Annotated in this window: 42 protein-coding genes; 20 read left to right on the plus strand and 22 right to left on the minus strand. The window is 73.0% G+C overall.

The genetic code is table 11. From position 1 onward, the window contains the following. Nucleotides 1–155: 155 nt before the first annotated feature. From ACFW6B_RS03265 to ACFW6B_RS03290, 6 genes are all read left to right on the plus strand, one after another. On the plus strand, nucleotides 156–1,355 hold the full coding sequence (locus tag ACFW6B_RS03265; RefSeq protein ID WP_386591607.1) for a radical SAM protein: 1,200 nt from the start codon (nucleotides 156–158) through the stop codon (nucleotides 1,353–1,355). After that, entirely contained in the window at nucleotides 1,352–3,031 is a 1,680-nt protein-coding gene (locus tag ACFW6B_RS03270) for an MFS transporter (RefSeq protein ID WP_386591608.1), read from the plus strand. The genes ACFW6B_RS03265 and ACFW6B_RS03270 overlap by 4 nt, the downstream gene beginning before the upstream one ends. 22 nt (nucleotides 3,032–3,053) lie before the next feature. Beyond that, nucleotides 3,054–5,183: a prolyl oligopeptidase family protein gene (locus ACFW6B_RS03275; protein WP_386591609.1), complete on the plus strand. Its 2,130-nt coding sequence runs from the start codon at nucleotides 3,054–3,056 to the stop codon at nucleotides 5,181–5,183. A 1-nt stretch (nucleotide 5,184) separates the two neighbouring features. After that, the gene (locus ACFW6B_RS03280) at nucleotides 5,185–6,306 is read left to right on the plus strand and encodes a glycosyltransferase (RefSeq protein ID WP_386591610.1); all 1,122 of its coding nucleotides are present in this window, start codon (nucleotides 5,185–5,187) and stop codon (nucleotides 6,304–6,306) included. Nucleotides 6,307–6,379: 73 nt separating this feature from the next. Beyond that, nucleotides 6,380–7,153: a class I SAM-dependent DNA methyltransferase gene (locus tag ACFW6B_RS03285; protein WP_386591611.1), complete on the plus strand. Its 774-nt coding sequence runs from the start codon at nucleotides 6,380–6,382 to the stop codon at nucleotides 7,151–7,153. A gap of 129 nt (nucleotides 7,154–7,282) precedes the next feature. Beyond that, nucleotides 7,283–7,660 carry a hypothetical protein gene (locus ACFW6B_RS03290; protein ID WP_386591612.1) on the plus strand — a complete coding sequence of 126 codons (378 nt, stop codon included), beginning with the start codon at nucleotides 7,283–7,285 and terminating at the stop codon, nucleotides 7,658–7,660. A 111-nt stretch (nucleotides 7,661–7,771) separates the two neighbouring features. Here the strand turns inward: ACFW6B_RS03290 and ACFW6B_RS03295 are convergent, their stop codons facing one another. From ACFW6B_RS03295 to ACFW6B_RS03305, 3 genes are all read right to left on the minus strand, one after another. Continuing rightward, the gene (locus tag ACFW6B_RS03295; RefSeq protein WP_386591613.1) at nucleotides 7,772–10,651 is read right to left on the minus strand and encodes a BTAD domain-containing putative transcriptional regulator; all 2,880 of its coding nucleotides are present in this window, start codon (nucleotides 10,649–10,651) and stop codon (nucleotides 7,772–7,774) included. 97 nt (nucleotides 10,652–10,748) lie between these two features. Further along, nucleotides 10,749–11,270 carry a hypothetical protein gene (locus tag ACFW6B_RS03300; RefSeq protein ID WP_386591614.1) on the minus strand — a complete coding sequence of 174 codons (522 nt, stop codon included), beginning with the start codon at nucleotides 11,268–11,270 and terminating at the stop codon, nucleotides 10,749–10,751. 292 nt (nucleotides 11,271–11,562) lie between these two features. Then, nucleotides 11,563–13,398 (minus strand): cellulase family glycosylhydrolase, encoded by a 1,836-nt coding sequence (locus ACFW6B_RS03305; RefSeq protein ID WP_386591615.1) that lies wholly within the window; start codon nucleotides 13,396–13,398, stop codon nucleotides 11,563–11,565. Between the two features lie 746 nt (nucleotides 13,399–14,144). Here ACFW6B_RS03305 and ACFW6B_RS03310 point away from each other — a divergent pair. Beyond that, complete coding sequence (locus tag ACFW6B_RS03310; RefSeq protein WP_386591616.1) at nucleotides 14,145–16,274, plus strand: glycoside hydrolase family 6 protein; 2,130 nt, start codon at nucleotides 14,145–14,147, stop codon at nucleotides 16,272–16,274. A 300-nt stretch (nucleotides 16,275–16,574) separates the two neighbouring features. Here the strand turns inward: ACFW6B_RS03310 and ACFW6B_RS03315 are convergent, their stop codons facing one another. Further along, nucleotides 16,575–18,308 (minus strand): ricin-type beta-trefoil lectin domain protein, encoded by a 1,734-nt coding sequence (locus ACFW6B_RS03315; RefSeq protein ID WP_386591617.1) that lies wholly within the window; start codon nucleotides 18,306–18,308, stop codon nucleotides 16,575–16,577. A 574-nt stretch (nucleotides 18,309–18,882) separates the two neighbouring features. Here ACFW6B_RS03315 and icmF point away from each other — a divergent pair. Further along, complete coding sequence (gene icmF / locus ACFW6B_RS03320; protein WP_386591618.1) at nucleotides 18,883–22,134, plus strand: fused isobutyryl-CoA mutase/GTPase IcmF; 3,252 nt, start codon at nucleotides 18,883–18,885, stop codon at nucleotides 22,132–22,134. Between the two features lie 169 nt (nucleotides 22,135–22,303). On the opposite strand, the gene ACFW6B_RS03325 is transcribed toward icmF, so the two are convergent. The 4 genes from ACFW6B_RS03325 to ACFW6B_RS03340 all read right to left on the minus strand — a co-directional run bounded on the left by ACFW6B_RS03325 (nucleotide 22,304) and on the right by ACFW6B_RS03340 (nucleotide 27,611). Further along, on the minus strand, nucleotides 22,304–22,681 hold the full coding sequence (locus ACFW6B_RS03325) for a putative zinc-binding protein (protein ID WP_386591619.1): 378 nt from the start codon (nucleotides 22,679–22,681) through the stop codon (nucleotides 22,304–22,306). A 228-nt stretch (nucleotides 22,682–22,909) separates the two neighbouring features. Then, nucleotides 22,910–25,669, minus strand: coding sequence for a multicopper oxidase domain-containing protein (locus ACFW6B_RS03330; RefSeq protein ID WP_386591620.1), 2,760 nt, complete (start codon nucleotides 25,667–25,669; stop codon nucleotides 22,910–22,912). Next, nucleotides 25,666–26,856, minus strand: coding sequence for a hypothetical protein (locus ACFW6B_RS03335; protein ID WP_386591621.1), 1,191 nt, complete (start codon nucleotides 26,854–26,856; stop codon nucleotides 25,666–25,668). Before ACFW6B_RS03335 ends, ACFW6B_RS03330 begins: the two co-directional genes overlap by 4 nt. Then, nucleotides 26,853–27,611: a helix-turn-helix transcriptional regulator gene (locus ACFW6B_RS03340; RefSeq protein ID WP_386591622.1), complete on the minus strand. Its 759-nt coding sequence runs from the start codon at nucleotides 27,609–27,611 to the stop codon at nucleotides 26,853–26,855. Before ACFW6B_RS03340 ends, ACFW6B_RS03335 begins: the two co-directional genes overlap by 4 nt. Nucleotides 27,612–27,683: 72 nt before the next feature. Between ACFW6B_RS03340 and ACFW6B_RS03345 the strand changes: the two genes are divergently transcribed. Continuing rightward, nucleotides 27,684–28,469: a DUF2249 domain-containing protein gene (locus ACFW6B_RS03345; protein WP_386591623.1), complete on the plus strand. Its 786-nt coding sequence runs from the start codon at nucleotides 27,684–27,686 to the stop codon at nucleotides 28,467–28,469. 228 nt (nucleotides 28,470–28,697) lie between these two features. On the opposite strand, the gene ACFW6B_RS03350 is transcribed toward ACFW6B_RS03345, so the two are convergent. Further along, nucleotides 28,698–29,615 (minus strand): LysR family transcriptional regulator, encoded by a 918-nt coding sequence (locus ACFW6B_RS03350; RefSeq protein WP_386591624.1) that lies wholly within the window; start codon nucleotides 29,613–29,615, stop codon nucleotides 28,698–28,700. A 180-nt stretch (nucleotides 29,616–29,795) separates the two neighbouring features. Between ACFW6B_RS03350 and ACFW6B_RS03355 the strand changes: the two genes are divergently transcribed. The 3 genes from ACFW6B_RS03355 (at nucleotide 29,796) to ACFW6B_RS03365 (ending at nucleotide 32,550) form a co-directional block, all read left to right on the plus strand. Then, nucleotides 29,796–30,287, plus strand: a complete 492-nt coding sequence (locus tag ACFW6B_RS03355) for a nuclear transport factor 2 family protein (protein ID WP_386591625.1) — start codon at nucleotides 29,796–29,798, stop codon at nucleotides 30,285–30,287. A 194-nt stretch (nucleotides 30,288–30,481) separates the two neighbouring features. Continuing rightward, a complete protein-coding gene (locus ACFW6B_RS03360; protein ID WP_386591626.1) occupies nucleotides 30,482–31,366 on the plus strand; it encodes an alpha/beta hydrolase in 885 nt (294 codons plus the stop codon). A gap of 167 nt (nucleotides 31,367–31,533) precedes the next feature. Then, complete coding sequence (locus ACFW6B_RS03365; protein ID WP_386591627.1) at nucleotides 31,534–32,550, plus strand: MBL fold metallo-hydrolase; 1,017 nt, start codon at nucleotides 31,534–31,536, stop codon at nucleotides 32,548–32,550. Nucleotides 32,551–32,873: 323 nt separating this feature from the next. On the opposite strand, the gene ACFW6B_RS03370 is transcribed toward ACFW6B_RS03365, so the two are convergent. The 8 genes from ACFW6B_RS03370 to ACFW6B_RS03405 all read right to left on the minus strand — a co-directional run bounded on the left by ACFW6B_RS03370 (nucleotide 32,874) and on the right by ACFW6B_RS03405 (nucleotide 40,907). Further along, complete coding sequence (locus ACFW6B_RS03370) at nucleotides 32,874–33,173, minus strand: hypothetical protein (protein ID WP_386591628.1); 300 nt, start codon at nucleotides 33,171–33,173, stop codon at nucleotides 32,874–32,876. 103 nt (nucleotides 33,174–33,276) lie between these two features. Next, a complete protein-coding gene (locus ACFW6B_RS03375) occupies nucleotides 33,277–33,666 on the minus strand; it encodes a hypothetical protein (RefSeq protein WP_386591629.1) in 390 nt (129 codons plus the stop codon). Nucleotides 33,667–34,307: 641 nt separating this feature from the next. Continuing rightward, nucleotides 34,308–34,919: a GAF domain-containing protein gene (locus tag ACFW6B_RS03380; protein WP_386591719.1), complete on the minus strand. Its 612-nt coding sequence runs from the start codon at nucleotides 34,917–34,919 to the stop codon at nucleotides 34,308–34,310. Then, entirely contained in the window at nucleotides 34,919–35,776 is an 858-nt protein-coding gene (locus ACFW6B_RS03385) for a S8 family serine peptidase (protein ID WP_386591630.1), read from the minus strand. The genes ACFW6B_RS03380 and ACFW6B_RS03385 overlap by 1 nt, the downstream gene beginning before the upstream one ends. Further along, nucleotides 35,773–38,949 (minus strand): AAA family ATPase, encoded by a 3,177-nt coding sequence (locus ACFW6B_RS03390; RefSeq protein ID WP_386591631.1) that lies wholly within the window; start codon nucleotides 38,947–38,949, stop codon nucleotides 35,773–35,775. The genes ACFW6B_RS03385 and ACFW6B_RS03390 overlap by 4 nt, the downstream gene beginning before the upstream one ends. Then, nucleotides 38,949–39,158, minus strand: coding sequence for an aroma-sacti cluster domain-containing protein (locus tag ACFW6B_RS03395; RefSeq protein ID WP_386591632.1), 210 nt, complete (start codon nucleotides 39,156–39,158; stop codon nucleotides 38,949–38,951). The genes ACFW6B_RS03390 and ACFW6B_RS03395 overlap by 1 nt, the downstream gene beginning before the upstream one ends. Beyond that, nucleotides 39,151–39,843, minus strand: a complete 693-nt coding sequence (locus tag ACFW6B_RS03400) for an iron-containing redox enzyme family protein (RefSeq protein ID WP_386591633.1) — start codon at nucleotides 39,841–39,843, stop codon at nucleotides 39,151–39,153. Before ACFW6B_RS03400 ends, ACFW6B_RS03395 begins: the two co-directional genes overlap by 8 nt. Beyond that, complete coding sequence (locus tag ACFW6B_RS03405) at nucleotides 39,840–40,907, minus strand: radical SAM protein (protein WP_386591634.1); 1,068 nt, start codon at nucleotides 40,905–40,907, stop codon at nucleotides 39,840–39,842. The genes ACFW6B_RS03400 and ACFW6B_RS03405 overlap by 4 nt, the downstream gene beginning before the upstream one ends. Nucleotides 40,908–41,330: 423 nt before the next feature. On the opposite strand from ACFW6B_RS03405, the gene ACFW6B_RS03410 reads away from it, so the two are divergent. Further along, nucleotides 41,331–43,229 (plus strand): BTAD domain-containing putative transcriptional regulator, encoded by a 1,899-nt coding sequence (locus tag ACFW6B_RS03410; RefSeq protein WP_386591635.1) that lies wholly within the window; start codon nucleotides 41,331–41,333, stop codon nucleotides 43,227–43,229. A gap of 248 nt (nucleotides 43,230–43,477) precedes the next feature. Here the strand turns inward: ACFW6B_RS03410 and ACFW6B_RS03415 are convergent, their stop codons facing one another. Further along, a complete protein-coding gene (locus tag ACFW6B_RS03415; protein WP_386591636.1) occupies nucleotides 43,478–44,443 on the minus strand; it encodes a LuxR C-terminal-related transcriptional regulator in 966 nt (321 codons plus the stop codon). Between the two features lie 173 nt (nucleotides 44,444–44,616). On the opposite strand from ACFW6B_RS03415, the gene ACFW6B_RS03420 reads away from it, so the two are divergent. The 6 genes from ACFW6B_RS03420 to ACFW6B_RS03445 all read left to right on the plus strand — a co-directional run bounded on the left by ACFW6B_RS03420 (nucleotide 44,617) and on the right by ACFW6B_RS03445 (nucleotide 49,234). Further along, nucleotides 44,617–44,805 carry a hypothetical protein gene (locus ACFW6B_RS03420; protein WP_386591637.1) on the plus strand — a complete coding sequence of 63 codons (189 nt, stop codon included), beginning with the start codon at nucleotides 44,617–44,619 and terminating at the stop codon, nucleotides 44,803–44,805. A 120-nt stretch (nucleotides 44,806–44,925) separates the two neighbouring features. Continuing rightward, entirely contained in the window at nucleotides 44,926–45,597 is a 672-nt protein-coding gene (gene lexA, locus ACFW6B_RS03425) for a transcriptional repressor LexA (RefSeq protein ID WP_386591638.1), read from the plus strand. 111 nt (nucleotides 45,598–45,708) lie between these two features. Continuing rightward, nucleotides 45,709–46,023, plus strand: a complete 315-nt coding sequence (locus ACFW6B_RS03430; protein ID WP_386591639.1) for a hypothetical protein — start codon at nucleotides 45,709–45,711, stop codon at nucleotides 46,021–46,023. A gap of 949 nt (nucleotides 46,024–46,972) precedes the next feature. Further along, entirely contained in the window at nucleotides 46,973–47,818 is an 846-nt protein-coding gene (locus ACFW6B_RS03435) for a hypothetical protein (RefSeq protein ID WP_386591640.1), read from the plus strand. Nucleotides 47,819–48,100: 282 nt separating this feature from the next. Further along, nucleotides 48,101–48,616, plus strand: a complete 516-nt coding sequence (locus ACFW6B_RS03440) for a hypothetical protein (protein WP_386591641.1) — start codon at nucleotides 48,101–48,103, stop codon at nucleotides 48,614–48,616. A gap of 255 nt (nucleotides 48,617–48,871) precedes the next feature. Continuing rightward, nucleotides 48,872–49,234, plus strand: a complete 363-nt coding sequence (locus ACFW6B_RS03445; RefSeq protein WP_386591642.1) for a hypothetical protein — start codon at nucleotides 48,872–48,874, stop codon at nucleotides 49,232–49,234. A gap of 282 nt (nucleotides 49,235–49,516) precedes the next feature. Here the strand turns inward: ACFW6B_RS03445 and ACFW6B_RS03450 are convergent, their stop codons facing one another. Both ACFW6B_RS03450 and ACFW6B_RS03455 read right to left on the minus strand, forming a co-directional pair. Then, the gene (locus ACFW6B_RS03450) at nucleotides 49,517–49,963 is read right to left on the minus strand and encodes a DUF2690 domain-containing protein (RefSeq protein ID WP_386591643.1); all 447 of its coding nucleotides are present in this window, start codon (nucleotides 49,961–49,963) and stop codon (nucleotides 49,517–49,519) included. Between the two features lie 439 nt (nucleotides 49,964–50,402). Beyond that, nucleotides 50,403–51,491, minus strand: a complete 1,089-nt coding sequence (locus tag ACFW6B_RS03455; protein ID WP_386591644.1) for an amidohydrolase family protein — start codon at nucleotides 51,489–51,491, stop codon at nucleotides 50,403–50,405. Between the two features lie 343 nt (nucleotides 51,492–51,834). Here ACFW6B_RS03455 and ACFW6B_RS03460 point away from each other — a divergent pair, with 343 nt between their 5' ends. Continuing rightward, nucleotides 51,835–53,076, plus strand: coding sequence for an MFS transporter (locus tag ACFW6B_RS03460; protein ID WP_386591646.1), 1,242 nt, complete (start codon nucleotides 51,835–51,837; stop codon nucleotides 53,074–53,076). A gap of 101 nt (nucleotides 53,077–53,177) precedes the next feature. On the opposite strand, the gene ACFW6B_RS03465 is transcribed toward ACFW6B_RS03460, so the two are convergent. Both ACFW6B_RS03465 and ACFW6B_RS03470 read right to left on the minus strand, forming a co-directional pair. Further along, complete coding sequence (locus tag ACFW6B_RS03465; RefSeq protein ID WP_386591647.1) at nucleotides 53,178–54,365, minus strand: cytochrome P450; 1,188 nt, start codon at nucleotides 54,363–54,365, stop codon at nucleotides 53,178–53,180. Continuing rightward, the gene (locus ACFW6B_RS03470; protein WP_386591648.1) at nucleotides 54,362–57,589 is read right to left on the minus strand and encodes an amino acid adenylation domain-containing protein; all 3,228 of its coding nucleotides are present in this window, start codon (nucleotides 57,587–57,589) and stop codon (nucleotides 54,362–54,364) included. Before ACFW6B_RS03470 ends, ACFW6B_RS03465 begins: the two co-directional genes overlap by 4 nt. Nucleotides 57,590–57,671 lie beyond the last annotated feature (82 nt).

The raw sequence follows: 57,671 nt of genomic DNA on the forward strand, positions 1-57,671 counted from the left end.
CCACTCCGGCTGCGCGCGCTTCCTTTTTTTTTATACCCACCCCCCCAGCAGCGGCCCCCCCCGGGGGGCCCCCCGGGGGGGGGGGGGGGCCCCCCCCCCCCCCGCCCCCGGGCCGCGCCCGCCCACCCATCACCGCCCCCGCTCCGGAGGTCGCCGTGCCCGGTACGCAGTCCGTCGCCGTCCCCGCCGCCGGGGCCCGTCTGATCCAGGCCCGCAGGGGGTGGTGGTTCCTGGGCGCGGGCGGATACGCCCTCATGCGTCCCGGCCAGGTGGAGGCCGACGGCACCCTGCGGCCCTCCGCCGAACGCCATCTCCGCGAGGCGGGACTGTACGACGTACAGCCCTACACCTCGTACTCACTGACCGTGCTGACCAGCACGGACTGCAACCTCGGCTGCGGCTACTGCTTCCAGAACACCGCGCAGGACCCCAAGGGCGGCAGCCGGCCGCCGCGCATTCGGCACGCCCGTCTGACCCCCGAAGCCGTGGGGCAGGTACTGGACTTCACCCGAGAGCGCATGGCCGCGGCCGGTATGGACAAGCTGTCGCTGCTGCTCTTCGGCGGCGAGCCGCTGCTCAACCCGCGAGGCTGCCGTGACCTGCTCACCAGGGCCGGGGAACTGGGCTCCCTCACCGCGTCGATGACGTCCAACGGCACCCTGCTCACCCCGCTGATCGCCAAGGAGCTCAACGCGGCGGGCCTCGGCTCCGTCCAGGTCACCTTCGACGGCGACCGGGCCGACCACGACGCCATCCGGGTACGCCGCTCCGGCGGTGGCACCTTCGACGTCATCGTCTCCAACATCGCGCGCGCCATCGAGAAGACCTCGCTGCGCTGGATGCTGCGGGTCAACGTCTCGCACCTGAACAGTCACGGCGTCGACGAACTGGTCGAACGGCTCGGCGCCCACCTCGATCCCGCGCGCTGCGGCATCCACTTCGCCCGCGTCGGCGACGTCGGCGTCGGCTACGCCAACAACCTGCTGCACGAGAACGGCCTCGTCGACGACTTCGTCCGCTGGCACGCCCGCGCGCTCGAACTCGGCTTCACGGTGGCCCGCCCGCGCGCCCATGTCCCCTGCCAGGCATGCTCCTTCGCCGACGGCCGCTACGGCGCTGTCGTCAACGCCGACGGTATCCTCGCCAGTTGCTGGGAGACCGCCGGCAAGCCCGGCATGGAGGTCGGCACCATCACCGACGGCTACCTCGACGCCGAGCAGACCCGAGGCCGCTGGGTCAGCTGCCACGACCACTACCGGTACGACGAGGAAGCGGCCGTCCGCGCGGTCTTCCAGGACCGGGTCGACGCCGGAGTCCTGGACAGCCTCCACGCCGTCGGGCGGCTGGGACGATGAAGGGCGCCGGCATCCTGCGGACCAACGCCGACTTCCGCCGCTACTGGATCAGTTCGACGCTGTCCACGCTCGGATCGCAACTGTCCTTGCTCGCCTTCCCGTTGCTCGTCCTCTCCATCGGCGGCAGCGCCGCGCAGGCCGGTACGGTCGCGACCTTCTCACTGGTGACCCGGACCCTGCTGCGCCTGCCGGCGGGCCAGCTCGCCGACCGGCTCGACCGGCGGATGATCATGGTCGGCACCGACCTGGTACGGCTCGTGGCGCTGGCCAGCATTCCGCTGGGGTCGGTCCTGGGGGACCTCGGACAGACCCATCTCCTCGGCGTCGCCGTGATCGAGGGCGCGGCCACCGCGCTCTTCGCGCCCGCGGCCACGATCGCCGTGCGCGACGTCGTGCCGGAGAAGGACCTCACCGACGCGCTCAGCCGCAGCCAGGCCGCCGTCGCGACGAGTTCGCTCATCGGCCCGTTCCTCGGCGGCTGGCTGTACACCCTGGACCCGATGCTGCCCTTCGCCGCCGACGCCCTCTCCTACGGCGTGTCCGCCGTGCTGCTGCTGCGCATCGCCGCCAAGCCTCCCCGCCCGGCCGCCGCGGCCGATCGCGACAACCGGCTCACGGCCGGACTGCGGTGGCTGACGCGTCAACGGGCGCTCCTGGCCGCGCTGTCGTTCGCCGCGGGCATCAACGTCGTCTCGGCGGCGGCCCAGACGACCATGGTCGTCTCCCTGCGGCAGAGCGGCGCCGGCGGGACGGCGATCGGAGCGGTGATGGCCTGCGCGGGCATCGGGGCGATGCTCGGCGCCGCCGCGGCCCCGCGGCTGATCAAGAAGATCCCCGCCGCCCGCCTGTTCCTGCTCATCGGCGCCGTCTGGGCCGTCGGCCTCGCCCTCTTCTCCGGAACCACACAGCCCTGGACGATCGGACCCGTGCTGGTCGTGGTCGTCTTCTTCAGCCCTCCGGCCGGTATCGTCGTGGGCCGCGCGATGCTGGTGCTCGCACCGCGGGACCTGCTCGGCAGGGTCAGCACCGCGACCGGTCTGATGATGGCCGGTCTCGCCTCGCTCGGACCGCTCCTGGCGGGCTCCTTCGTGGATTCCCTGGGGGCGAGCCACACCTGGCTGGCCCTCGCCGGAACCGCGGCGGTCGTCACGGTCGTGTCGTCGGTGCCCCTGCTGCGCGAGACCAGCCTCGACGCCGTGGCCGACGACGCGCAGAAGACCGGCCCTGACGCCGTCACGGCCGACGACGCGAGGAAGACCGGCCCTGACGCCGTCACGGCCGACGACGCGAGGAAGACCGGCCCCGACGCCGTCACGGCCGACGACGCCAGGAGGACCGGACCCGACGTCCTCGCGGACGACGCGAAGACCGTCGCCGGCCGCGTCGACCCCATCGGCCGCGTCGCCCCCGCCGGTCTCCCGGATGCGCCCGAGTTCGCGGACACCGCCGCTCCCTCCCGCTTCCCGGGCCCCCCGGTCCTCGCGGGCACGGGCCGCGCCGAGCGTCCGGCGGTCGAGGCCCATGGTGAACCGGCCGCCGGTCATGCCGAGCGGCCCGCGGTCGAAGCGCACGGCGAGCCGGCCCCTCCGGGCGGCTCCGGGCCCGTGGACCCGTCCCCGGCGTCCCCCGTACGACGCCCACCGGTGGCGCCTGAGCCCCGCACGCCACCGACGTGACCCCTCCCCCTGGAGCGCCGCGATGACCCAGTCCCCGCCCCGCGACGCCGGGCCGGCGCCCGCCCCGTACACCTACCCGCCGGCCTCCCGCAGCGGACCGGAGGAGATCGTCCACGGACAGCGGGTGGCCGACCCCTACCGCTGGCTGGAGGACCCGCGGGACCCCGCCACCACCGCCTGGTGCGCCGCCCAGGACCTGCTCTACGCCGAGGAGGAGGCCCGCTGGCCCGCCCGGGACGCGTGGTTCGCGGAGATGACCGCTCTGCTCGCCGGAGGCGGCGCCCGTCCGCCGGTGGCGCGCGGCGGGCGGGAGTTCCACCTGCGCAGGGAACCCGGGCGCGAACTGGCCGCGCTGGCCGTCCGCGAGACGGCCCGGACCCGCGTCCTGCTCGACCCGCTGGACGCGGATCCGTCCGGTACGACGGTGCTCGACGCCTGGGAACCGTCCTGGGAGGGCGACCTCGTGGCCGTCCAGCTGTCCTCGGGAGGTACGGAACACTCGGTGCTGCGCGTGCTCGACACGGCGACGGGCGAGACGGTCGACGGACCCGTGGACCGGGTGCGCCGCTCTCCCGTGGCATGGCTGTCGGGCGCCAGGGCCTTCTACTACGTGCGCCGGCTGCCGTCCGGGCCCGCGGCCGACGGGGTGGGACCACGCCGCCGCGTGTACCTGCACCAGGTCGGCACACCGGCCGACGAGGACACGGAGATCTTCGGCGCCGGACGGTCGGACACCCAGTACTACACCGTGGCGACCACCCCCGACGGCCGGCTCCTGGTCGTCGGCGCCAGCGAGGGCACCTCCCCGCGCACCGACCTGTGGACCGCCGACCTGACCACGACCGGCCCCGAACGACCCCGTCTGCGCCGCCTGCAGCACGCCGCCGACGGCCGCACCGCCGTCCGCCCCAGGCCGGGTACGGGCCCGCTGCTTCTGAGGACCACCGCCGGCGCCCCGCGCGGCCGCATCGCCGCGGCACCCCGCGACGCCACGGACCCCCGCCGGTGGCGCACCCTGGTCGGCGAGCAACTCGGCACCGTGCTCCAGGACTTCGCGGTCCTGGACGGCCCGGCACTGGACCGGCCCCTGCTCGCAGTCGCACGAACCCGGCACGCGGTCGGCGAGTTGACCCTGCACGACGCCAGGACCGGCACCAGGACCGGCACCGTACCCCTGCCCGGACGAGGAACCGTCACCTCCCTGACGACACGTCAAGATCCGGGCCACGAAATGTGGTTCGCGTACACCGACCACATCACCCCCACCGTCGTCCTGCACTACGACGCCGTCACCGGACACCTGGGCCCCTGGCCCGGCGACTCCCCGGAAGCGCCCACCGCCGAGGGAGTCCGCGTCACCCAGGAGGTCGTGCGCTCACCCGACGGCACCGAGGTGCGCATGTTCGTCATGTCGCCCACGGGCCGCCCCGACAGACCCCGCCCCGCCGTCCTCACCGGCTACGGAGGCTTCGGCGCCTCCATGACCCCCGGCTTCACCCCGCAGGCCCTGCCCTGGGTGCGCGCGGGCGGGGTGTACGCCGTGGCCTGCGTGCGCGGCGGGGGAGAGGAGGGCGAGGAGTGGCACCGGGCCGGACGCCGCGAGCACAAGCACAACACCTTCGACGACTTCGACGCGGCGGCGGACCACCTGCTCCACGACGGATGGGCCGCACCCGGCAGGCTCGGCGTCCTCGGCAGCTCCAACGGCGGCCTGCTGGCCGCCGCCGCGCTGACCCGCCGGCCCGAGACCTACGCGGCCGTCGTGTGCGCGGCGCCCCTGCTCGACATGGTGCGCTACGAACTGTCGGGGATGGGGGCGAGCTGGCGCGACGAGTACGGAAGCGCGGCGGACCCCGCCCAGTTCGCGCACCTCCTCTCGTACTCGCCCTACCACCGGGTGCGCGAGGGCACGCGCTACCCGGCCGTGCTGCTCGCCGTCTTCGACGGCGACACGCGCGTCGACCCGGCGCACGCCCGCAAGATGTGCGCCGCCCTGCAATGGGCCGGCACCGGCCGCGCGCCGGTCGTCCTGCGCACCGAGCGCGGTGTCGGACACGGCGCCCGCGCCTCCTCGCGCAGCGCCCGCCTCTACGCGGACGTCATGGCCTTCTTCGCCCACCACCTGGACCTTCGACCGCTGGGAGACCACTGAGGTGAACGTGCTCCTGTGCCCGCTCGGCGACCCCGGCTACCTGTACCCCGCCCTCGCGGTCGGCCGCGAACTGCGCCGCCGGTCCCACACGGTGCACGTCCTCGCCGGGTCGCGGGCCGCGCCGGTGGCGGCCGGAGCGGGCCTGGACGTGTCCGCCGCCTCCGACGACACGGTCCTGTCCGTGGCCCACTGGACGGTCCGCGGCCCCGGGCAGTACACCGAAGTGGCGCGTGCGGTACGGCGGTTGCAACCCGACGTGCTGGTCACCTCCGTGCTCAACCACGGCGCGCTCGTGGCCGCCGAGGCCGCCGGCCTGCCGGTGGTGGTGCTCGGACTGGCGGCACACCTGTGGCCCTACCGCGCCGGGGGCGCCGGCCCGGCGGACGCGCACGACCGCGCGTGGCGGCTCACGGAGACCCTGAAGCACTACCGGGCCGTACGGGACGCGGCCGGCCTCACGCCCCGGCACGACCCCTTCCCCGACACCCCCCTGCTGGGCACCGCCTTCCTGCTGCGCGGCCTCCCCGCACTGGAGCCGGCCGGCGCCGAACTGCCCCCGTCCGTACGGCACGTCGGCCCCTGCTGGTGGGAACCGGAGCCGCCGGCCGCCGAACCGCTCCCGGACTCCGGGCCCCTGGTCTACGTCCACCTCGGCCGGACCTTCGGCGGCGCTTCCCTGTGGCCGCGGCTCAACGCGGCCTTCGCCTCGGGCACTCACCGTGCCGTCGTCGAACTCGGACGGTCGGGTGCCTCGGAGGCCGCCGCGGACGCCGATCTGATCGTCGGCCGCCGTCCCTGGATGGGCCCGCTCGTCGACCGGGCCGACCTCGTCCTGACGAACGCGACGTCCGCCCCCGTGCTCGCCGCCCTCCTGCGCGGCAAGCCGCTGCTCGTCGCCCCCAACGGCTCGGAGCAGCAGGTCCTCGCCGCGGCCTGCCTGCGCGCCGGTGCCGCCCGCAGACTGCCGGAGCCGGGTGCTCCCGCCGCGGACCTGCGCGCCGCGGTCGAGGAGACGGCGTACGATCCCCGACTCCGTGCGCGTGCCGAGGAGATCGGCGCCCTGCTCGCCGACGGCAAGAGCGAGACCCGCGCGGCGGACGCCGTGGAGTCGGCGGCGCGCTGACCCACGGGGCCGTCCCACGGCTGCCGGCGAAATCCACGCGCGCTGTCATGGGCCGCCCCGTTATGGTCCGGTGATGGACGATCAGGACGGTTACTTCGGTGAACGTGTCGCGGCGGCCTACGACGAGTCGTCGGGGGAGATGTTCGAGCCGGAGGTCATCGACACGACGGCCGGTTTCCTGGCGGGCCTGGCCGACGGCGGCCGGGCCCTCGAACTGGGCATCGGGACGGGGCGCGTCGCGTTGCCGCTGGCACGACGCGGGGTCCGGGTCCACGGCATCGACCTGTCACGGGCGATGGTCGCCCGGTTGCGTGCCAAGCCGGGCGGTGACGCGATCGGCGTCACGATCGGTGACTTCGCCACGACGAGGGTGGACGGGACGTTCTCCGTCGCGTACCTGCTCTTCAACACGATCATGAACCTCACGACGCAGGAGGAGCAGGTGGCCTGTTTCCGCAACGCCGCCGCCCACCTGGAGCCCGGAGGCTGTTTCGTCGTCGAGGTCCTGGTCCCCGAACTGCGGAGGCTCCCGGCCGGACAGAACGTCGTGCCCTACCACGTGAGCCCGACGCGATGGTCCTTCGACATCTACGACGTCGCCACCCAGGCGACGAGTTCGAACCACATCGAGGTCGTCGACGGCCGGGGCGAGTACAGGTCGATCCCCTTCCGGTACGTGTGGCCGTCGGAACTCGACCTGATGGCCCAGCTCGCCGGGCTGCGACTGCGCGAGCGGTGGGACGGGTGGACGCGGGAGGCCTTCACGAGCGAGAGCCGTCAGCACGTCTCGGTCTGGGAGAAACCCGCCGCCGGTCAGGGCGCGAGCGTGTCGAGGACAAGACCGTGATGGACCGGCCTCACCTCGACGCCGGTCCGACCGACGGCAGACCCCGAGGGACGAGTTCTGCGTCCTGCGCACCCTGGCGCCGCAGAACCAGGGACTGCCGCCTGAACGCGTCGTGAGATCGTCTTGTTCATGATCGAGTCCTGGGTGATCGATGACGGCGACACCGTTCCCGTGCCGCCCGGGGCGGTGCCAAAGGCGCTCCGGGCCAGGGTCGGCAGGGGGCTGTTCGAGACGTGGCTGACCAGTTCGTCCGGTCGGTCGGTGACTTTCGTGACGAACACCGAGCGGGCGATGGTGGTACTGCTCGACGGAGAAGGCGACCCGGGCGGGCACGCCGTGGACCCGGGAGCCGAGGGATCGAGCGAGGGGTTCGTCCTGTCCAACGGGCAGCACGACAAGTACCCGGCCCAGGACACCGTGGCCATTGACGAGGCGTTCAGGATCGTGGAGCACATCGTCAGCACGGGGTCCTGGCCCGAAGACGCGCACTGGGCCGTCGATCGCTGAGGCCGCGGCCTGTCGGCGTGTCCAGACGAGGACGGAAGCGAGCCGGCGCCGTTCCTCGTACGGATCCCTCGGCCGCTCGGGAGTGCCCGGAGGTCCCGCCCGCCCGCGGCCTCAGTGCCCGGCGCGTGTGGCGAGCAGGGCCGTCAGCCGGTCCGTGAGCTGGGCCAGGGACAGGCCGCCGCCCTCGTCCGCGCAGCGCGCGTAGACGGCGGGCGGAAGGGCGTCGCGTACGGCGGCGGCTTCCCGGGGCCCGTCGAGCGGGTCCATCAGCTCCGGCGAGAAGCCGATGCGCCGGCCGATGCTCCGCACCGCGCCCAGCACCGTCGCGCCCTGCTCGGCGCGGCCCGTCAGGGCGAGCGCGTGGGCGGCGGTGTGGAACAGCACCAGACGGGAGGTGATGTCGTCGTGGCGGTCGAGTGCTGCGAGGATGCCGGCGGCGATGTCGAGAGCGCCGTCGCCGTCACCGCGGTCGCACGCGGTCTTCATCCCGGTCCACGCCGAGGAACCGGCGGCCCAGTCGTGGCCGCAGGACTCCGCGACGGTGATGGCCTCGGACAGCAGCCGGGCCGCGGAGCCGAGGTCCCCCGTCACCCTGGCCAGCATGCCCTGCATCATCAGCGCCTCGGCCACCAGCCAGTCCTGGCCGGTGCGCCGGGCCGACGCCAAGGCGTCACGCGCGAGTGCGGGCGCGTCGACGGGCCGGCCGGCGAGCACGCCCAAGTGGGTCCGGTAGGTGCGCGCCGACGTCAGCACCACGAGGTCACCGGCTTGCCCGGCCTCCTGCTCCGCCAGCAGCACGGCGTCGTACGCCCTGTCGGGGCGGCCGGCCAGATAGCTCAGCGCGCCGACGGCGAGCCTGGCCCGGCAGCGTACGGCCGGGTCCGCGTCCGGTGCGGCGGCGAAGGCGTCGTCCATCCGGGCCAGCCCCTCGGTGATGTGGCCCATGCGGTACCAGAACCAGTGGAGGGCCCCGCCCAGCCGCAGCGCGTACTCGCCGTCCCCGGCGGTGAGCGCGGAGGCGAAGGCGGCCCGGAACTCCGGCTGGTCCCGGGACAGCCCGGCCAGTTCGGCGGCGGCCCGGGGGCCGTGCAGCAGCCGCTCGGTGCGCTCGGCCCGGGCGAGCGCCCACGCCCGGTGGCACTCGCCGGCCTCCGCCAGATCGCCGGGGTCGATCTCGCGCAGCGCGTACTGCCGCAAGGTCTCCAGCATCCGGTACCGGCGCGGCGCCGTCCCCGGCTCGACGGCCAGCAGTGACTTGCGGACCAGGGCGGACAGCGGGGGCAGGACGGGTGTGAGGCCGCCGACCGCGGCCGCGGCGTCGATGTCGAAACCGGCGGCGAAGACGGCCAGCCGGTGGAACAGCCGCCGTTCCGGCGCGTCGAGCAGCCGGTGGCTCCAGGCGACCGTGGCCTCGATGGTGCGGTGCCGCTCGGGGGCGTCGGCGAGGCCGCCGACGAGGACCTCGAAGCGGTCGTGCAGCGCGTCGGCGATCTGGTCGACGGACAGCACCCGGCACTGCGCGGCGGCGAGTTCGATGGCCAGGGGTATCCCGTCGAGGGCGGCGCACACACCGGTGACGCGGTCCAGCTCACGGGGGCCGGGGGACCAGGCGGGCAGGGCGGTGGCGGCCCTGCTCAGGAACAGCTCCCGGCCGTCGCCCGCCGGGTCGAGCGGCACCACCTCGTACACCGCCTCGCCGTCGACGCCCAGCACCTCGCGGCTGGTGGCCAGCACCCGCAGCCCACCGCAGCGGGCCAGGAGCGACGCGACGAGCGAGGCGACCGGCGCGAGCAGGTGCTCGCAGTTGTCGAGCACCAGGAGCAGTTCGCAGTCCGTCAGCACGGCCGCGAGCTGGTCGGCGGAGCCGGTTCCGGGCACCCCGACGGCGTCGGCCACGGTGGCGACGAGCAGTTCCGGCGAGGTGAGCTGGGCCAGTTCCACCAGCCAGGGCCCGTCGCCGTCCCCGCGACACCGGGCCGTCTCCAGGGCCAGCCGGGTCTTGCCCACTCCGCCGGGACCGGTGAGGGTCACCAGACGGTGCTCCCGGAGCAGTTCCCCGACCCTGGACATGTCGGCCGTGCGCCCTACGAAACGAGACAGCGCGAACGGCAGGTTGCCCGCCGGCTCCACCGCCCGGGTGATGCCGGTGCCGCCGGTGCGTTCCGCGGGGCCGGGCGAGGGCGCCGCACCGCTCCGGAGCGGTGCGGCCGGCGGCTCGAGCCGCGGGTCCTGGGCGAGAACGGCCGACTCCAGATCGCGCAGTGCCGGACCGGGATCGATGCCGAGCTCGTCGGCGAGCCGGGCCCGTACGGCGCGCAGCGAGGCCAGTGCGTCGGCCTGGCGCCCGGAGCGGTACAGGGCCAGGACCAGCAGTTCCCATCCGCGCTCCCGCAGCGGCTCGTCGGTCACCAGCGTCTCCAGGTCCGCCACGGCAGCGCGGTGCTGCCCCGATCCGACGGCGGCCGCCAGCCGGTCCTCGCGCGCGGCGGCCCGCAGTTCCTCCAGCCGGGCCGCCTCCGGCGCGGCGAAACCGGCGGCGGCGAGGTCCGCGTAGGCCGGGCCCCGCCATAACGCGAGCGCCCGGCCGAGCAGTTCCTGCGCGGTGCCGGGCTCACCGGCGTCGAGCGCCAGCCGGCCCCGTGCCGCCAGGTCCGCGAACCGTTCGGAGTCGACGGCGGCGGGGTCGATCCGCAGCGCGTATCCCGGTCCTTCCCGCACCAGCAGACCGGCCGGTGTCCGCGCGGCCCGCCGCGGTTCGAGCGCCCTGCGCAGTTCGGAGACGTAGGCGTGCAGGGTGGTCGGCGAAGGAGTCCTGGCCCCTTCCCACACCTGGGAGACGATCCGCTCGGCGGACACCACCGCGCCCCGTGCGATGAGCAGTGTCGCGAGGACGGACCGCTGACGCGGCCCGCCCAGCGCGATCTCCCGCCCGTCGGCCTCGGCGCGCAGCGCCCCCAGCACTCCGAACCGCACGTCGACGACGCTGCCCACGGCACACCCCCCGGCTCACCGGCTGGAGAGTATGGCGGACGGCCGCCCGACCGGGAAGGCGGGCGCGCCGGGGCTCAGGCGGTGGATTCCCCTCGGTCTACCGGGTCCAGCAGCCGGGGGTCCAGGTCACCGTGGTGTATTCCTGGTAGGTGCCGCTGCCGCTGCGGACGACGGTCGTGCTGCCGTCCGCGTAGTGGTCGACGACCCGCACGCTGTAGTTCTTGAACCGGTAGCTGACCCGTGGCGTGCGGTTGGGACCGGTCGTCATCCAGTAGGGGCAGAAGGCGGTCAGGTTCCGTACGGTCGTCTCGCCGGCGGCGGCGCGGATCTTCGACTCGGCGGTCTGCCGGGTGGCGTCGTCGATGTCGCCGAGCTCGACGGCGGTGCCGCTGCTGACGTAGTGGCACGCCTCGTAGTTGCCGTGCGGGTCGGGCGAGGCCCAGACCTCGATGTCGGCACAGTCCTCCACGGCCGTGCCCGTGGTTCCCGTGCTCAGTTCCACGGTGCGGCTGGTCGGGCCGTCCGCGTGGGCCGGTGCCGTCCCGAACAGCAGGACGCCGGACAGCGCGACGGCCGTGGCGGTGCCGAGCCGGGCGGCTCGTGTCGTCTTACCGGACATGTTTCGTCTCCCCCGTGACCGACTGGATCGCCCGGGCGGTCGCCCGGTGCGCTCCGCAAGCCTGGCCGCTCCCGCCTGGAATCCGCTTGGAGACGCCTTCGGACCCGCTCCGAACGGGTCCGAAGGCACTTCCAGGGGCGGCCGGTGACGCTCGTCCGGGCCGCCGGGGACCACCGGGCGGGATCACTGTGGCCGGTCAGGTGCGCGACCCCGACGGCGGCCCGGTCTCCGTCACCTTCGGCGCCGGCGGCACGGCGGTGGGCACTCGGACAGGCAGGTCCAGGCGCTTTCCCTAGCCTGCCCGGCAGCTCAGGACCGGCGAACCCGCGCCGCCCGGTGCCGCACCGAACCCGAAGCCGGTCGAGGCGCCGGCCGCGACGGCTCCGTTGTGGTCGGCGTTGCTCGCGGTCACCGTCCTGCCCGCCTGGCCGTAGGAGGCGTTCCACATCGAGGAGATGGTCTGGTCGCCCGGCCACTCCCACGTGACCTGCCACGACCTGGTCGGCGAGGTACCTGTGTTGGTGACGGTGACGTCGGCGTTGAACCCACTGCCCCAGTCGCTGCTCACCTTGTAGGTGGCCTTGCATCCGCTGGAGCCCCCGGTGCCGGCGGTCGTCGCGGTGACCGACGCCGACGCCAAAGACGTGTTGCCGGCCGCGTCGCGGGCCCGCACGGTGTAGTCGTACCGGGTCCCGGCGGTGAGGCCCGTGTCGGTGAAGGACGTGCCGGTGGCCTGACCGGCCCTGGCGGTGCCGCGGTAGACGTCGTAGCCGGTCACCCCGGTGTCGTCGGTGGAGGCTTTCCAGGACAGGGACACGCTCGACGCGGTGGTACCGGTCACGGCCAGTCCGGTCGGTGCCGAGGGCGCGGTCGTGTCCCCGCCTCCGCCTCCGCCTCCGGAGAAGTCCGGTGCCTTGATGCCGGTGAGATAGCCGTCCTTGACGGTGTCCACCGTCTGCCAGTCGTCCTTGAGGATGCCTCCCGTGTCGCCGGAGTTCGGATTCCACGACCAGAAGGTCCAGTTGAAGCTGTCGGCCCCGTAGGTGCTCGTGGGGCGCAGGTAGTCGACGAGCGCCGCGAGCCACTTCTGGTCGACGGCCGACTGCAGGGTGGTGCCGAACTCGCCGAGCCAGACGGGGGCGATGTTCTGCTTGAAGACGTAGCCCCAGTACTTGTCCCAGACCGCCGGCATGTTCGCCGGGAACGACGGGTCGCTGAACCAGGGTTGCTGCGCGACGCTGGTGGCGTAGTCGTGGGCCGAGTAGACCAGGCGGTCGGCGACGTTCAGCCGCACCGGCGCGGTGGCGACTCCGGCGAGATTGCCGCCCCACCAGGTGCTCTGACCGTTCACCGTCTGGACGCCCTCGACGAAGACCAGCAGGCTGGGGTTGACGGACAGGACCGCGTTGCCGGCCCGTTCGGCGGCGAGCCGCCAGTCGGTGCTCGTGTCGCCGCATCCCCAGCAGGCGGGGTCGTGCGGCTCGTTGTGCAGGTCGATCCCGATGACGGCGGTGTTGCCCTGGTAGCGCGCCGCCAGGGCCTTGAGGTCGGCGATCCAGGTCGCCTCGGGGACGGCGGAGGTGTACCAGAGCGCCGACTGGGCCGAGGAGTCGGGCCGATGGCGGTCGAGTACGACCTTGAGACCGGTCGAGCCCGCATAGCCGACGATCTTGTCCATCACCTGGAGCGAGTCGAGACCTTGCAGGTCGGCGTTCAGGCCGCCCGCGTAGGTGATGCCGTTGGGCCGGGTGCCCTTGAAGATGTCGTCGCTGTAGGGCAGGCGGACGGTGTTGTAGCCCAGGGTCTTCATCTGGTCGATCATCGACTTGTAGTCGCGCGACCAGAGCCCGTGCGCCACGTAGTTGGACGTCTCGAACCCGAACCAGTTGATGCCGGCCATGCGTACCGGCTGGTTCTGCGCGTCGAGGATCCGGCGGCCGTCGGTGTGCCAGTATCCGGCGCCGGGCGCGGCTGCCGCGGACGACGGGGCGGCGGTCGCGCGTGACGGGGGCGAGGCGGCCGCCGCCTGCGCCGGTACGGCCACCGTGGAGGGGACGAGAGCCGCGAGGGCCGCGGTGAGAAGCGTGACCAGGGCGCGCCTGGCGCGGAATGAGGGTGGGTGACGCATGGTGGGGGGTCCTCTCGGGGTGGGAGCGCTCCCATCTTCAGGCGCGCGTCCCCGGGCGGGCGGGCGGGTGGGCATCCGGCATGACGGCTCCCGCGGACCGTCGGGAGTGTCCCGCTCCCGGCGGTCGGCTCGTCGAAGCCGGACTGCGCACATGGAAGCCACTAAGCGTGTCCGCGTCAATACCTGGCGCTGCGGTCGCGTCTCCCGCGGAGCCGTCGGTCACGGGTGCGCTCCGTTCCGGGCCGCGCCCGCGCGGCTCGGGCCACGCGGGGCGTGACCTCGCTTTCCGGATTCCTTCGCCGGATGCCCCTCGGGTATCCGCACGCGCCGTGACCTGGCGTTCGGTGCCGCGGTCGAGGGCGGGTCCGTGCGAGGAGGCGATTATGTGACGAGTCGTCAGGAAGTGACTCGCCGCACGGGTGTTGACATCCGGAGTCGGAGCGCTGCACTTTGGGAGCGCTCCCACATCCGGTGTCCCTGATGCACCGTCACTTCGAACGACCGGCCACCATCCGCGCGCCACGACGAGACCCCCGGGCCCACGTCCGGACGGCGACGGGGCGCGCACGGCCGGCGGCTCCTCGGCTCCACCTTGTGCGACGCACGCGGTCGCACCTTCGTCATGCCCGCACGCGATGACCGCCCGGCGGACTTCCGCACGGTGTGCCAGGGACGCGGCACGCCGTGCGGCCGTCGGTACCCCCGCACGCCGCCCGTACTCGCCCGCTCTCCCCAGGAGATGGCCGATGCCTTCCCGTAGACCCGACTCCATCGTGCGCCGAAACGGACGGAAGCGGACCGCCGCTCTGGCCGTAGGCGCCCTCCTCGGAGCCCTGTCCGTCACCGCGCTTCCGACCACAGCGGTCGCGGCCGCCAAACTCGACAATCCCTACGTCGGCGCGAAGGCCTACGTGAACCCCGACTGGTCGGCCAGGGCCGCGGCGGAACCGGGCGGTTCGGCCGTCTCCGACCAGCCCACCTTCGTCTGGCTGGACCGGATGGCCGCGATCCAGGGCACCGCCGGCGCCCGTGGTCTGCGAGCGCACCTCGACGCGGCCAAGGCGCAGGGCGCCAACCTCGTCCAGCTCGTCATCTACGACCTGCCGGGCCGGGACTGCGCCGCCCTCGCCTCCAACGGCGAACTCGGTCCCGACGACCTGGCCACCTACCAGAGCGGCTACATCGACCCGATCGCCGCGATCCTCGCCGACCCGGCCTACGCGAGCCTGCGGATCGTCAACCTCATCGAGCCCGACTCACTGCCCAACCTCGTGACCAACGCGGGCGGCACCGCCGGCTCCACGCCCCAGTGCGCCACCATGAAGGCGAACGGCAACTACGAGAAGGGCGTCGGCTACGCCCTGCACACCCTCGGCGCCCTGCCCAACACCTACAACTACGTCGACGCCGGCCACCACGGCTGGCTCGGCTGGGACAGCAACCTCACCCCGTCCGCCCAGGAGTTCAAGAAGGCCGCCACCACCAACGGCGCCACCGTGAACGACGTGACGGGCTTCATCGTGAACACCGCCAACTACTCCGCCACCAAAGAGCCGTACGTGAAGGTGACGGACACGGTGAACGGCCAGACGGTGCGGCAGTCGAAGTGGATCGACTGGAACCAGTACGACGACGAGAGCTCGTACGCGCAGGGCCTGCGCACCGCGCTCGTCGCGCAGGGCTTCGACTCCGGCATCGGCATGCTCGTCGACACCTCGCGCAACGGCTGGGGCGGTTCGGCCCGGCCGACCGGTCCCGGCCCGACGACCGGCGTCGACGCGTACGTGGACGGCGGCCGCATCGACCGGCGCATCCACGCCGGGAACTGGTGCAACCAGAGCGGGGCGGGCCTCGGTGAACGCCCGGCGACCGCACCCGACACCGGGATCGACGCCTACGTGTGGGCCAAGCCGCCGGGCGAGTCGGACGGGGCCAGCCAGGCCGTCGACAACGACGAGGGCAAGGGCTTCGACCGGATGTGCGACCCCACGTACACCGGGAACGGACGCAACGGCAACAACCTCACCGGAGCGCTGCCCGACTCCCCGCTCGCCGGGCACTGGTTCTCCGCCCAGTTCCGTCAACTGCTCGCCAACGCCGACCCGCCGCTGGGCGGATCGGGCGGCGGCGGTGACACGCAGGCCCCCACCGCTCCCGGCGGCCTCGCGGTCGGCTCCACGACGAGCAGCGGCGTCTCCCTGACCTGGAGCGCGTCCACGGACAACACCGCGGTCACGGGATACGACGTCTACCGCGACGGCGCCAGGATCGGCAGCACGACCGCCACCTCCTACACCGACAGCGGGCTCGCCGCCTCCACCACCTACAGCTACACCGTCAAGGCCAAGGACGCGGCCGGCAACGTCTCGGCCTCGTCCGCGGCGGTGTCCGCCACCACCAAGGCGTCGGGCGGGGGAGGAGGCCCGTCGGGTCTCAAGGCGCAGTACAAGAACAACGACTCCTCCACCGGTGACAACCAGGTCAAGCCCGGTCTCAGGCTGGTCAACGGCGGTTCCGGCGCGGTCGATCTGTCCAAGGTGACCGTCCGCTACTGGTTCACCGGGGAGTCCTCCTCCGCCGGCTACCAGACCTTCTGCGACTGGGCGCAGCTCGGCTGCTCCACGGTGAAGACCTCGGTGGGCACCGTGTCCCCGAGCCGCACGGGCGCGGACCACTACCTGGAGGTCGGCTTCGGCTCCGGTTCGCTGGCGGCCGGAGCCGACAGTGGTGACCTGCAGCTGCGCATGGCCAAGTCGGACTGGTCGAACTTCGACGAGTCCGACGACTACAGCCGCGGCACCAACAGCTCCTACGCGGACGCTGCGAAGGTGACCGTGTACGTGTCGGGCACCCTGGTCTGGGGCAACGAGCCGTAGAGCGGCCGGAACGGATGGAACGAGCGGGCGGGGGGCCGGGGTGGCGACGTTCCGGCCCCCACGCCGCCGCCCGCCCGCTTCATGAGGAGTCCGACGCCCACGGCCCGTACCCGGGGCGAGCCCGGTCCGGGCCGTGACGTGGTGCCACGGCCCGGACCGGACTGCCCGGCCGCCCGGTCCGTGGTGCGCGCCGGGCGCCGGGTCAGCGCGTCCTGTCCGGCTCGGCGACGGCCTCCGCGAGGCCGTCGGTCCCGAGCTGGTCGACACGGGAGCGGGTCTCTTCCGGTGGCCTCGGCCCTCTCATGCCAGGGCGAACTGCTGGGCGCCGGAGCCGTTGCAGTCCCAGATCTGCAGGCGTGTGCCGTTGGCGGTGGCACCCGACGGAGAGTCGACGCACCGGCCGGTGGCCGGGTTGGACATCGAGCCGTCGGCGCCTGCGACCCAGTTCTGATAGCCGCCGCCGTTGCAGGTGGCCAACTGGAGCTTCGTACCGTTGGCGTTGACGCCACCGGCGATGTCCAGGCACTTGCCGAGAGTGCGCAGGGTCTGGCCGCTCCAGGTCCACTTCTGGTCGAGCGAAGTGGCGTGCTGGCAGTCCCACAGCTGGACCGCGGTGCCGTCGCCGCCGGTGTCGTCACCCGCCACGTCCACGCACTTGCCGCCGGGCCCGTAGACCGGCGTTCCGATGGCGAACTGCTGGGCACCGGAGCCGTTGCAGTCCCAGATCTGCAGTCGCGTTCCGTTCGCCGTGGCACCTGACGGAGAGTCGACGCACCGGCCGCTGGCCGGATTGCGCAGTGAGCCGTCGGTCTGCCGCACCCAGCTCTGGTAGCCGCCGCTGTTGCACGTGGCGAGCTGCAGTTTCGTGCCCGCGGCGCTGTTGCCGCCGGCGATGTCCAGGCACTTGCCGAGGGTCCGCAGGGTCTGGCCGCTCCAGGTCCAGTGCTGGTCCTTGGCCGCCGACTGGCAGTCCCACAGCTGGACCGCGGTGCCGTCGCCGCCGGTGTCGTCACCCGCCACGTCGACACACTTGCCGCCAGGTCCGGTGATCGTCTGGCCGGTCACCGAACCGCCGCCACCGCCACCACCGGAGCCCGGCCCCTTGTTGTAGACGGCCACCGAGTCGATGACCAGCTTGCCGCCGGAGACCGTGGACGCGTTCGGGCCCCCGCCGAAGGCGTCCGGGAAGCCGCCGCCGATCGCCAGGTCGTAGATGATGAAGAAGGGGTGGTCGACCGCGTCGGACCAGGCCGTCGCGTCCACCTGGCCGGCGCTGATGGTGAAGTAGTTGTTCCCGTCGAGGTAGAACCGGATCTGCTCCGGCGACACCGAGCGGTCGATCTCCGCCGCGTAGGAGTGGAAGCCGGTCTGGCAGCCCGGACAGGCCCGCTCACCCGAGCTGATGCCGGTCGACTCCTTGCACGGCCCGCCCGGGTTCACACCGCAGTGCAGGGTGCTGAAGACGGAGCTGCGGCCGTTGATGTCCTCCATGATGTCGATCTCGCCGGACTTCGGCCAGGTCACACCGTCGCGCAGCGGCGCGCCGAGCATCCAGAACGCCGGCCAGTAGCCCGCGCCGTTGGCGGTGGTGACGTCGGGCTGCTGCAGGACGGACTCGATGCGTACGACTCCGCCGGCCGGAGCGCCGAAGGACGCCGACTGGGTCTCCACACGTCCGGAGGTCCATCCGGCCCGTGGGTCGGAACCGGAGTGCAGGGCCTGGAGCACCAGATGACCCTGGCCGTCGTGGTGGACGTTCGAGGTGCTGCTGGTCATGGTCTCGATCTCACCGGTGCCGAAACTGCTGCCCGGCCCGGTGTCGTACTTCCACAGGCCCTGGTCGATTCCGGTGCCGGACGCGCCGTTGAAGTCGTCGCTCCAGGTGAGGGTGAAACCCGACGGGGTCGGGGGCACTGCCGCCTGGGCGTCCAGCGTTCCGACGACGGTGGTCGCCACCGTGACCGCGACGACGGGAACCAGCCTGAGCGCTCTCCTCCACCCGCCGTGCCGCAGTCCGACAAAGGGTAATTGCATGTGTCTTGACCTCCGGAGAAGGACATCGCCGTGTCTGTCCGCCGTGCCGCCCCTGGTGCTGTCCGCCGACAGTGAGCGGTGCACGCGCTCCTGCGGATCCGGATGAGACGGGCAGGGCGAGGACCGGCACCTGGGCTGCCGTGAACGGGCGGGCCCACGGAGGGCGACGGACTCCCACTTCCCGGACCGGCGGATACGTCATCAGTGCAGGTGGCGACTGGTGGATGTTGAACCATGTTTAGTTCTGTGCGGGGGTGACGTTATTGGACCGGACCAATGCAGTCAAGGGTCGGGACGGGCCCCGGTTCGGGAGAGGTTGATGTTCGTGGTGCGGGAATGCCGTCGAGGAGAGCGTCTCGTCCGCGGTGTGCGGCGATGCCGCGTGTCGCCGGTCGGCCGGCCGGGTGATGTGGTGATCTGGCACACATGGACCCGGCCGCTCTTGCTCGCGGGCCGGGGTCCGGCATTTACTTGGACGTCCTAGTAGTTATACGCATGGTGATGCTTGGGATGCTTGTGTGCCCGAAGATTCCGGTACGCCGTACCCAGACGCGTAGTTCCGTCAGGAGGACTCATGTCCGTGGCCGCCGCTGTTCCGTCCCCGCTGTACCGGGCCAAGCATCCCGTCCGCTTCGTCACCGCGTCGGCCCTGTTCGACGGTCATGACGCGGCGATCAACATCATGCGGCGCATCCTGCAGTCCCAGGGTGCCGAGGTGATCCACCTGGGGCACAACCGGTCCGTGCAGGAAGTGGTCGACGCGGCGCTGGAGGAGGACGCGCACGGCGTGGCCGTCTCCTCCTACCAGGGAGGCCACATCGAGTACTTCGAGTACCTGGTGAAGCTGCTCGGCGAGGCGGGCGCGGGCCACGTGCGGGTGTTCGGCGGCGGTGGGGGCGTCATCGTCCCGGAGGAGATCGACCGGCTCGCCCGGTCCGGGGTCAAGATCTTCTCTCCCGAGGACGGCCAGCGCCTCGGGCTGGCCGGAATGATCAACTCGATGATCGAGGAGTGCGACCTCTCGCTGTGGCGGCAGGCACCGAGCGAGCCGTCCGCGGTGATGGCCGGCGACCGGCACGCGCTGGCGCGCACGATCAGCGGTCTGGAGACCGGGTACGTTCAGGAGCCGGATCTCGCGGTGCTGCGCGAGGCCGCGCTGGCACGCGACGTGCCGGTGCTGGGCATCACGGGAACCGGCGGCTCGGGCAAGTCCTCGCTGACGGACGAACTGGTCCGCCGGCTGCGCACCGACCAGAAGGACCGGCTCCGGGTGGCGGTGCTGGCGGTGGACCCGAGCCGGCGGCGCGGAGGCGGCGCCCTGCTCGGCGACCGGATCCGGATGAACAGCCTGGACGGCGACCGGGTCTACTTCCGGTCGCTCGCCACCCGGGGCGACCGCGAGGTGCCGCAGGCGCTGACGGACGTCATCGGCGCGTGCAAGGCGGCCGGGTACGACCTGGTGATCGTGGAGACACCGGGCATCGGACAGGGTGACGCGGCGATCGTCCCGTACGTCGACGTGTCGCTGTACGTCATGACGCCCGAGTTCGGCGCGGCCTCCCAGCTCGAGAAGATCGACATGCTGGACTTCGCCGACGTCGTCGCGATCAACAAGTTCGAACGGCGCGGCGCCGCGGACGCCCTGCGCGACGTGGGCCGTCAACTGGTGCGCAACCGCGAGGCGTTCGGCTCCCGCCCCGAGGACATGCCGGTCTTCGGCACCAGCGCGGCCACCTTCAACGACGACGGCGTGACCGCTCTCTACCAGAACCTGCGCGACGTGCTGGCCGGTCGTGGCCTCGCGGTGAGCGAGGGCGCGCTGCCCGAGGTGGGGGTGCGTCACTCCAGCGGCGCGGCGCAGATCGTACCGGCGAGCCGGGTGCGCTACCTGGCCGAGACGGCCGAGACCGTGCGCCGCTACCACACCGAGACGGAGAGCTGGGCCCAGCAGGCGCGGCGCGTTCAGCAACTCGAAGCCGTCTGCGCGCAGCTGGCCGCCGCCGGGCTGCCGGTCGCGGACGTGCAGGGGCTGCTGGAGCAGGCCGAGCACCGCCTGGCGCCGGAGGCGCGGACACTGCTGGAGCAGTGGCCGCTGACCAAGGACGCCTACTCCGGCGACGAGTTGGTGGTCAGCGTGCGCGACCGTGAGCTGCGCACCGCGCTGACACGGGAATCGCTGTCCGGCAACCAGGTCCGCCGCGTGGCGCTGCCGCGCTACTCCGACGCCGGCGACCTGCTCGGCTTCCTGCGCCGGGAGAACCTGCCCGGATACTTCCCCTTCACCGCGGGCGTCTTCCCGTTCAAGCGCGAGGGCGAGGACCCGGCCCGGATGTTCGCGGGCGAGGGCGACCCGCAGCGCACCAACCGCCGCTTCCACTACCTCTCCAAGGACAGCGAGGCGACCCGGCTGTCCACGGCCTTCGACTCGGTGACCCTGTACGGCCGCGACCCGGGGGAGCGGCCCGACGTCTACGGCAAGGTCGGCACCTCCGGGGTCTCGGTGGCCACCCTGGAGGACATGAAGGCGCTCTACGACGGCTTCGACCTGGTCGCCCCGACCACCTCGGTGTCCATGACCATCAACGGTCCGGCCCCGACCATCCTGGCCTTCTTCCTCAACACCGCCATCGACCAGCAGCTGGACGCGTTCCGTACCGAGCAGGGTCGCGAACCGTCCGAGCAGGAGGCGTCCGAGGTCCGGGCACGCACCCTGGCGACCGTGCGCGGCACCGTGCAGGCCGACATCCTCAAGGAGGACCAGGGCCAGAACACCTGCCTGTTCTCCACCGAGTTCAGCCTGCGGATGATGGCCGACATCCAGGAGTGGTTCATCCGGAACCAGGTGCGCAACTTCTATTCCGTGTCCATCTCCGGCTACCACATCGCCGAGGCCGGGGCGAACCCCATCAGCCAGCTGGCCTTCACCCTGGCCAACGGCTTCACCTACGTCGAGGCCTACCTGGCCCGCGGCATGGACATCGACGACTTCGCCCCCAACCTGTCCTTCTTCTTCTCCAACGGCATGGACCCGGAGTACACGGTGCTGGGCCGGGTGGCCCGCCGGATCTGGGCGGTCGCGATGCGCGAGCGCTACGGGGCGAACGAGCGCAGCCAGAAGCTCAAGTACCACGTCCAGACCTCGGGCCGCTCCCTGCACGCCCAGGAGATGGACTTCAACGACATCCGCACCACGCTCCAGGCGCTGACCGCGATCTACGACAACTGCAACAGCCTGCACACCAACGCCTACGACGAGGCGGTGACCACTCCGACCGAGGACTCGGTCCGCCGGGCCCTGGCCATCCAGCTCATCATCAACCGTGAGTGGGGCCTCGCCATGAACGAGAACCCCCTGCAGGGATCGTTCGTCATCGACGAACTCACCGACCTGGTCGAGGAGGCGGTCCTCGCCGAGTTCGAGCGGATCAGCGAACGGGGCGGCGTGCTCGGCGCGATGGAGACCGGCTACCAGCGCGGACGCATCCAGGACGAGTCCATGCTCTACGAGCAGCGCAAGCACGACGGCACCCTGCCCCTCATCGGCGTCAACACCTTCCGCAACCCGCGCGCCACGGACGAGGGCGCCACGACACTCGAACTCGCGCGGGCCACGGAGGCGGAGAAGCAGTCCCAGCTGGAGCGCGTCATCGACTTCCAGGGCCGGCACCACGACCCCGCGCGGGCCGCCCTCGCCGCTCTCAAGGAGGCGGCCACCGGCGGGCACAACGTGTTCGAGGTCCTCATGGACGCCGCCCGGGTGTGCTCCCTCCAGCAGATCACCGAGGCGTTCTTCGAGGTCGGCGGCCAGTACCGGCGCAACGTCTGACCGGAGAAGAGGCGGGTCGCCCGGCTTCGGTGAGCGGGCTGAGCCGCGCGTCGGGGCGCGGGCGCACCCGAGGCGGACGTGCCCGACGGCCGTCATCCGGTCAGGACGGCACCTGGAAACCGAGGACCGCCGGTCACATCCGGCGGTCCTCGGCCGGGCCCCGCCGAGTTCAGCGGACGGCGGTCTCCTCGGTGATCCGGGTGATCAGCCCGTCGAGCACCTGCTCCGCCTGCTCCGGGTCGAAGTCCTCTCCCAGCCGCTTGCGCACCCCGTCGTCACTGAGCAGGTGGTGCACGGTCGGCGTCACACCGTGCCGGGCGAGGCAGTTGCGGGCGCACTGCAGCACGCATCCGTCGACGGCGACGACCGGGCGGTCACTCCGGGCCTTGCGCACCAGGCTCGGCACATCGCCTCCGACACCGGCGATGCACGACATCTCGGCGATGCCGCGCCGGTCGAGCTGGACGGCGATCCAGTTGGTCATCTGGGCCGCGCTCGAACAACCCGAGCACGAGTAGACGAGGGGCAGATCACGGCGGTTTTTCACCAAGGGGTCCTCGTTCGCAACAGGAGGGGTCAAGCCGTGCGCGGCACGGCGGGCGGGGCACGGTGCGGAGTGCGCGGTGCGCACCTTGCGAGCCTAGGGCCGGGCCGCGGGCCGGGGGATGGGTCCAACGGGGTACCGGCCAGGGCCGTTCGGGCCCGCTCCGGCACCGGACGTTCCGTCCTTCCCGTGCCGCACCCCGGCCGGGCGGGGGCCGGGGTGCGGTGCCGGTCAGCGCACGCGGAAGACGCCGTGCGCTCCGCGCTCCGCGTCGGTCATGACGTGCGTGACGAAGGCGTAGCTACCCGCTTCGGGGAAGGACAGCTCGACGAAACCGCCCGATGCGGGAGCGAGGTCGAGGACCTGTGCGCCACCGCGCTCGGAGCCTCCCGGCCGCAGATCGTAGGCGCCCTCACGGAAGACGGTGTCGAACTGGCCGCCCACGACGTGGAAGGCGCTGCCCACGTTCGGCCCCGCCGCCAGGACCCAGATCCGTACGCGTTCACCCGTCCTCGCCGTCAGCGGGTCGTGGTCGTACTGGTTGGCGTACCCGTTGAAGGCGACCATGTCGGGCTCCTTGGCCTTCACCTTGCCGGCGTCCGCCGTCCCGTTCTGCTCGCCCAGGTAGGACTCCGACTGGACCAGTACGTACTCACGGTCCACCTCCGGCAGGCCGGGCGGGTCGATGATCACCGCGCCGAACATGCCGTTGGCGATGTGCAGGGACATCGGCATGGTCGAGCAGTGGTACATCCACACCCCGCTGCGGGTGGCCTTGAACCGGTACGTCAGTGACTTGCCGGGCTGGATGGTGCGCATCGGCCGGTCCGGCGCCAGCGCACCGGCGTGGAAGTCGACCGAGTGGCCTATCGTGCCGTCGTTGACGAGGGTGATCTCGAAGGTGTCGCCGACGCGGCCGCGCAGTACGGGTCCGGGAGCCGTCCCGTCGAAGGTCCACAGCGTCTGCCGAACACCGGGGGCGACCTCCGCCTCCGCCTCCTTGACGGTGAGGGTCCGCTTGTGCAGCGTGGAGCCGGGTCCGTCCGTCGCGGGCGGCAGTTCGGCGTCGCGGGCGGTGAAGCCCTCAGCCGGCTCGGCCATCGGATCGAACGCTTCCGCGGCGGACCCGCCCGTGCCCCCGGACGTTCCCCCGCCGTGGTCGTGCGTGCCTCCACCGTGGTCGTGCGTGGTTCCGCCGACTTCCTCGGACCCGGTGCCGTCCACCGTGTCCGGCCCCCGGGTGCCCGTGACGCGCACCGCGAAGACCATGCCCATCTGCCGGTGCCCGACCACCGAGCACCAGCCCGAGAGGTCCCGGCCGACGACTCCGGCGTCCAGCGTGCCCCGCTTCCCAGGGGTGAGCCGGTCGGTGCGGGCGCCGGTCTCCAGCACCAGGTCGTGCGTGTCGGTGCCGGTGTTGCGCAGCCGGACCACCAGGCGGTTCCCCGCGGGCACGTCGACGGCGGAGGGCGAGAACCGCATGCCGCGGATCGTCACGTCGACCGTGGTGGTGAGGCCGGTCGGCTTCACCACGCCGCCGTCCGCGCCCGTGGCGGCGGACCGCTCCACGACGGGCAGCGAACGCGCGTCCACCGCGCCGCCCCCCGCGACGGCCAGCACCACGACCGCGAGCCCGAAGGCCACGCCGCCGAGCACCCGGTGCGGGGCCGCCGGCACCTCGGCGGGCGCCGGGGCCGGAGCGGACCCAGGGTCCGCGTCCCCCCGCGCCGCCCTGCGGCGGTTCCGCAGGCCGCGAACGACCGTGAGCACGAGCAGGACGAGGAAGTGGAGCAGCACCACCAGCAGCAGCAACGAGCACGCCACCCGGACCATGGACGGCACCGGGAGCACGCAGAGCAGCAGCGCGGCGTTGGTGACGGCCAGCCGGGCCGGCCAGGCCCGTTCGAGTCCCGCGGCGGCGGCGCGTACGGCCGCCGGGCCGCCGCCCAGGACCACGGGCACGAGGAAGCTGAGCGCGCCGAGCAGCACCTGGGCGATCCAGCCGGCGGCGAGCGGCGCGGTCAGCAGCGACGTGCGCTCCGTCACCGTCGTCCAGGACGTCGTGGAGAGAAGGATGCCGCCCAGGGCCGTCAGGGATCCGGCGAGCCAGAGGCAGCCCGCGGCCACCGACCAGGCGGCGAAGGAGTTCGGCGTCTTCGCGCGGGCCTCGCGCAGCCAGGGCCTGCCCGCGACCACGAGTCCGGCGGCGTAGCCGGCCACGCCGACGGCGGCCAGGGGCGGCGGGGCGAGCAGTGCGGCGGCGACGGCCGCGGCGAGGCCGACGAGCAGGACGGGAAGAGCGGTGCGCCCCGCCCGTTCCGCGCCCTCCGCCACCCGGGTGCGCAGCATCGTCGGCCACAGGGTGATGAGTGTTCCGGCCACGGTGAGGCCGACCCAGCCGAGCAGGTTGATCATCTCGTGTGCGATCAGCAGCCGGTCGGAGAGATCACCGGCGAGACCGCCGCGGGCCATGACGACACCGAGCGCGGCACCCGCGGGCAGCAGGGCGGAGGCGGCCGTGTAGTAGCGCACGGTCATGGAGAACCGGCCGGGCAGGGCCCGGCGCAGGAGCCGGACCAGCCACACGGCGTGGGCGGTGACCGCGGCCGCGACCAGGCATCCGCCGGCGAGGACCGCGTGCCACCGCCCGGTGAGCATGCCGCCCATCACGGCGACGGCTCCGGCGTTGAGGCAGACCAGCCGCAGGGCCGCGGGGGCGCCCCGGTTCGCCTCCGGCAGCCGCAGCACGGACGCGGCGAAGTGCCCCGACCAGATGACGACGGCGTTGGTGACCGCCCCGAGCAGCAGTACGTGGACGAGCAGCCAGGAGGAGTGCGGCAGGAAGTGGTGGGCGGTCGCGACCGCGGCGAACAGCGCGAGCCAGGCGACCACGACCGCGTTCACGCCGAGGTGCCAGAGGGCGCGCGGTGATCGTCCTGGCGGCTTCGGGGCGGGGCCGCTCGCCGTGGGGGGAGACAGGTGCGTCGTCACCGGGGGTTCCTAGGGTTGTCGGGGGTCGTCGCCGCACCGGTACCGGCGGGCCTGGGCCGGGCGGTCGTCCGTGTCGCCGCGGACGCGCGTCGGGTGGCGGTCACCGACGAGGTCGCCGCCGTCAGGACGAACAGCAGGACGGCGGCGATGTTGAGGACCGCGCCGAGCCGCCACGCCCCTTCGACCTCGCGGAGGTCGCCGATCACCACGCGCAGGGCCAGGGAGAGGTGCAGCAGCCAGGCCGCCACCGCGAGCGCCGGGTGGTACGGCAGGGGGCGGCGCAGTACGGCGGGCAGGATCACCGGGGCGTGCGCCATGATCATCGACATGACGAAGCCCAGGAAGACGGCGTGCACCCCCGCGTCGTAGCGGGTGCCGTCGGTGACCGGCCCGGTCAGCAGCCACAGGGCGCCGGCGAGGCCCAGCCACGCGTATCCGGCGAGCAGGCACGCCGCGGTGAAGCGGGGCAGTCCGGTGGAGCGCAGCAGACGGCGGGCGACGTCGTGCACGACGAGCCAGGCGACCAGTGACAGCAGGGCGGCGCCGAGCAGCAGGGCACCTGTCGCGGGCCACATGAGGGTGGTGACGACGCCGGCGGTGACGGCGCCGACACAGCCCAGGAAGGTCTGTTCCGCCGAGGGGGCCAGGGCGCCCACCCGGGCGAGTTCCAGCCGTTCTCCGGCGATGGTCAGGACGAGGAACGCGACCAGCCAGGGCAGCACCCGCGGGATGTCGAGGCCGCCCAGCCACAGCAGTGCCGCGCCGAGTGCGGACACGGCGCCCGCGGCCTGCGCGATCAGGGCGGCACTCGGCTGCCGGTGCCAGAAGCGCACGTACAGGGCGACCAGGGCGGCGGATCCGGCGACGAGCAGCAGCCGCGGCAGGACCAGGTCGACCGGAGTGAGCAGGAGCAGGCCCCCGGCGCCGAGGCAGGCGGGGGCGAGGTACGGCAGGCGGCCGCCCAGGGCGACCGCGCGTTCCAGCGCCACCAGAGTGCCGGCGAAGCCGAGCACCAGCAGCATCCCGTGGACCTTCGGCAGCCGGTCACCGGTGACCGGGGCGGGGAGGCCGAGCAGGACGAGGGCGGCGTCGAGACCGGCGAGCAGACAGAGACCGGCGGCCAGCAGCAGGGGCGCCCGGCGGATGCCCGCGCGCCGGGCGGCGCGGGCGGGGGCGGCGGGGGTCACCGGTCCTCCCCGGGCGTGGTGGGCCGGTGCGGGTGCGCTACGGCGTCCGGGTCCGCCGGCCCGGTTCCCGTGTCCGGCCCGGTCCCCGTGTCCAGGTGGAGGCGGCAGGCGTCGGGTTCGGCGAACGGAAGCAGTTCGACGTCCTGGGGTGTCTCGCCGAGGGCGCCGAGGGCGGCCCGGGCCAGTCCTTCGTGGACGCCGCAGATCACGCCGGGGTGCTCGCGGGCCGTCTCGACGAAGGGGCAGCGCCGCAGCCGGACCCGGCGCGTCCGGGCGTCCGCCTCCGGTGCGAACCCGATCTCCCCGAGGAGGTGCAGCAGCCGTTTCCGCGCCTCCTCGGGATCGGCCGTCGGCTCCTGCCCGGCGGTCAGGACGCGTCCCCAGTCCTCGCCCGCGGCGAGGGCGTCCGCACGCGGATCGGTGCTGGAGCGGGCGATCTGGGCGGCGAGCACTGCGGCGAGTCCGGCGTACTCCCGTGCGGGGGACGCCTGCGGCGGGCGTGCCCGGTAGCGCCAGGCGGGACGGCCGCGCCCCGCGGGTGCGGACCGTTCGCGTACGGCGAGATCGTCGTCCACCAGGGCGTCCAGGTGTTCGCGGACGGTGTTGGTGTGCAGCGCGCACACGTGCGCGAGCGTCGTGGCGGTCACGGGAGCGGCCTGGCCGCGCAGATGCTGCAGGACGTCGCGGCGCTGCCGGGACAGCGGCAGGCGGTTCGATCCGCTGCCGGGGAGGGGGCCATTATTTTCCACGGACATGTCCGTACTATATTGCAGACACCGGCCCCGGACCGACCCGGACGGGGCCGTCGGCTGGAAGGACGACCCCTCATGAGCACCCTGACCATCGCATCGGACCCCCAGGACGCGGCGGCCGCCGAAGCCGTCGAGGCACATCACACGCAGTTGGCGGGTGAGCTGGCCGGGCGGGTCGCCATGCTGATCGCTGCCGCGGACCGCGACCCGGCCGCGGCGGACGGGATCCGCCGCGGACTGGTCGACTTCTGCGACCGCGACCTCGTTCCGCACGCGGCCGCCGAGGAGGAGACCCTCTACCCCGTCGCCCGCGGCCTGCCCGCGGTCGGCCTCCTCATGGACGGCATGCTCGCCGAGCACCGCAGGCTGGTCGCGCTCGTCGACGCGCTGCGCGACGCCGGCTCCGCCGTACAGGCGGCGGCCGACGGCCGGGCGCTCCAAGTGCTGTTCGAGGAGCACCTGGAGAAGGAGAACACCCTCGTCCTGCCGCTGCTCACCGGTGCCCCGGACATCTCCCTCTCCGGACTCCTGGAGGGAATGCACGAGATCCTCGGTCATGAGCACGGGGACGGGGCGGCGGCCGAATCCGGCGGCGGGTGCGGCGGAAGCTGCGGCTGCGGCGGATCGGACGACACCGAGGTGCCCGAGCTCGACGTGCGGGACGTCCCGCACTCGCTGCGCCACGCCACGGTCTTCGGCGCGATCGCCGCCGTGCCCTCCGGGCGGGCCATGGTCCTCGTGGCACCGCACGACCCCCTGCCGCTGCTGGCCCAGATCGAGGACCGGCACCCCGGCGCGTTCGCGGTGGAGTACCTGCAGCGCGGCCCCGAGGCGTGGCGCCTGCTCCTCACCCACCGCTGACCGGGGCGGAGCCGCGGCGGCGGTCCCGCGACGCCCCGCACGGCGGATCGCCGCCAGCCGCTCAGGCTCCGCGTCGGCCGCGACCCCGGTCGCCAGGACGCGTTCGGTCACGGCATGCCCGAGCAGGTGTACGGAGACCTGGACGCCGCAGTCGAGACGTTCGGCCACATCCGTCCGGCCCGCGGCGTCGGGGCGCACCGGCGATGTGCGGGCGCGCGTGCCGGGGCCTCACGCGGCGTGGACGTGCCGGCCGTCTCCGACGACGGAGCGGACCTCGGCGATCAGGCGCGTGATCAGGGACTGGGGGGCGCGGTCGGTCCACACCACCGCGAGGTCGAAGGGCTCGGCGTCCGTGACCTGGATCCAGCGCACGTTGCCGGCGGGCATCAGCGTGTCCAGCGGTTGCGGGGCGAACCAGACGCCCCGGCCGCGGCCGACCTCCAGCAGACAGTCCTCCACCTGGGGCACGACCGGACCACGTGGTGCGGGGCCGCCGTCAGGGCGGGGGTCCATGAGCCAGAACCGTTCGGCTTCCGGCGAGGTGAGGACATCGGGACGCAGGACCGGGGCATCGGCGAGGTCGGCGAGCGTCAGACCGGAACGGCCGGCCAGGGGATGGCGGGCGGACAGCGCCACCGCCCGGGGATCGGTGCGGACCACGGCGGTGTGCAGCCCGACGTCCCTGACCGGCAGCCACATGAAGGCCGCGTCCGCGTGCCCGTCGGTGAGCAGTTCCAGCTCCTGTCTGGGGTTGCGCGCGCCGTTCAACGTCACCCGCAGACCGGGGACCGTCTTCTCCATGGTGTCGGCCACGTCGATGGCGAACAGGGTGGTGGCGGCGGGACAGCAGGCCAGTCGGAGCGTGCCGGTCTGGGCATCGGCCACGGCGCGCACCCGTGCCGCCAGGCGGTCGACGTCGTCGACGACGTTCGCGCCCCCGGCGGCGAGCTCCTCCCCGGCGGCGGTGAGCAGCACACCGCGGGAGGTGCGCACCAGCAGGCCGACGTCCAGGGAGCGTTCCAGCTGCCGCACATGCGTCGACACCGCTTGCTGGGTCAGGTGAAGCACCGCCCCGGCCCGGGTGATGGACCGCTTCTGCGCCACGACGAGGAACGAACGCAGATGCCGAAGATCGATGTCGCGCATGCCCAACAGCCTAGTGGCCACAGCGATTTGCGGTGATGGCACAAGAATTCGTTGTTTCCGCCGACGGCGCTGCCGCGTCCAGAATCGTCGCGTCGGCCTGCGAGGGAGCGGAGCGGGTGTCCTGACCACCTGCCCGTCGAAGCCGGGCCCGACTTCGAATCCTGTGACAGGAGAGAACCAGTGGGTACGACCGACCATCCCGCCCCGGCGGACATGCTTCGCCTCGTGGAGCGCCAGGCCGTGATCGATGTGTGCACGCGCATGGCGTGGCACGCCGACCGGCGCGACTGGGAGGCGCTGAAGGACGTGTTCGCCGACGAGGTGCGGCTGGACTACACGAGCCTGAACGGCGGCGAACCGGCCTTACTGGCCCCGAGGGAGATCGCGGACGCCTGGTCCCGTGTGCTGGGAGGGTTCGACGCGACCCAGCATCTGATCGCCAACCACCTGGTGACGCTGGCGGAGGACACGGCGGTGTGCACTGCGGCGTTCCAGGCCACCCACCGGCTGGCGGACCCGTTCGGGGCACCGTTGTGGACGCTGGGTGGTACCTACCGATTCGATCTGGTCCGTTCCGGTGAGGGGTGGAGGATCAGCGGAGTCGTGATGACCGCTGTCTGGGGCGACGGCAACAGGGAGTCGACGGCGTCGGCGGCGAGGGCGGCCGGATGAGACGACGGCACGGCATCGCCCGGCCGGCTCCGCGGTTCATGGCATCGGCGCGCGGAGAACCGTCCGGAGTGCCCCGAAGACCTTGTGACTGTCCCGGCGCGGCAGCGATCGACACCAGCCGCTCCGATTCCGGCCGTGGCGCCGTCCGCGGCCGGACCGTCCCCGGCCATGTCAACTGATCGGAAGGAACGTTCGTGACGACCCGGCAGAAGATCACTTTCCTCAGCGGCGGGACCGCCCTGACCGGCAACCTGTTCCTGCCCGGCTGCGGTACCCCGGCTCCGGGGGTCGTGGTGGCGGGCACCTGGACGAGTGTCAAGGAGTTGATGGCCGACCGGTACGCCGAACGACTGGCCGACCGCGGATACGCCGCCCTGTCCTTCGACTTCAGCGGTTTCGGTGAATCCGGAGGTGAACCGCGTGACGTGGAGGATCCGGCGCGCAAGATCCGCGACATCCACCACGCCGTGACGTTCCTGGCCGGCCACCCGTCGGTCGACGGCGGCCGGCTGGGCACCCTCGGAATCTGCGCGGCCGCGATGTACATGGCCGCCAACGCCGCACACGACGAGCGCGTCGGTTCCTTGGCGCTGGTCGCGCCCTGGCTCCACGACGCGGCGATCTGCGAGGCAGCCTACGGAGGTGCGGACGCGGTCGCCGAGAAGATCGAGGCCGCCCGGAAGGCGCGTGCCCGGTTCGTGCGGACCGGCGAGGTCGACTACGTCCCGGTGGTCAGCCCCACCGACGAACACGCGGCCATGCCCTACGACATCGACTTCTACCTCAACCCCGACCGCGGAGCCGTCCCCGCCTGGCCCAACCGGTTCGCCGTGATGGCCTGGGAGGACTGGCTCACCTACGACTCCATCGCCCTGGCGCCGCGGATCACCCAGCCCACCCGGCTCGTCCACAGCGAGGACGCCGCCATCCCCGACGGCGCCCGCCGCTTCCACGCGGAGCTGGCCGGACCGAAGGACATCCTCTGGGCGCAGGGCAGCCAGTTCGACTTCTACGACCAGGAGCCCCAGGTCACGCTCGCCGCGGACGCGGTGGCCGCGCACTTCGCCAAGACCCTGTGAATTCCCCGCCGCAGGCCCACCCGGCGTGCCGGCGCCGACGCCGTCCGGATCCCGGCCGCGCGTCGAGGCGTGCCGCCGGGCGCCGTCCCGCTCCATCCGCCACAGGGCCCTCGCCCACGGCGGGTGTCCCACCACCGACCGCACCCCCGACGACACGAAGGCCTCAGATGAAGAACCGCCGACTGCGACGCCTGCTGGGCGTGGCCTCCGCCGCCCTCTGCGCGAGCACCTCGATGGTGGGCTGTTCGAACAATGAGACCTCCGGAACACCGCATGCCGAAGCGCCGGGGCCGGGACGGTTCGCCTCACCCCATCCAGGCTCCGTCAACACCTACTGGATCGAGGCGCCCGAGGGCCTGGTCCTCGTCGACACCCTGCGCACGCCGGAGGACGCCGACAGGGCGGTAGCGGCGATCAGGAAGACCGGCGAACCCGTCGTCGCCATCCTGCTGACCCACTCCCATCCCGACCACGTGGGCGGAGCGCGTTCCTTCCACGAGGCTTTCCCCCGTGCCTCCCTGTACGCGTCCGAGGCGACCGACGAGGCCATGCGGGAGGACAAGCGGAACTTCTATCCTCTGGCGCGTTCGGCGAACCCCCGCTTCCCGGCCCGGCTCACCTACGCCGACCGCACCTTCGAGGACGGCGCCGCACTGCGGGTCGGCGGCCTCCGCTTCGAGACCGCCGGATTCACGGCGGGCGAGTCCGACACCGCGACCGTCTACTACCGCCCCGACACCGGCGACCTCTTCTCCGGCGACCTGGCGGGCAGGAAGGTCATGCCCGCCCTGATCGAAGGGAACAGCTGCGGCTGGCTGCGGATCCTCGACCGACTGGGCCGGCGCTTCCCGAAGGCCAGGACGATGTATCCGGGGCACGGAGCCCCGGGCCCGGCCCGGACACTCATCGACGACCAGCGCGGCTACCTCCAGCGGTTCCGCGACATGGTCCGGCCCGCCACCGCCCGGAGATCACCCGAGGGCCGGTCGGTCACTCCCGGCGAACAGAAGCGGATCACAGCCGAGTTGGAGCGCGCCTACCCCGGCCGTCCGCCCGTCGCGGACCTCCCGACCCTCGTGCAGGAGAACATCAAGGCAGTGGCCCGCGAACTGCGCACCGGGGCCGCCACGAAGGGTTCCGCGGCCTGCGCGGACCAGGCCGGCGAGGGCACGCCGGACAACTGACAGCAGGGCGGCAGGCGACCGGGACGCGGTGGCGCCACCTTTCCGCCGCACGTCAGGCGCCCATCGCGTTCAGAGCCAGAGCGGACCGCTTCAAGCACCGACCGGGGCAGCTGCTCCCCGGTCGGTGGAAGAAGTACAACACCCAGATCGCGTTGGTGGTGCAGACGATGCGGCGGATCTCGGTGTCGAACCGCAGGAACGGGGTGAACTCTTCCCGCGGGAGACCGTCTCCACCATGGACAGAGCCGGAGAAGGGCCGGGTCCGCAACACGGACCCGGCCCCAGGCCGGTCACTTGTGGGCATCAAGGACGATGCCCGCCGGTCACCACAGAGAGATGTACGGCGACATCGCCGGATACCACGCCAACGCGAGACACGGCAGCAGGCACAGCCGGGCCGCCGTCAGCGACCAGCCGAGCCGTCGCGGCCACAGCTGCTCACGCGAGACCAGGGCCAAGGTCAGCAGGAGCGAGACCGCGAGTCCGATGCCGGACCACTCCATGTACGGGACGTCCGCGAGGAAGACGTAGGGGTCATCTCGCCAGGTCCACAGGGTCCGGGCCACGAGAAGGGTCGGGACCGCCTCCGCGGCGACGCCCCACACCCAGGGGCCGCGCCGCATCAGTACCACTCCGGCTTGGGCTGGTAGATCCAGATCTTCATCTTCGGCTCGGCGCTCTTCCGTGCGGCCAGGCTGCGGTACTTGTAGTTCCTGTTGTGCTGGGTCACGTAGATCTTCCCGTTGCTGATCTTGCTGATGATCGAGGCATGGTCGACTTTCCCGTCGTCTTCCAGTCGTAGAAGACGATGTCATCGGTGAACGCGTTGCTCGTGTTCCGCTCGGAGGACAACATGTGCCGCTCCATGAAGGTCTTGAGGTACGCCGCGTTGATCCACGTCCAGGCCTCATCGTGGACCCAGTTGCTCACGGCCCAGGTAGCCGCTCCCGCACGCAGGCAGGTACCGGCTTGAAGGGCGTCGAAGGAGACCGCGGTGGTGGCTGCGGTGAGCGTGGAGAGCAGCACCGGCTTCGCGCCGACGGAGAAGGTGTAGCGCATCTCGGTCTCGCCGGCCTGGTCGGTCGGATCTGCTCCAGGCGTACTCACGTCGGTCACGATGGTGTCCTCGGTGCGCACCGTCACACGTATGGTGACCGTCTTGCCGTCGGCAGACGGAATGGCCAGACAGTGGTGCGGGAGCTCTGAACTCGCGTGGCCCGAGCGGATCGCGGCGCCGTCCGTCTCCGCGCTGTCCGGAAAAACCGACTGCGTATCCGGAGCAGGGCCCGGCCGCGCACGGCCGGGTGGAGGACCGGTCGTGGACGGCGGCGAGGGCGGCCATTCTGATCGGCAGGAAGTCCCCGTCTCCCACAGCGCCTCCGGGACGACGAGGCCGACGCGTCGGCTCGGCTTCAGCCCGCAGGTCCCCGCACGACGGGCCGCCGAGCAGGCCGTCACCACGGGGAAGGAGGCGACCTGGGGCGAGGTGAAAGAACCCGGGCGGACCGCGGGGGGCCACATCTGCTTCGAGGACGAGGCGGACTTCATCCGTCGGCCGCCCAAGGGGCGTGGCTGGGGCCGATTTCGCTTGGCGGACCCGTTGGACAGGGCTTTCGGGTGCCCGAGGGGCCATGTCAGTGACTTGGCCTTCCGGCCGAAGGGGCCGGAGCCGACAGCCGTCGATGTCGTCGGTCAGGCTCTGGAGTACCGGCCCTTCGCACTGTGTCCCCTGTCGTCGTGGACGGTCTTCGGCGGGCTCACCCCTCCTGCGACGTCTGGGGTGGTACTCCGTCGAGCAGTACGTCCCGCAGCGCGCCCAGCAGTTCCAGGCCCCGTGCACGGACCGCCGACGGTGTCTCCTCGTGGCGCCGGTCGGCGATGACCGCGAGAGCCGCCGCGGCCTGGCGGGCGAAGAGCGCGAGGAGGTCGAGTTCGGAGAGGCTGGAGCGGGACTGCTCGGCGGGGTCGAGCACCTCGAGCACGCCGAGGACCCGGTCGCGGTGGGCGAGCGGCGCGGCCATGAGCGCGTCCGGCACGTACCCGGTCGACTTCGCGACGTCCTCGGCGAACATGCTCTGCTCCCGGAGGTCGTCCGCGATCATGGGTTCACCGGAGACGAGGACCCAGCCCGCCAGGCCCCGGCCGGCCGGGAACCGGGAGCCCACGAGGGACTCCTCCCCCTCCCCGGCCACGGCCTGGAAGACCAGCTCGTCGGTGGCCCGGTCGTGCAGCAGGACGGAACTGGCCGCGGCGCCGAAGATGGCCCGCGCGGTGTCGACGACGGACTGCAGCAGATCGTGCTCCGCGCTGCCGACGCGCGTCGCGGGGCCCACACCTGTGGCGGGCACGAGGCCGGGGGACTGGGTCATCATTCACCTCGGGTTCCTGGTTCGCCGATGCGCACGTTCGCGGCGGAGAGGTAGAGCGCGTGTTTGATCTGGAACGGTGTCAGCTTCGGGCGGGTGCCGAGCAGGCGTGCGCACATCCCGCTGATGAAGGGGGTGGCGAAACTGTTGCCCGTGGTACGGATGGTCTTGCCGCCGGTCCAGGCCACCTGCACGTTCTGGCCGGGGGCGAAGAACTCGACGGGCGGCGCGGGGTTGTAGAGGAAGAGCCCGGTGTCGTCCTCGCGGTGCGTACCGACCGAGATGACGGACGAGAACCGCCAGGGAAAGCTCTCCACCGGTGTGTTGTGGGCGGACGCCACGAGCGTGGTGCCGGTGAAGAACGCCTGGTCGGCCAGGGCCCGCAGGGTTTCGAGGAACTTCGGCCGGGTCGTGGACAGACTGAGGTTGACCACGTCGAAGCCCTGGTCGACGGCCCAGCGCAACCCGGTGAGCAGGGCCTCGCCCGTGCCGGTGAAGCCCTCGCCCAGCACCCGCACGCTGTACAGCTCGCAGTCCGGGGCGACCCGCCGGACGATGCCGGCGCAGGCCGTTCCGTGCCCGCAGCCGTCGCCGGCGCCGTCGGGCAGCCGGCCGCTGTCGACGACGTGGAGGCCTCCGTCGGAGGCGGACGCCACCTCGTAGGAGCCCTGGACGGCACCGACGGAAGGGTGCCCGCACTCCACCCCGGTGTCGACCACGCACACCCGCACCCCTCCGCCGTCCGACCACGCCGAGGGATCGGCGGGCAGGTCGGGCACCGTGTCGGCGAGCATCGCGAGGTCCTCGGGGGAGCGGTCACGCAGGCTCCAGGTGAGCCCTCCCGCCGTTCCTGCGGTCATCGGGTCCTGCCTTCCCGTGCGGCCGGGCGTTCCGCGCCGCGGGCCGTGGCCGTCGTCTCGTCGGCGAACGCGGACGCGCGGTCCGTGCCCGGCCGGTGTCCCTTGGCGGAGAAGTGCTCCCGCGCCGTGCGCGCCTCCCGCGCCGCGTCCGCGGCCCGACCGAGCGCGCGCAGCGTGTGGGCGAGGTCGAGGGCGGCGGTGCCCCGGACGAGCGGGGAGTCCGTCTCGCCCGCCACGGCGACGGCCCGGTCCGCGCAGGCGCGCGCGAGGTCCGGCTCCCCGGAGAGCGCCAGGGCACGGGCCCGCAGTCCGTACGCGTCGGCGGACTCGGCCGGAGGCAGGCCGGACGGTCCGGGGTCCGGCAGGGCCAGCGCCTCCGCCGGCTCCCCGCGGTCCAGCAGGATCCGCGCCCGCTCCCGGGCGATGCCGGGCAGCGCACCCGTGGCGCCCAGTTCGCGTCCCGCGCGTGCCGCCTCGTCGAGGAGGGGCAGGCTCCGGGCGGGCGTCCCGGTCAGCGTCTCGACCTCCGCGGCGAACAGCGGGACGAACAGCGCGCTCTCGGCGTAACCGAGGCCGCGGGCCAGGCGCGCCGCCTCGGCCAGCCGCTCGCGCGCCTCCGCGGGACGGCCCTGCAGGGCCAGGAGCACGGCGAGCGGGCAGCCCAGGGTGGCGCGGACGGTCGGCCGGCCGGCACCGTGCGCCGCCAGCAGTTCCTCGCAGCGCGCCACGGCACGCGCGACGGGGGTGGGGCCGCGCCACAGGGAGATGCCGACCGCGCCGAGCGCCAGGGCGCGTTCGGGTTCGGCGTCGGCGCGGTCGGCGTGGTCGAGGGCCCTGTGGAGCAGTTCCTCGGCCTCGGCGTGCAGTCCGCGCCGTTGACGGTCCTGGGCGATACGGACGCAGGCACGGGCGATGCCCTGGTCGTCGCCCGCTCGGGTGAACAGCGGGAGTGCGGCCTCGGCCACCTCGGCGGCGGACCCGTGCCGGGGGTCGAGCGCGGTGAGCGCGAGCCGGGCATGGGCGGCGGCCGCCGGATCGTCGGCCCGGTCCGCCGCGGCGAGCGCCTCCGCCAGCAGTTCCCGGCCGCGTTCCGCCTCGCCCCGGGCGACCTTCGTCTCGCCGAGCCTTCGGGCGGCCTCGCCGGCGACGGGCTCGCCGGGGGCGGCCAGGTCCAGGGCCTGGGTGAGCAGGTCGTCGGCCCACGGCAGGTCGGAGCGGGCCAGGGCGGCCGCCCCGGCCCGGGTGAGCAGACCGGCGGCGCGGGCCCGCAGCGCGTCGGTGTCGCCGTCGTTGACGCCCAGTTCGCTGAGCAGCCGGTGGGCGCGGGCCAGGTGGGAGCCGACGGCGGCGTCCCCCGCCTCGTGGCGGACGAGGACACGGGCGGCGTGCTCGTGACGCCGGGCACGCACCTTCTTGGCCATGCCCCGGTACGCGGTCTCCTGCACCAGAGCGCTGCCGAAGCGGAGTGCGGAGCCGGCGGACCGGGCGCGGCCGCCGGACTCGATGAGCCGCCGTCGCAGGAGGCCGCGCAGCAGACCGCCGGGGGACTTCTCCGGGGCCGCGGGCTCCTCGGCGCCGGCCAGTTCGGTCAGGTCGGCGCGCTGGAACTCCCTTCCCAGGACGGCGGCCACCTGCAGCAGGGTCCGTTCCTCGGGCGGCAGCGCGTCGATGCGGGCGCCGAGCAGGGCGTGCACGGTCAGCGGCAGGTCGTCGCACTCGGCGGCCATGGCCGTCAGGTGTTCCAGGTACAGCGGATTGCCCTCGGCGCGGTCGAGCGCGCCCTCCAGCACGCCCTGCCGGTGGGCCGCCACCTCGACGAGCTCGCCGGCGAGGGCGGCCGCCTCCTCGCGGGTGAGCGGCGCGAGCAGCAGCGAAGCGGCGCGCATCCGCCCGCTGCCCCAGCCGGGACGGGTCTCCAGCAGCTCCGGACGCGCCACGCACACCAGGGCCACGGGGGAGCGGTCCAGTTCGTCCAGGAGCCGGTCCGCCAGGTCGAGCAGCGGTCCGGACGCCCAGTGGCAGTCGTCGAGGACCAGTACCACGGGCTGTTCACGGGACAGCGCGTCGAGGAGACAGGCCAGCGCCATGAGGGTGTCGTCCGCGGAGGGGCTGGGAGTTCCGTCCGCGAGGAGACCGGTCCGCAGCAGGCGCAGCGCCTGCTCCGCCTCCGTCCGCTCGGGTCCCGGCAGCGCGGCGAGCGCCGCGTCCTCGCCGACGGCCGTGAAGACCTGGCGCACGGCTTCGGCGAGCGGTGACAGGGAGCCGGACTCGCCGTAGGGCCTGCACCGGCCCTCGCCGTACGCCGGGCGGTCCCGCAGCCACTCGCGCAGCAGGCGCGTCTTGCCGAGGCCCGCCTCGCCGTAGACGGTCACCAGGTGCGAACACCGGTCCGTCTCCAGTTTGCTCGACAGCAGGCGGAGTTCGGCCAGTTCCCGCTCGCGCCCGATGAAGGGGGTGTCGAAGCGGCGCACCCGCTCGGGGTCGTCCTCGTGCAGGGCGACCAGACGGTGGGCCGGGAAGGGGGCACCGACTCCCTTGAGCGACAGCGGTCCTGCGGACTCGGTGACCGCCGTGGGGCCGGCGGCGCGCAGCGTGGCGGGGCCGATGAGGACGTCCCCGGCGCCCGCGTGCTGTTCGAGCCGGGCGGCGATGTTGACGACCTCGCCGGAGGCCAGGGCCTGCCGGGCAGCGGGATCGACGTTCACGACCACCTCACCGGTGTTCACACCGATGCGGACGGCGAGCCGCACGCCGTGCTCCCGCTCCAGCTCGACGTTGAGCCCGTCGAGGCCGGTGACCATGCCGCGCGCGGCGGCGAGCGCGCGGTGGGCGTCGTCCTCGTGGCGCACGGGGACGCCGAACACCGCCATCACGGCGTCGCCGATGAACTTCTCCACCGTGCCGCCGTGCTCCTCGATCCGCGCCCGCATCAGCGCGAAATACCGGAGGGTGACCGTGCGCAGGGTTTCCGGGTCGAGCCGCCCGGACAGGGCCGTCGAGCCGACCAGGTCGCAGAAGAGGACGGTCACCACCCGCCGCTCCTCGGCCGCGGCGGTGTCGCCCGCGGCCACGCACGCGGTTCCGCAGCGGGGGCAGAACGCCGCGCCGTCCGGCGGGGGTTCGGGACACCGCGGGCACTTCACGCGCGCGCCGCCGGTCATCGCGCTGGTCATCAGAACAGCGCTCCGCCGGCGATCTCGCTGTGCGCCTGCACCTCCGGCTCGGCCGCGTCCAGCCGCTCCTTGAGGCCCAGCAGCAGGGTCAGTTCCTGCGTGCTGAGGTCCTGGAGCACCTCCCGCTGCTCGGGGGAGAGGCTGTGCAGCGGGAACCCGGCGTCCTCCAGCGCGCGGAGGCGGTCGCGATCGGGTGCGGGGTCATTCATGGGGGCTCTCCCATTCGGTCGGTACCGCGGTGATGCGGTCGAACAGCTCGGCGAGGGAGGCGACCGTGTGCAGCGCGCTGACGGCGACCAGGGAACGCTGCGCGGTGTCCAGCGGCAGCCGCTCCATCAGCCGGTCCAGGTCGGAGCTGTGCCCGTCGTCGAGGTCCGCGTGGAGGCGTACGGTCTCGAAGGCGGCCAGCGGCAGCCCGGTCTCGCGTGCCAGCCGGCCGGCCAGTCCCGGCGCGGGGGCGTTGCCCTCCAGCACCGCGATGTAGCCGAGCAGGGCCACCGGGTGGCAGTGCTCGAGCCAGTAGTACTGCGCCCCGACCAGGGCGGCCACATGGGGCGGCGGCACGGGGCCGGTCAGCTCGTCCGGTGCCGTCCCGGCCGCGGCCGCGTCGGCGAGCAGCCAGTCGTCGTGCCCCCGTTCCTCCTCGGCGTGCGCCCGCAGGTACCCCGCGAGGGGCCGTGCCACCGGGTCCCGAGGCAGCGCCCCGCAGCGGGCGGCGGCCCGTTCCATCAGCGGAACGGAGGCACGGATCACCTGGTGCATCGCGCGCAGGTAGCGGCGGTAGCGGTCGGGGAGCCCCGGGTCGGAGTGCCACATGCGGGCGGCGGCGGTCCGCAGCACGGGTTGCACGAGGGACAGTTCGAGCCGCAGGCTCGCGACGGCGGACGGGCTCACGCCGGAGCCTCCTCTTCGCCGGGACCGCCGAGCAGTACGAGCGGCGCGTACCGCTCGCTTCCGTACCGCCGCAGCAGACGGGCGGCCCCGGCCTCGTGCTGGAGCCGGGCGCCGAGCGCGTCCATCGCGCCGGCCGCGGGGCGTGAACCGGACCGTTCGGCCGCCTCCAGGGCCGCGGGCCGTCGGGCCAGGCCCCGGCAGTCCGCGCACGACCCGACTCCGGCGGTACGGATGGTGCGCAGCACGGGTGACTCCTGGCAGCGGCGCCGGATCGTGGCCCAGTCGTCCCGCGCGACGTCTCCCAGGCGCAGGTGCTCCGGTACGGGACGGGCGTCCACCACGCGCTGGTTGCAGCAGGCCGTGACCGTGCCGTCGAAGGCCACCGTCGGCCAGGCCGCCATCGCGCAGGGGGCCGGGGATGCCTCGGGGAGAGCCTTGTCCGCGGTGCCCCGGATCGGGACCGTCCGCGAGGACGCCCAGCCCGCCGCCCGCCCCACCGGCCGGACGTGATTGACCAGGACGGCGGCCTGGTCGTGGAATTCCGTACGAATGGAGCTGGTGACGTCCGTGAGATAGGCGTCGTCGGCCGTGGTGCCCGTCACGTGGAAACTCACGTCGATTCCGCTTTCCCTGATGCGGTGCATCGCGCGAAAGACCGCGGCGCGCGGTACTTCACGTTCGTGGAAGACGTCGATGCTCGCCGAGAAGTGGGCGACGTTCCGCAGGGCGCGCAGGATACGGACGGGCACGCGGCCGCCCGCGGCGAAGAACATACCGCTCAGGACCGACGTACGCGTTCCGGCCGCCGCGGCGAGCGCCGCGAGGTCGGCCACGAGCGCGGGCCGCAGGAGGGGCTCGCCCCCCGTGAGCATCAGCACGTCCGGACGGTCCTCGGGGGTGAAGCCGCCGACGAAGCGGCGCAGCGCCTCGGCCGGGGTGTCCTCGCCGCGCGGTCCCGACGAGGTGGAGCAGTGGGCGCAGCTCAGCGGGCAGCGCCTGGTGAGGGTCGCGAGGAGCCCGGCCGCCGGCACCGGACGTAGCGCGATGATCTCCGCCAGCCGCATCTCGCCACCTCCGTAGGCCACCGGGACGTGCGGCCCCAGCGTGCGGGGCACCGGTTCGGTCGCGGTTGGCGGGCGGTTGGAGGCCGGTACGCGGCGCGCGGCCTTCGGGCCGGAGGGGCACGGGCCGGAACACGACAGGAGGATTCACGCCGTTTCGTGCGCTTGACCACTCTTTTGTCCCGGCGGGTGCGTTGCTGCATGCACCTTGAGCCACCCTCGAGTCCATGGCCCCGGAACCGGCTCGTGCGCATCCTGTGGAGGCCGAAGGAATTCCACCGAATTCCCGGAGAACACACGGCTCCTCGCGGATTCCCTCGTCCCCTGCCGCTCCTCGGAGGCTTTCGTGCACAGAATTCCCCACCTCTGTCAGAACTCCGACGACACCGACCCCGACACCGGCTGGGGAAGGGGCTGAGGGGCGAGATGGCCGATGCGCTCACGGAAAGCCGCGGCGCGGCGCCGGATCCCGGAATTCCGCGAGAGCCCGCCGACGGCACCGGCGGGGGAACCGCCACCGCCGCCCCCTTGCGGCTGACCCTCCTCGGCCCCCTGCGGGCCTCCCGCGGCGGTCTGCCGCTGGCCCTCGGGCCGCTGAAACAGCGCCTCGTCCTGGCGGTCCTGCTCACCCGCCCCAACGCGCCGGTGTCGGTGGAGGAACTGACCGACGCCCTCTGGCCGGACGACCCGCCCCGCACGGCCCGCAAGAACCTCCAGGCCTACGTGTCCACCCTGCGCCGGGTGCTCGATCCCGACGACCTGGGCCGGCTGCGCCACGGCCCCGGCGGCTACGTACTGCACCTCACGACGGAGGAATGCGACACCCTGCGCTTCGGCGAGCTCGCCCGGCGCGGCGACACCGAGGCGCGCGCGGGTGCCCCGAGCCGCGCCGCCCGGACCTACCGGCAGGCGCTGGACCTGTGGCGGCACGACCCCTTCAGCGATCTGGCCCCCCGCGCCGAGGCGCTGCGCGCCGCCGTCGAACGGCAGCACGCCAGGCGGCTGGCCGTCTACGAGGCATGGGCGGAAGCGCAGCTGGAGATCGGGGACCCGGCCCCGGTCGCCGACACCGTGGACGAGATGGTGGTCCGCCACCCCCTGCGGGAGCGGCTGCGCGCCGCCCAGCTCACCGCCCTGCACCAGGTCGGCCGCAGGACCGAGGCCCTGGCCGCCTACGACGACTGCCGTCAGCGGCTCTCCCGGGAACTGGGTCTGGAACCCGGCGCGGCGCTCCAGCGCGCCCACCGCGCCCTGCTGGACGAGGCGGCCCCGCCCCGGCCCCGCGGCGGCCCCGCCGGATCGCGGCTGCTCCTCCCGCCGGACCTCGCCGACTTCACCGGGCGCACCGCGGAACTGGAGTCCGTCCGGACCGGGCTGGAGACCGGGGGCGGGCCCCCGGTCCTCCTCACCGGCGCGGCGGGCGTCGGCAAGACGGCCCTCGCCGTACACGTCGCGCACCGCCTCGCCGCGCGCTACCCCGACGGCGTCGTCGCCACCCGGCTGTGCGCCGAGGACGGCTCGGCACGTCCCTGGGCCTCGGTGCTGGCGGAGCTGGCCCGCTCCCTCGGCTGCACCGAGCGGCTGCCCGCGGACCGGGAGGGGGCCGCCACCGTCTGGCGTTCCTGGCTGTCCGGGCGCCGGATCCTGCTGCTCCTGGACGACGCGCCCGACGCCTCCGCCCTCGGCCCGCTGCTTCCGCCCTCGGGCACCGCCGCCGCGCTGGTCACCTCGCGCGGCCGGCTGCCCTGCCTGGAGCCCGCGCACCGGGTGGAACTCCCGCCGCTGCCGCCCGACGAGGGCCTGGACCTGCTCGGCGCGATCATCGGGCGGTCCCGGCTGACCGCCGAGCGCGCCGCGGCGAAACGCGTTGCCGCCGCCACCGGGTACCTCCCGTTCGCCCTGCGGGCGGCCGGAAACCGCCTGTCCGTACTGCGCCACATGCCGCTCGGCCAGTACGCGGACCGCCTCGAACACCCGCTGGAAGCCCTGGACGAGCTCGCGTCCGGCGGTCTCGGGGTCCGGGCCCGTCTCGCCGGAACCTGGGCCAGGCTCCCCGCTCCCGCCCGCGACTCCCTCCACGCGCTGGCCGCCCTGCCGGACACCTCCTTCGTCCTCCCCGCGGCCGCCCGCGCCCTGGGCAAGGACGGACGGGAGGCGCAGCGCGCCCTGGAGGAACTGATCGACGTCGGCGTCCTGCCGCCGCCCTCCCCGCCCGAGGTGACCGCGCACACGGCCACGGCCCCGGAAGCGGTGCGCTACGAACTGCCGTGGCTGACCCTGCTGTTCGCGCGGGAACAGGCGGCCGTGCCGGGAGAGCGGTGCTGACCCTTCCCGCTCCTCCGGCGGAGGCCTCGCGCCGTGCGCGCCTTCGGGTGCCGCGCCGGCCACGGCCCGTCCCGCCTGGGGCCGGGCCGTGCGAGCCCTCCCGGGGCGGACGGGCGGCGCCCGGTCCGGTGCGCCCCTCGGCCACCAGCCGCCCGGGGCCCGCCCCGGCGGGGTTCTCGGGCCCCGCCGACGGCCGCCGGGGCCGGACCGGAGGGCTGCCGGGGTTCTCGGGCCCGGCCCGCGGTCGTCTAGGCCGGACCGGAGGACTGCACGCGGGCCAGATACCCCGCCTGGAAGCGGCTGGCCGCGCCCAACTGCTCCATGATCTCCGCGATGTGCTTGCGACAGGTGCGCAGCGACATGCCCAGCCGCCGGGCCACCATCTCGTCCTTCATGCCCTCGGCCAGCAGCCGTACGATGGCCTGCTTCACCTCGTCCCGCGCCGAACTCTCCGTCCAGCCGGGGTGGTAGGGCTCGGCCAGCGACCAGGCGTGATCGAAGGTCGCGCAGAGATAGGAGACGGTGGACGGCTCCTGGATGACGATGGCCGCGTCCAGGTCGTCCTGGTGCGGGATGAACACCGTCTCCCCGTCGAAGGCGACCATGCGGCCGAACAGTTCGCTCAGCGTCCTGATCTCGGCGCCCTCGTCGGTCATCCGCCGCGCGTACTCCTGGGTGGGCAGGTGGTAGCGGGCCGTGTGCTGGTACAGCGTGCGCATGCGTATGCCGCGGCGCAGCATGTCGCGGTCCTGCACGAACGCCTGCTCCAGCAGCGCCGGGGAGCGGCCGCCGCCGGGGTGGCAGGTGCGGACCTCCTTCCGGCACCGCATGGTCGCCTCGGTGATCATGCCCACGACGGTCTTCAGGTCCGTGACCTCCGTCAGCGGCGCCCGCCCCTGCCACTGCCGCCGGCCTTCCGCGTGGAACGGCGCCAGGAGGGAGAGCTCCGCCCGCAGCCGGTCGATCTCGGCGAGCTGTCGGCGCAGCCCCGCCTCCCGCGGCGCGACCAGCGCGGCGAGGGCCGCGTCCGGCGCGACCGCCACGAACTGGTCGGGGCTGCCCGGCAGACGGCGCAGCAGCAGGAGTTCGGTCAGCGTCGCCACGGCGGAGGCCGCGCGGCCCTCCGGCAGCCCCAGCGTCGTGCCCAGCGTTCCCGCGTCGCACGACCCCCGGTCGCTCACCCACCGGAACACCCGGACGGCGTCCTCGGACAATTGCGTCTCGTGCGACGGCCACCCCGCCGCCGTACGAGGGTCCGGAACCACCCCGTCCCCACCGATGCCGCCCACCCAACCCCCTCGTCAGCCGGAAGACCCCGGCACCCGCTGCCGTGTCCATTGTTCAGATGTGCGATGGAGTTTCCCAGACCCACCTGGAAGGAATCACTGTGAAACCGGCCAAAGGCGCATTCGTCCTGCTCTTCGGGCGCTTCACCGTGCTCGGCCACTGGGCGCGTGCCCGGCGTCGCCGGGGCGGTGGTGACGGAGCCACGGCCCGCGAGGTCCTCGACCAGCCCCCGCGCCCGGTGCGCGGGGGCGACGACGGCTCGCCGACCGTTCCCACACCGCACTGGTGACGGCCCGTCGGACCGGTACGGGGCGACGGCGGCCCGCATTTCCCCTTCCGGCGTTCCGTGCGCGCGGGACGGCGGGTTAAGGTCGGGTTCCGCGAGGATCTTGCACGGAGGGGCCCGGGGATGGAGAACAGTGCGCCGGTGCGCCGGGGGCGACCCCCGGGCGCCCAGACCGTCGAAGGTGAACTGACGGGCCGTCAAGTGGCTATCGTCCGCTACATCACCGAATGCGTCGCCCGGCAGGGCTATCCTCCGTCGATGCGGGAGATCGGCCAGGCCGTCGAACTCTCCAGCACCAGTTCGGTCGCCCACCAACTGGGCGCACTGGAACTCAAGGGAGTCCTCTACCGCGACCCCCACCGTCCCCGCGCCTACCGCGTGCGCCCTTCCTGGGCCCCCGAGCTCGCCGGCCGCGGCCCGGAGCCGGCCGAGGTGCCGCTCGTCGGGCGGATCGCCGCCGGCGCACCACTGCTCGCCGACGAGATGGTCGAGGACGTCTACCCCCTGCCCCGCCAAGTGGTCGGCGAGGGCGAGCTGTTCGCCCTGACCGTGTCCGGCGACAGCATGATCGACGCGGCGATCTGCGACGGCGACATCGTGACCGTCCGCAAGCAGGACAGCGCCGAACACGGCGACATCGTCGCCGCCCTGCTGGAGGACGAGGCCACCGTCAAGGTCCTGCACCGCCAGGACGGACAGGTGTGGCTGATGCCGCGCAACACGTCCTTCGCCCCGATCCCCGGCGACGACGCCCGCATCCTCGGCAAGGTGGTCGGAGTCCTGCGCCTGCTCTAGGACCTGCGGCGGCACACCGGCATCCACGTCAGCCTGATCAGGTCCTACGCAGGACTTGATCAACGAAGTCGGAGGTCGCGCGGACAGGCGGGTTGACCTTCACGCCTGCCGGTGTCGCGCTACGAGACCGGTGAGGTGATGCACGGGGACGCCATCGGTGAGGTGATCGCCTCGGCGGATCCGTCGCTGGGCGCAGGGGACCTGGTGGTACATCGGCTGGGCCGGCGGGAGTACGCCGTGGCCCGGGCCGGTGCGTTCCGCCGCGTCGACAAGGACGCCTGCCCGACCCCCTCCGTGCGCCTCGGTTTCGACGCGGCGTTCGACCACCACGACGGCCCCGTCCTCGACCGACTGCGCGACACCCTCGTTCATCGGATGCCCTGGCCGGCAGCGCGCGGCGACTCAGCGGGAAAGCGGGCCGCCTGATTCCCGCGCCGAGTGATCACGGAGTGATCACCGACTCGGCCCCTGCGAACGCGTGAGCTTGTCGACAGCTCGGGACGTCCGTTGTGGCCGAGCGTTTCAGTCGGCAGGTGAGCGGCAGGGATGTCAACCCCAGGTCTGGTGGCACAGGGTCGTGATCTCGGGGGAGGCGACCCCGTCCGCCTGGCGGCACAGCCGACGCATCTGGTCGGGCAGGGGTTGCGGACGGACGCGCGGTGTCCGCGGAGCCGGGTGGCGGTGGGTCCTCGCGCGAGAGTGCGCTCGCGGCGGCTGCCGGTGCCGCGGGGCGGCTCGCGGGTGCGGTACCGCACGCGCCGGCGGAACCGCGCGAGGCGTGGTGCGTCGTGCTGGTCCCGCCGCCCGACGGTGAGGAGCCGTCGCGGCCCTGGCCGCACGCCGCGGCCGCTCGGGTTCGGTCCTCACCAGAGCAGAACGAGGCGAGGACTGCACCACCGGCACGGACCTCGGTGTGGCCGCGCCGTCCGCCGTGAGCGAGGCGCGTACCCCCGGACGGCCGTCGACCGGTGGGACGTCGGAGGCCACGGTGGTGCAGCCCGTGACACCGAGCAGAGCCAGGAGCAGGACGGTCGGCAGACGAGGAGACACAGGCCCACTGTGCTGCACCGCGAAGACGGGCGGGCGGCACCACGCGGCGGATCATCACAAGGCGGGAAGGCGCCACTGCGGGTTGACGAGGCAGCCCGGAGCCGCGGGGCGGGACGTGCCTGGCCAGAAGGAGCAGTCGAGGAAGTCCGCGACGGCGACCACGTACCGCCCTCGTGGCGCCTCGTGCCCCGCCCGGTCCCGGCGGCCGCCGTCAGACCACCTGATGTGCCCCGGGGCCGGTGGAGTCCGGGTGCGGCCCCGGTCGGAGTGCCGACAGGAACCCGGGGCTTGTGGGCCGCGCCTCACGTCATCGATCGTCGTGCCCATGGAGATTCTGATGACCTGCCTGGTCTCACTGGCCACCGTGAACGTCGTGCTGGGTCTGGCGACCCGGCGGTGGCGGCGGTCGGTGGAGGCCCGGACGGTCCGGCAGGTGCGGGCTTGGCCGGGGCTCGACGCGTACCACGCGGACCTGCTGAGCACCTCCGAACCGTTGTGCTCGACCGACCACCAACCCGGCAGACTGGCGCAGAACTCCTCTCGCGCGGCCTCGGTGGCCGTCCGTCTGATGAGTGAGGACGGGCTGCTCGACAGGCGCGGCATGAAGCTGGCGGAGACCGCGGCCGAGCCGGTCCACCCGGTCACCGCGGCCGCGTTCCGCTTCCTCGGCCGGTACCAGACCGCCCGCGAACGCCCGCGCGTCGGTGACATCGGACGCGACCCGGACTTCCAGGCGGCCGTCCGCACGCACCTGGAGGACCTCTTCGCCCACGCCCCCGCCACCCGCCGTCACTTGGGCACCACGATCAACCAACTGGCCCTCTGGTGCTACGGCCTCGGCGCGGCGGCCCCCGCCGTGCACGTCTTCTTCACAGCGCTCCGCACCGACCCCGGCGACCCCTACGTCCGCCAAGGCTCCTTCGTGCTGGCTCTGCTCGTCTTCGTGGCGGCTCTGATCGTGCTCACGGCCCAGGCAGGAAACACGTGGCACCCCCTCGAAGGCTTGGAAACCCCCATCGCCCTCAAAGAACTGGCCCCACCCCGCGAAGACCCCCTGGACCTAGCCGAAGGCTCCGGGGAGATGCCGGGGGACGGCGTCGGGGAAACCGTCGGCGCCGACGCCGGGGAAACGTCGGCCGACCACGGCGGGGAAGCCTCGGCCGACGAGTAGGCGGCGGGGAACATCCGAAGTCACGGCCCAAGGGCGGCTCCGGTCCACCGGGTCGTTCGTGATCGACTGCCCACGCCCATGACGGAGGCGGTCGATCACTGAGCGCTGAGCGCTGAGCGTTCTCGTCGAAGGGTGCGTGGTCTGCTCAGAGTTGGTCGGGGTGAGCGGCAGAGGCAGAACCTGCGCGCCGCCGTTCTTCCGCTCGCGTCGCTCCCTTGTCCCCCGTCCGGCCGTGCAGCAGACTGACAGCGCTGCGGAAGGGACCCCGGTGGAGGGGGATCTATGGCCATGGAGGCCGAGCGCGCGCTGGGCGCCTTTATCCGTAACCATCCGACGGACAACGCGCGTCGCGGGCGCGTCGCGATCGGTGCGCTGCTGGCCGGCTTGGTCCTTGCGGCTGTCGCTGTTCCGGTGTCCATGGCCGTCTTCTCCGAGGACGGTGATGGCGCGCAATTCGCTGGACTGCTGTGGGGCGGCGCCCTCGTAGGGCTTTACGGCGGCGTTTCCAACGGCCTGCGGACCTTGCGGCGGCACGGTGAAGTCTTTGTGCTGCGCGAAGGCGGACTGGTCTACCGGCGGACCGGGGAGACCCGGGTGCTGCCCTGGACGGCGGTCCGCAGTGTGGTCGAGCGTGGGCAGGGCCACGCCCTGGGTCGGCTCATGGGCTGGGACGTCCACCTGGTCATCCGGCTCCGGGACGGCGGACGGCTGCTGCTGACCGGCTACACCGAGGACGCGACCCGGCTCACCGCGCAGATCCAGACCGCGGTGGCGACCACGGCGGCCCGCACCCGGTAGGGCAGCGCTCAGCCCTCATCGAGGGACTCTGCTGGGAATCTCGAGGACGGGCAGTTGACGATCGTGACGTTGCGTCAGGGTCGTTGGAGCGTTCCGCCGATGTTTCTCGGGAGCCCGGTATCCGCGCGACGGCCGCCCCGGGCCGTCGCCCGTCTCGAACAGGTGGGCACCGGCGCCCGGGAACTGCTCGCGCGACTCCATGCCCGCTTCCCCGGCGGTGCCGTTCCGGCGCAGGCCCAAGTGCTCTGAAAGAGCATGGCGCAGCACTTTCTGGTAGACGGGCGCGGAAAGTTCCGGCCGCGCACCGAGCGCGGCGGTCAGCCGCTCTCCCGGATACGGATCGAGCCGCCGTACGAGGCGGAGGCCCGCTGGGCACGGCGCGGTGACACCCGCTGGACCGGCTGTCTCGTGCACGTGACAGAGACCTGCGACGACAAGGGCGTCAATGTCGTCACCGACGTGGCCACCGTCGTCCCCAGCGCTGACAGCCAGGCCCTGCCCGGCATCCATGCGTGCCTCAGGCGGCTCCGCCCGCTGCCCGGACAGCGCCTGGTCGACGGCGGCTACACCTCCGTCGCCGGCATGGACGAAGCGGCAATTGGCGGGACCTTCCGGTGAAGGAGCCGACATCGGTGGTGGTCCGCTTCGACGCCCGCCAGTGCGGTCGCTGCCCCGAGAAGAGCGCATGCACGCCGGGCCGGTTTCGCCGCCTGGCCAAGACGCACGTCCGGCACGTTCTGACCGCACTCGCGATCAACGTCGAGCGACTGAGCGTCCAAGAGCCCGTCGACAGCTCCTGCTCTGCTCCGCCGGCCGTGACCGGGAGTGCGGGAGCCGGCACGGCGGGCCCCGGTCCCGTGCGTGGCAGCGCGGGACCGGAACCCGGCCTCATGGGTTTGCTCAGTAGGAGCCGGTGCGGTCGGAGTAGACCTGGGCGCCGCTGTCCCACTCGCCGAACGCGTAGGAGGTGACGTTGGCGTCGTTGACCATCAGGGTGAAGCAGGACGTGCCGGTGGTGGCCACGGCGCAGGTGTATTCGCGGCCGTCGCTGTTGCGGTGGACGCCCGCGGACGGCGTGAACTGGCTGCGGGTGTCGTACGAGGCGTTGGTGATGCGGCCCCACGCCGCACGGCAGGAGGCGCTGTAGCGCAGCTGCAGCGTCGCCTGGCCCAGCGTCACGCTCTTCACGGTCTCCGCGTCGTCCTGGCAGTACGTGCTGGGGTTCTTGCCGTCGCAGGAGGAGCCCGAGCAGGTGGCGGCGCTGGCCGTGGGGGCCATGCCGATGGTGGCCGCGGCCGCGAAGAGGACCGTCACGGCGGAACGGGTGATCAAGGTGCGTGCGCGCACGGAAGTACTCCTGAAGGGGGGATGGAGGGGCGCGGTCCCGTGGGGGCCGTCCCGGCGCATGTCGAGCCGGGACGCCGGGGCGCCCGTTGATGATCAATTTTTGCATGCTCATGACCCTCTCGTCATCAACTACCCGGCAGAAATGATCAGTTGACGATCGATGGTGATTGATTTTGAGGGGAGTCCGTCGACCTTGCTCCGGCTTGTCCGGTGACGAGGGTGCGGCAGACCGGGCCGGGGCGCGACCGGCCTTCCCCGGACGGGAACCGAGGGGGTCCGTCGGTCCGCGCGGTCGATGCAGATCACGTCCACCGTCACCGGGGCCTCGCGCAGCACCCCGACGGCGGTGCGGCGTCCAGCCCCGCCACCCACCCCCGTCGACCCTGACGCAACGTCACGATCGTCAACTGCCCGTCCTCAAGGTTCCCGGCAGAGTCGATCACTGGTCATGGGCGCGTCTCAGCGAGGGCATGAGGCGGAGCGCGTTGTCGCGGTTGACGCCACGACGTTGGCGGTCGGTCAGGACGGGGTCGGTCTCGACGGCCGGCACGGTGAAGCCGGTGATGACGTCGGCGGAGGCGGCGGGCCAGTCGGTGCCGAAGAGGATCCGGTCGGCACCGGCGGTGGCCACCAGGGTGCCCGAGGGGGCCAGCGGGCCCGCCGTGTCGTAGTAGAAGCGGTGAAGATGGTCCCGTACACGGGCGGCATCGAGGGGTGGGGTGCAGAAGCCGCCGAAAGCCTCCATGCGGGTGGCGATCTGAGGGAGGAATCCGCCGGCGTGCGGCAGGACGACCGACAGGCGCGGGTAGCGGTCGAGTGCCCTGGTACGGATCAGGTTCACGGCGGCACGCGTGGTGTCCAGCAGGAAATCGCACATGAAGTTCGGAATCCCGGGGACGGTGGGCACACCGGGGGGCCCGCCCGGGAGGTCGAGCGGGTGGGTGAAGACGACCGCGGCGCGTTCGTCGAGTTCTGCGAGGAAGCGGTCGTACGAGGGATCACCGAGGTAGACGCCGTTGTAGTTGGCCTTCACGCTGGCCCCGACGGCACCGAGCTCGTCGAAGGCGCGGCGGAGGGCCCACGTGGTCACTTCGGGATGGTCCAGGACGGCAGGACCGAGGACGGCGAAACGGTTCGGGTGCAGTGCCACCAAGTCGGTCAGCGCTTCGAAGACGACGGTGAGGCCTTCCCTGGCCTGCGCCGCGGAGCGGTACCGGTCCTGCATGGTCGGGTTGAGGACCGCGGTCGCGATTCCCACCCGGTCCATCAGCGCCAGAGTGGAGTCCAGATCCCAGCGCGCCCACCACGGCAGCTCCTGCCGCCGCACCAGGCCCTCGCGCTCGGCCCAGTCGACCCATGCCGGAGCGGTGAAATGGTGGTGGACGTCGATCCTCGCCCGGCCGGCGTCACCCCCGCTCCCCTCGCCCCGCGGCACCGCTTCCTCCCTGGCCAGAGCGCTGGACCCGCCCGCGGCAGCGACGGTGGCCGCCACCGCTCCACCGGTGACGATCAGACTGCGCCGACTCATGGCCCGGTTCGATTCCGGCATCCGCGTGTCCCATCCGTAGCGCCATCGGTCTGCCGCACCACGATGGCCCGGTGACCGGCCCACGATCCCCACGGCGCGCCCTGTCCGAGGCCGGTTACCCCGGACGGAGTGCGGTCCGGAGGGGCCCGTCGGTTCCCGCCGCCGTCCGGTTCCAGGACGGACGCAGGGAACCCCGCCTTCGCTGTCCCGCAGGGCCCGGCCGCGGCCGCGGGCACCGACAGCCCCGGGAGTCCCGCCGAAGTGAGGCTCTTGCTAGGGCGAGTGACGCCACAACAGACTTGCGGAGCCCCTTGCCTCCCCTCTGTCACGTGGAGTCGTGTCCATGTCCCGCCTGATTCCGGATACCCGGCCGCAGCGTGTCCTCGCGGCTTCGGAGTTCGTCCACACCATCGGCACCGGCCTCTATCTGACCGCCGGAGTGCTGTACTTCACCGAGGCGGTCCACCTTCCGGCGGACCAGGTGGGACTCGGTCTCGGACTGGCCGGGCTCGCCGCGCTGACGCTGGGGGTCACGGTCGGCCATCTGGCGGACCGGTACGGAGCACGCGGCGTCTACCGGGCCACGCTCGTGGTGCAGGCGCTGGCCACGGCCTGCTTCGTACTGGCGGACAGCTTCTGGCCGTTCGTGCTCGCGGTCTGCGCGGCCGCCGGGGCGAAGACGGCCGGAGTCGCCGCCCACAGCCCGCTCGTCAGGCACTACGGAGGGGACCGGCCGCAGGAGTTCCGGGCCTATCTCCGCGCGGTGACCAACGTCGGCATCTCCCTCGGCGCGGTGCTGGCCGGCTGGGTGGTCCAGGTCGGCACCCTCACCGCGTACCAGCTGATGGTCCTGGGCAACGCGTTCGCCTTCGTGGTCTGCGCGGTGCTCCTGACCCTGCTCCCGCCGGTCGAACCGGTCCCCACCGACGGCGGCCCCCGCTGGACCGCCCTCCGCGACCACCCCTACCTGCTGCTCACCGCCCTCGACGGCGTCATGGCCGTCCAGTTCAAGGTCCTCACCGTGGGCATCCCGCTCTGGCTCGTCGGTGCCACCGCCGCCCCTCACTGGCTCATCTCGGGCACGATCATCACCAGCACCGTCATCGTCGTCGCGTTCCAGGTGCGAGCGAGCCGCAGCATAGTCTCCGCCTCGGCCGGCGGAACCGCCTACCGCCGGGCGGGCGTGGCCTTCCTCGTCTCCTGCTCGCTGATCTCGCTGTCCGCCGGGACACCGGCGTGGGCCGCCGCGACGCTGCTCCTGGTCGCGGCGGTGATCCACACTGTCGGCGAACTGTGGTATTCCGCCGCCGGTTTCGAGGTGTCTTTCGCCTTCGCCCCGCGGCACGCCACCGGCCAGTACCTGGGTGTGTTCGGTCTGGGCGCGGGGCTGGCCGAGGCCTTCGGGCCGGGTCTGCTGATCGCGCTCTGCATCACCTGGGGCCGCCCCGGGTGGTACGTCGTGGGAGCCATATTCGCGCTGACCGGCCTGGCGGCACCGCTCGCCGTCCGCCGGGCGCAACGCCGGCAGGACGCCGTGCGGACCCCGTCCGAGCCTGCCGGGACCGAGAACGTGTCAGCCGCCTGACCGAAGGGCGGGAAAAGCGGGAAACCCCGGAAGCCCGGAAAGGGCGGCCGGGTCCGGGGTCCGGGCGTCCACGACGGCGGATCGGACCCCGGCCGCCCCGCTCAGCGGGCGACCAGACGCACGGCGGCGTGCGCGGGACCGTTCACCGTGATCGAACGCAGCGGCTCCACGTCTCCGGCCGGTTCGACGACGGCGACCGACTCCACGAGCGTCTCCAGGAGCATCCGCATCTGGTGACGGGCCATGGTGCTCCCGATGCAGACGTGTTCACCCGTGCCCAGCGCCAGATGGCGGTTGGGCTGCCGGCCGAGGTCGAACCGTTCGGGTTCGGTGAACACCGACTCGTCCCGGTTGGCCGAGGGGATCCACAGCACCACCCGGTCCCCGGCCGCGATGCGCCTGCCCCCGACGACGGTGTCCGTCGTGGCCGTCCGCATGCTGTGCGTGGCGCTGCTCGTCCACCGCAGCACCTCCTCCGCCGCGGTCCTGAGGAGTTCGTCGTCCCGCTCCCGCACCAGCCGCCGCCACTGCCGCGGATGCCCGGCGAGGGCGAGGATCCCCGAGGCCATCGACAGCCCCGCGTTCTCCGACGCCCCGACGAGGTTCTCGCAGCTCAGCAGGATCTCGGTCTCGGTCAGCAGCTCGCCCTGGACCTCGTTGTTCACGAACATGCCCATCGCGTCGTCGGCGGGCTCCTCCATCCGTGCGTACATCATGTCGATGAAGTAGCGCATCAGCGCGAGATGGCTGGTGAGGGGCTTGCCGGACTCGAACGCCTCCGTCGTCCAGGCCAGCAGTTGCCCGCGGTCCTCCGGCGGCACCCCGAGCAGCCTGCCGATGTTGTGGCTGGACAGGCGGGCCCCGATGTCGTGGACCACGTCGCAGGTGCCCGCCTCGACGGCTCGGGCCACCACCGAGCGGATCTCGGCGCGCATCTCGTCCGCCAGGGAGCGGGCGCAGCGTTCGCTGAACCGGTCGGCCACCTGCCCGCGCAGGGCGCGGTGCCTGGGCGGGTCGGTGAGGGCCATGGTCCGGCCGCTGCCGGGGTCCTCACCCAGGTCCGTCGGCCGCAGCAGGACGCCCCGGGCCGAACTGAAGACGGCCGGGTCCTGGTACACCTGCCGGATGTCGTCGTAGCGGGTGAGCGACCAGAAGCCCGGCAGGTCGCCCGGTTCGTGCCAGTGGACCGGGGCGTGCCGTCTCATCCAGCGCCACAGACCGAACACCTCGCCGGAGGCGTGCAGTTCGGGGTCGACGACATCGGCGGGGGAGTGAGTGATCACGGTCATTTCGCGGCTCCTGCGGCGATCAGGGCGAGACGGTCGTGGAAGCCCTTGAGCAGATCGAGTGCGGTGGTCCCGGTGACGGCGGCACGCCGGAACGAGAGCACCACGTCGAGCGCGCCGTCCTCGTCCGGCCACACCTCGAGGTGCAGTTCCACGGGCAGGGCGGCGTACGGCTGGCGCAGGTGCGCGGCGGTCACACCGGGCAGGTCGAGCCGGGGCGGAGGGTTGTCCTGGAGGGCGAAGAGGCACTGGAACACCGGCGGGCGCCCGGACGCCGTCCCGGCTCCCTGCGCGATGTCCGCGAAGGGCACGTCGCCACGGGCGAAGGCGCGGTGGACCACCGCACCGGTCTCCCGGACACCGCTCTCGCCGCCGGCCACCGCGTCGCCGCGCAGCCGCACCGGCATCATGTCGATCAGACAGCCGACGGTCTCCTCCAGCTCCGGGACGGTGCGCTCGGCGACGGGCACGCCCACGGCGAAGTCCCGCCGGCCGCAGACCTCGGCCAGGACGTCCGCCCAGGCCGACAGGAGCACCACGAACCTGCTCGCACCGAGCGCCGTGCCCGCCGCGTCGAGGCTCGCGGTGAGGTCCGCGGGTACGGACACGTCGAGGCGCCCCACCCCGGTCTCCCCGGGGACGGGCCGTTCCGGCCAGTGGATCGGGGGCACGTCCCGGAACTCCTCGCGTGCCCGCTCGGCGCGCTCCGCCCGGTCCGTGAGGGCCGTGGCCGCCGTGGTCAGCCGGGCCCGCTCGGCCAGGGTGGGCGGGACGGGCCGGGGCTCGCGCCCGGCGTAGGCGTCGGACAGGTCGCGCGCCAGGACGGACTCCGACCGTCCGTCGAAGGCGATGTGGTGGACGAGGAGCCCGAACAGTCGACCCCCTGTCCCGGTCACCGGCACCAGCGCGGCGCGCCACAGGTCGGCGTCCTGGGGTTCGAGGGGCTCGTCGAAGAGCTGCCGCAGCGCGGCGACCGCCTCGTCGGTGGTCGGCCGGGCGTCCAGGAGCTCCAGGGGCGGGGCACAGATGTCGGTGACCTCGGCGTGGGGGCGGGGATCGGCCCGGAAGGCGGTGCGCAGCACCTGGTGCCGTTCGTGGACGGCGGCGACGGCGTCCTCCAGCCGGTCCTGGTCGAGCGGGCCGTCCAGGTGCCAGACCATCAGGCAGTATCCGGAACGGTCCTGGGGCGCCGTCAGGTGCCGGGCCAGGAAGACCAGCTCCATGGCGGTCAGCGGGATGCCACCGGCGGGCGGCGGTACGACGTCCGTGCCCCGCGCCGGGCCGTCCGTGCCGTCCGGGCCCCGCGCCGAGCGGAGCCAGGATCCGAGGCGTTCGGCCGACGCGTGCTCGTAGAGGCTCGACAGCGGTACGGGCCGTCCCGTCCGCCTGCGGATACGGGTGCAGGCGCGGGCGGCCTGGAGCGAGGAGCCGCCCAGGTCGAAGAAGGGGGTGCGGGCCGGCACGGCCGTTCTGCCCAGCACCTCGGCGAACGCCTCCGCCACCAGGCGGACCAGCGGGTCGTCGGCCGGGGCACGGCGGTCCTCGGCCGGGCCGTGGCGGTCCTCGGCCGGTGTGGCGGGCACGCTCGCCAGCAGGGCCCGGTCGTCCAGCTTCCCCCGGTCGGTCAGCGGGAACGAGTCCACGAAGGCGACGTGGGCGGGGCGCTGGTAGGCGGGCAGGTGGCGGGCGAGGACCGCCGGTACGTCCGGCGGCGCGCCCTCGGCCGGGCCGGGTAAGCAGAAGGCCAGCAGTTCGAAGGCGCCCGCGGGTTCGTTCCAGCGGGGGACCACCCGGCAGTCCGCGACGTACGGGACCAGGCGCTCGATCTGCCGCTCCACCTCGGCCGGTTCGACACGGTTGCCGCGGATCTTCACCTGCCGGTCGATCCGCCCGCGGAACTCCACGATCCCGTTCTCGTCCCGGGTTCCCAGGTCCCCGGTGCGGTACAGCCGGACCTGCTCGCCGTCGACGTCGACGCTGATGAACTTCTCGGCGGTGAGGGCGGGTTCGCCGAGGTAGCCGAGGGCCAGCCCGTCGCCCGCGACACAGATCTCTCCCGGCTCCCCGGCCGCGCCGGGGCTGCCGTCCCGGAGGACGAGGACGGAGGTGCCGGGCACCGGACGCCCCAGCGGGATGCCGTCGGGCCGGGCGCAGTCCTCGGCGGTGATCCGGTGCGTGGTGGTGAACACCGTGCTCTCGACCGGGCCGTAGCCGTTGACGAGGGCCGTTTCGGGGAACCGGTCGAGGAAGCGGCCGACGTGCCGCACGGACAGGCGCTCACCGCCGATGATCACCTGGGACAGGCCGCTCAGCGCGGTCAGGTCCTCGTCGACGATCAGGTTGAACAGGCTGCTGGTCAGCCACACCGTGTTCACGCCGTGGTCGGTGACCATCGCGCGCAGGGCCTCGGCCGTCAGGAACGGCTCGTCGATCAGGACACCGGTGCCGCCGTTGTACAGCGCGGCCCACAGTTCGAGGGAGAAGGCGTCCCACGGCAGTGCCGCCGCGAGGGGGACGACCGTGTCCCGGTCGAAACGCGCGAAGGTGTCCGGCCGGAAGAGCCGCGCCGTCGCCCGGTGCGGGGTGATCACCCCTTTGGGCCGTCCCGTGGTCCCCGAGGTGAAGAACACGCAGCACGCGTCCCGGTCCCGTACGGCCACCACGGGGCGGCGGGCGCGGCGTTCCCCTTCACCGTCGCCGCCCGTACCGCCGTCGGCCGTACGATCCTCCGTGCCGCCGTCGGCCGGTTTCCACAGCGGTGCGGACAGTCCCTCCGCCGCGCCGGGCCCGCCGACGACGAGAGGGGGCCGGAGCTGTTCCACCACCGCGTCGAGACGGGCGGGCGGCCAGTCCGGATCGAGCAGCGCGTACGCGGCGCCGAGTTTGAGCACGGCCAGCAGGGCGGCCACCAGGTCGACGGACCGGGGCAACAGGATCGGCACGACATGACCCTGCCGGACACCGGCGGCGGCGAGCCGGTCGGCCAATTCCTCCGCGCGGGCGTCCAATTCCCCGTACGACACCCGGGCGTTCCGGGCGATGAGGGCCGTGCGCCGTGGCCGAGCGCGTGCCTGTGCGGCGAAGACGTCATGCAGTCCTTCCCCCGGTGATTCCCCGACAACTCCCGCAGTCCACGACGCATTCGACTGCAACACATCAACTCCCTTCACAGCCCCGCGCAATGAGGGGTTCGAGAGCGCATCATCAGGACCGTACGACGTTGTCACGTCCGCTCATTTCCTGCCAACCCCCCTTTCGTAGAACGTGATGGAAACAAGCATCACGCGAATACGGCTGGGCCGATCCCTC

Origin of the sequence: Streptomyces sp. NPDC058751 (assembly GCF_042746485.1) — a bacterium.
In the GTDB taxonomy this organism is placed as follows: Bacteria; Actinomycetota; Actinomycetes; order Streptomycetales; family Streptomycetaceae; genus Streptomyces.

Coding starts and splice junctions, on each gene's coding strand:
- ACFW6B_RS03270 (WP_386591608.1), top strand. CDS start 1,352: ATGAAGGGCGCCGGCATCCTGCGGACCAACGCCGACTTCCGCCGCTAC.
- ACFW6B_RS03275 (WP_386591609.1), top strand. CDS start 3,054: ATGACCCAGTCCCCGCCCCGCGACGCCGGGCCGGCGCCCGCCCCGTAC.
- ACFW6B_RS03285 (WP_386591611.1), top strand. CDS start 6,380: ATGGACGATCAGGACGGTTACTTCGGTGAACGTGTCGCGGCGGCCTAC.
- ACFW6B_RS03290 (WP_386591612.1), top strand. CDS start 7,283: ATGATCGAGTCCTGGGTGATCGATGACGGCGACACCGTTCCCGTGCCG.
- ACFW6B_RS03300 (WP_386591614.1), bottom strand. CDS start 11,270: ATGTCCGGTAAGACGACACGAGCCGCCCGGCTCGGCACCGCCACGGCC.
- ACFW6B_RS03305 (WP_386591615.1), bottom strand. CDS start 13,398: ATGCGTCACCCACCCTCATTCCGCGCCAGGCGCGCCCTGGTCACGCTT.
- ACFW6B_RS03310 (WP_386591616.1), top strand. CDS start 14,145: ATGCCTTCCCGTAGACCCGACTCCATCGTGCGCCGAAACGGACGGAAG.
- ACFW6B_RS03315 (WP_386591617.1), bottom strand. CDS start 18,308: ATGCAATTACCCTTTGTCGGACTGCGGCACGGCGGGTGGAGGAGAGCG.
- icmF (WP_386591618.1), top strand. CDS start 18,883: ATGTCCGTGGCCGCCGCTGTTCCGTCCCCGCTGTACCGGGCCAAGCAT.
- ACFW6B_RS03340 (WP_386591622.1), bottom strand. CDS start 27,611: ATGTCCGTGGAAAATAATGGCCCCCTCCCCGGCAGCGGATCGAACCGC.
- ACFW6B_RS03345 (WP_386591623.1), top strand. CDS start 27,684: ATGAGCACCCTGACCATCGCATCGGACCCCCAGGACGCGGCGGCCGCC.
- ACFW6B_RS03350 (WP_386591624.1), bottom strand. CDS start 29,615: ATGCGCGACATCGATCTTCGGCATCTGCGTTCGTTCCTCGTCGTGGCG.
- ACFW6B_RS03365 (WP_386591627.1), top strand. CDS start 31,534: ATGAAGAACCGCCGACTGCGACGCCTGCTGGGCGTGGCCTCCGCCGCC.
- ACFW6B_RS03370 (WP_386591628.1), bottom strand. CDS start 33,173: ATGCGGCGCGGCCCCTGGGTGTGGGGCGTCGCCGCGGAGGCGGTCCCG.
- ACFW6B_RS03380 (WP_386591719.1), bottom strand. CDS start 34,919: ATGACCCAGTCCCCCGGCCTCGTGCCCGCCACAGGTGTGGGCCCCGCG.
- ACFW6B_RS03385 (WP_386591630.1), bottom strand. CDS start 35,776: ATGACCGCAGGAACGGCGGGAGGGCTCACCTGGAGCCTGCGTGACCGC.
- ACFW6B_RS03390 (WP_386591631.1), bottom strand. CDS start 38,949: ATGACCAGCGCGATGACCGGCGGCGCGCGCGTGAAGTGCCCGCGGTGT.
- ACFW6B_RS03395 (WP_386591632.1), bottom strand. CDS start 39,158: ATGAATGACCCCGCACCCGATCGCGACCGCCTCCGCGCGCTGGAGGAC.
- ACFW6B_RS03405 (WP_386591634.1), bottom strand. CDS start 40,907: ATGCGGCTGGCGGAGATCATCGCGCTACGTCCGGTGCCGGCGGCCGGG.
- ACFW6B_RS03410 (WP_386591635.1), top strand. CDS start 41,331: ATGGCCGATGCGCTCACGGAAAGCCGCGGCGCGGCGCCGGATCCCGGA.
- lexA (WP_386591638.1), top strand. CDS start 44,926: ATGGAGAACAGTGCGCCGGTGCGCCGGGGGCGACCCCCGGGCGCCCAG.
- ACFW6B_RS03435 (WP_386591640.1), top strand. CDS start 46,973: ATGGAGATTCTGATGACCTGCCTGGTCTCACTGGCCACCGTGAACGTC.
- ACFW6B_RS03440 (WP_386591641.1), top strand. CDS start 48,101: ATGGCCATGGAGGCCGAGCGCGCGCTGGGCGCCTTTATCCGTAACCAT.
- ACFW6B_RS03445 (WP_386591642.1), top strand. CDS start 48,872: ATGGCGCAGCACTTTCTGGTAGACGGGCGCGGAAAGTTCCGGCCGCGC.
- ACFW6B_RS03455 (WP_386591644.1), bottom strand. CDS start 51,491: ATGAGTCGGCGCAGTCTGATCGTCACCGGTGGAGCGGTGGCGGCCACC.
- ACFW6B_RS03460 (WP_386591646.1), top strand. CDS start 51,835: ATGTCCCGCCTGATTCCGGATACCCGGCCGCAGCGTGTCCTCGCGGCT.
- ACFW6B_RS03465 (WP_386591647.1), bottom strand. CDS start 54,365: ATGACCGTGATCACTCACTCCCCCGCCGATGTCGTCGACCCCGAACTG.